Below are 55,174 nucleotides of genomic sequence, written 5' to 3'. Positions count from 1 at the left end.
GTCCCGCAAGGGATCCGGGTAAATCTCCGCGTGCGGGATGCCTCGGGCATCACCACCAAAGCTTCAAATCGGACACGCGATGTCCGCCGTGCATCCCGCACCCCTCTCATCGCTCCAGGCGCACAGCGCCGTGGAGGGTTTCGTGTTTCCTCATCTGCAAACACACAGTTTTTCCCGGAAGCGCGCAGCGCTGTCCGGGACCGACTGGAAGCCGCTCACGCTTCACGCAGCAAGCAGATCCCGGATCTGCAGCCTGCCTGCGCAGGCTGAAGCCTGCGCCCGCGAAAGCGGGTGGCCGGGAAAAATGGAAGAGGTTGAAATGCGCACTGCCGCTTTCCCCGGACCTGTTCCGGGGCCTAGCGGCATTTCAGGAGGAGGCTCAACCTGGCCCCGGCACAAGGCCGGGGGAAGTGGAGCGGACCGGGGGAAGGTGCGCTGTGGTCAGAACTCAGCCGTCCAGGGTGGCGCGGACTTCGGCGCGCAGGATGTCGATCGGGGCGAGGCCCTGCTTGGTGCGGACGTGCCAGTAGGTCCAGCCATTGCAGGACGGGGCGCTTTGCAGCTGGGCGCCGACCTGGTGGATGGAGCCGGCGCGGTCGCCGGCGATCAGCGTGCCATCGGCGCGCACACGGGCCGAATGGCGGCCCTTGGGGCAGTAGAGCGTGTCGCCGGGCTTTACCAGGCCGCGCTCGACGAGGGCGCCGAACGGGATGCGCGGCTGGGCGCGCTTGGACTGGGTGACGTTCAGCGCTTCTGTCGAAGCCGGCGTGATGGCGGCCAGGCGGGCGCGGGCGACGTCCAGATAGTCCGGATCGCGCTCGATGCCGATGAAGTGGCGGCCGAGGCGTTTCGCAGCGGCGCCGGTGGTGCCGGTGCCGAAGAAGGGGTCGAGCACGACATCGCCGGGATTGGTGGTCGACAGCAGGACCCGGTGCAGCAGGGCTTCGGGCTTTTGCGTCGGATGCGCCTTCTTGCCGTCCGCGCCTTTCAGGCGTTCGCCGCCCGAACAGATCGGCAGCGTCCAGTCGGAGCGCATCTGCACGCCGTCATTGAGCGCCTTCATGGCGGCATAGTTGAAGGTCGGGCGGGCCTCCTTCGACTTGGCAGCCCAGATCAGGGTCTCGTGCGCATTGGTAAAGCGCGTGCCCTTGAAGTTCGGCATCGGGTTGGTCTTGCGCCAGATGATGTCGTTGAGCACCCAGAAGCCGGCATCCTGGAGAATGCCGCCGACACGGAAGATATTGTGATAGCTGCCGATCACCCAGATCGCGCCGTTCGGCTTGAGCACGCGGCGCGCTTCTTCCATCCAGCCCCAGGTGAAGAGATCGTACTCGTCGAACCCGCCGATCTGGTCCCAGTCATTGTCGACTGCGGAGACCTTGGAATTGTCCGGGCGGTGCAGGTCGCCGCCGAGCTGGAGATTATAGGGCGGGTCGGCGAACACCAGGTCGACGCTCGCATCGGGAAGCGACTTCATCACCTCCACGCATTCTCCCTCGAGAATCTGGTCGATCCGGGACTCTGCCATGACACGCCACTCCACTCGTTCTTGCGAGGGGAAGTTTTCCCGCGCCTATGGCTAACGGGCCGTTAAGCATCAATCAAGTTTTCCACAGCCGGCCGCATCTGGGGATAACCCGGCGATTCGCAGGGCTTCGCGCACCGGCGCATAACTTATTCTGTGGATCGGGCAGGGGCCGAGGGCCATCAGGGCCTCGCGGTGGGCCTTGCTGGGATAGCCCTTGTGCCCCTCGAACCCGTAGCCGGGAAAGCGCCGGGCGGCCTCTTCCATCAGGGCATCGCGCAGCGTCTTTGCAATGATCGACGCCGCGCCGATCGCCGGTTCACGGGCATCGCCTTTCACGATCGCCTCGGCCGGGCAGGGCAGGCCCTCGGGCACGCGATTGCCGTCAATGAGGACCCGGACTGGCTTGACCGGCAGGCGCGCAACGGCCCGCGCCATCGCCGTCATCGTGGCGTGAAGGATGTTCAGCCGGTCGATCTCGGCCGGCTCGGCAATGCCGATCCCCACCCAGGCCTTCTCGCGGATCTCGCGGGCCAGCGCCTCGCGCCGCCGCGCCGTCAGCGCCTTGGAGTCGCCCAGACCGGTGATCGGCCGGGCCGGATCGAGGATGACGGCGGCCGTCACGACCGGCCCCGCAAGCGGACCCCGACCGGCCTCGTCGACGCCTGCGACACGCATATCTGCAGCGTTTTCCACAGCGTTAAGGCAATCCTTGTCTTTTGCTGAGAGGGTCATGGCCAAGCAGTTCCTTCGAGGCGCCGAGTGTATCGCGTTTTCTATTGCGTGACGGTCGAACATGACCTTCGGCTCGTCGCGGTTGCCGCCCTTTTGTGCGCCTTGTCGGCCTTTGCGGCTGTCGGGATGGCGCGCCGCGGGCAGTCGGCACCGGACGACCGGCAGTCCTTGTGGCTGATCGTGACCGGATTCGTCACCGGCGTCGGCATCTGGGGCACACACTTCGTGTCCATGCTGGCCTATGAAGCGCCGGTGCCGGTCGAGTACGGCCTGTTCGGCACGGTCGGCTCGCTTCTTCTCGCCATTTTCGTGACCAGCTGCGGCTGGACCTATGCCGTGCGCATGCCGCAGGCCTATGGCGCCCCGCTGGGCGGCGCCGTCGTCGGCGCCGGGATCGCGACCATGCACTTCATGGGCATCGACGCGATGAATGTCGGTGCGAACATCGTCTGGGACGCACCGCTGGTGCTGGCTTCCATCGGCGCCGGCATGCTGTTCGCGGCGTCGAGCGCAACGGTTCTGGTCCGCGTCCGCAGCCTCGCCGGGCTGGCAGGCGCAGGTGCACTGCTCGTCCTGGGCGTGGTGAGCCTGCACTTCACCGCGATGTCGGCAATGCAGCTGGTGCCGTCCGTTCCCGGCGTGCTTTACGACGCCGCGGTCTCGTCGAAACTGCTGGCCATTACCGTGGCACTCGCCGTGGTCTTCGTGATCAGCGTCGGTCTGGCTGCAGCGGCGCTGGATGTCATCCTCGGTGCCCGCCGCCAGGCCGAGGCCCTGCGTCTGCAGGCGCTGGCCGATGCGACCTTCGAAGGCATCGCCGTCGTCCGCGACGGCCTCGTGCGCGAGGTCAACGAACCGCTCTGCGACATGCTCAGCCTGCGGCGCGCGGATCTGCTCGACATGCCCGTCAGCAAGCTGGCCCTCGATGCGGCCGCGATGTCGGCCCTGGCGGATATCGATGACACGCGGCCGGTGACCTGCCGTCTGCGCGGCCGCAATGGCGGTGGGCTGACGGTGCAGGTGCGGGCCCGCAAGATCGATTTCAACGGCGAGGCATCGGACGTCCTCGTGTTCCGGGATGTCTCCGCGGAGGAGCGGGCACGGGCACGGATGACCCACCTGGCCCACCATGACACCCTGACCGGTCTGCCCAACCGGCTGCGTTTCCGCGAGGCTCTCGACGACGCCATCGAGCAGGCCTGGCAGAACGACACCATGGTCGCGGTGGTGATTTTCGATCTCGACCGGTTCAAGGAAGTCAATGACGTCCATGGCCATGCGACCGGGGACGCGCTGTTGAAGGCAGTCGCCGAACGCATGCTCGACACGCTGCCGGACAAGGCGATCCCGGCGCGCCTGAGCGGTGATGAATTTGCTGTCGTGCTGCCGGATGTGTCCGGTCATGACGAGGTGCTGGGCACCGCGCAGCGCGTGGTCGACCATATCGGCGTGCCGGTGGTCATCGACCAGCTGACGCTGAATGTCAGTGCGTCCGGCGGGGCGACGGTTTTCCCGCTCGATGGCGAGGATCCGGACCGGCTGATGAACCAGGCAGATCTGGCCCTCTATCACGCCAAGGGGCAGGGCCGGAACCAGGTGCGCGGCTTCGATCCCCAGCTTGGCCGGATGCTGCAGGAGCGCCGCCTGCTGGAGGCCGACCTGGCCATGGCGATCGAGGACGAACTCCTGGAACTCCACTTCCAGCCCCAGGTCCGCCTCGGCGATGGCGAGATCGTCGGTTACGAGGCGCTGGTGCGCTGGAATGACGAGAAGCGGGGCTATGTCTCGCCGGCGGAATTCGTGCAGATCGCCGAGGAAACCGGCCAGATCCTGAAAATGGGCGAATGGGTGATCCGGGCGGCCTGCCGCGAAGCGGTCGGCTGGCCCGAGGACCGCCGGGTTGCCGTCAATGTCAGCCCGGCGCAGTTCCGCCAGGGCAATCTCGTGCTCAGCGTCCAGCAGGCGCTGCGGGCGTCCGGTCTCGAACCGGGCCGGCTGGTGGTCGAGATTACCGAGGGCGTGCTGATCGACGATGAGGACCGGGCCCTGCAGGTGATGCGGGCGCTGAAGGATCTTGGCGTGCGTCTGGCCATCGACGATTTCGGGACGGGGTATTCTTCGCTCGCTTATCTGCGCACCTTCCCCTTCGACAAGATCAAGATCGACCGCTCCTTCATCACCGGGATCGAAGACGATCGCGAAGCGCAGATCATCGTCCAGGCGACGATCGATCTGGCGCGGGCGCTGGGCATCAGCGTCGTGGTGGAAGGAGTCGAGACGTTCGGTGAGCTCGCCGCGCTGGGCTGCCAGCCCGACCTCGTTCTGCAGGGCTTCCTGGTCTCGCGGCCGGTTTCACGCGGGCATGTGCCCGGCTTTGACAGTTTCTCGGCCGAACAGCGCCAGGCCATTGCCGACCAGGTCAATGGCGGCAGCGGTGACCTGCTGCGTGACCGCGCCTGATCTAGCGCGGCACTTTCTCAGCCTTGCGCGTCGGACCGCCGCGCATCACACGGTACCAGAACAGGATTGCGCCGATCGGTACGCCAAGCTCCAGTATGACGGGCGCGACCGGGGAGGCATCGACAAAACTGGCGCCGAAGAAGGTGATTTCCAGAAACCGGAAGTAGACGCCGGCTTCCGATGAGGAAATGCCGGGTGCTACCAGATACCAGGCCTCGCTGGTCCAGTTGAAGCCGAAGACCGGGAAACCGGCGATGATGAAGAGCGGCCAAAGGATACGCCGCTTGATCCGCCGGAAGCGGAAGGTTGCAATCAGTGTGATCACAACAAAGGTGAAATTCGCCAGTACGGCTGCCAGGGAAGCCAGGCGGACCGGCGTCATCGCTCCGTCCGTGAAGGAAATGCCCGGATTGGGCTGGAACGCATAGGCATTGACGTGATGCAATGCCCAGGGCTGGTCGCCGGTTCGGGTAAAGGTCAGATCGATCCTCACATGCTCGGCCCCGGTCCGCGTGATGTAGACGAGCGATTGGTTGTCGAGTGGCTGGCCCCCGACGACCTGCGAACGCGAGCGATGGGCGCCTGCCAGTTCCGGCGTATCGAGCCATTCACCGGCCGGCATCCCGGCGAGAAACGCGTCAAGCCTGCCCCGGAATTCCTCCGTGTCTGCCCAGTCTCCAAAATGACGGATCAGGGCTTCGGTATCCCGACTTTCCACGGCCTCGAGCGCGCTTGTGCGCGTCTCGCGCAGATCTTCGGCGACAAAACTCTCATAGACATCCGACTTCCGGCAGCCAGCCAGGCCAGCCGCCAGGACGAGCATCAAGCACACGAAAAGCCGCATTCCATATCCCCCGGGCCTGGATGAATAAAGAGCGTGTTTTATGGCTGACTTGCAAGCTCTGGTTCTCGCGGCGGCTCAGAAAAGACTCGGCTGGCCGGCGGAGCCGAGAGGGCGTTCGAATTTGGAAAAGTCGAGTTCGGTGCGCGGTGCGGTCAGGCCGTAGCGGCGTATGGCAGCGCGCACGCGGTTGACGATCAGTTCGGCCAGCGGGCCCTGGCCGCGGCCGCGCGTGCCCCATTGCGGATCGTAGTCACGCCCGCCGCGCATCTGGCGGATCAGCGACATGACGCGTCCGGCCGCGTCGGGCCGGGCCGTCTGCAGCCATTCGCGGAACAGGTCCTTGATCTCGAGCGGCAGGCGCAGCAGCACGTAGGAGGCATTCACCGCACCCGCTTCGGCGCCGGCCTTGAAGACCGCCTCGATCTCGTTGTCGTTGAGGGCTGGAATGATGGGCGCCATCATCAGCGTGACCGGCAGGCCCGCCTCCGACAGTCCCCGGACCGCCTCGAGCCGGCGGTGGGGCGCTGCGGCGCGGGGCTCCATGTCGCGGGCCAGACGCCGGTCGAGCGTGGTCACGGAAATCGCGCCCTTGGCGAGGCCATCGGCGGCCATCGGGCCGAGTATGTCCAGATCGCGCAGAACCAGCGCTGACTTGGTGATGAAGCTGACCGGGTGCCGGTAGCGGGCAAAGACCTTCAGGATTTCGCGGGTGTGCTGCAGGCGCCGTTCGACCGGCTGCCAGGCATCGGTATTGGCGCCGATCACGATCGGTTTGGGCTGGTACCCCGGCCGGTTGAAGAAGGCCTCCAGCAAGGCCGGTCCGTCGGGTTTGGCGAAGATCACGCTTTCGAAATCGAGGCCCGGCGAATAGCCCCAATAGGCGTGGCTGGGCCGGGCATAGCAGTAGATGCAGCCATGCTCGCAGCCGCGATAGGGATTGATCGACTGGTCGAAGGAAATGTCCGGCGAGCTGTTGGTCGCGACAATGGAACGGGACGCATCCTTCAGGATCGTCGTGCCCAGGCGCGGCGCCGGCGCATCTGCCTCGGTCCATCCATCATCGAAAGCTTCGCGGGCAAAGGCCTCGTACCGGCCCGATGCGTTAGACCGAGCGCCCCGGCCCCGGACGCCGGCCCCCGGGGCGGTGGGGGATCCGGCAGAGGGGGCCGCCTGAGGGGCGTTTAGGGCGTAGCCACCTGGGCGCTCGGTCATGAGCGCACTATGACTCACGAAGAGAACAAATCAAGAACAATTTTCGGGGCGCGGCCGAAAAAAGTGGAAGGCGGGCCGGGTCAGCCCACCTTCCGCAGGTCAACCAGGAAGCTGGAGATATTGTCTCGCAGCGTGTTCAGGCTGCGTTCCTGGCGCAGGAGGATGTCTGTCGAGCTGATCACCGTTTCGACCGAGGCCTGGGTGGACTCGGTGGCGGAGTGAACCACGCCGATGCCGCTGGAAACCTCGCCGGTCCCGGCGGCGGCCTCGTTGACATTGCGGGCGATCTCGCTGGTTGCGGCGCTCTGTTCGGTGACGGCGGCGGCGATGGCATTGCACGCCGTATTGATATCCTCGATCGCCGAGGAGATGACCGAGTTGGCCGACACCGCGCCGGTCATGGTGCGCTGCAGGTCCTGGATCTGGTGGCCGATATCGTCTGTTGCCTGGGCGGTCTGGCCGGCCAGCGTCTTCACTTCCTGGGCGACGATGGCAAAGCCCTTGCCGGCCTCGCCGGCCCGGGCCGCCTCGATGGTCGCGTTCAGCGCGAGCAGGTTGGTCTGGTCGGCGATGGCCTCGATCAGGCGAACGACATCGCCGATCTTGCCGGTCACACCGGTCAGGCCCTCGATCGTCGCATTCATCGCCCGCGACTTCTCGACAGCGCCGGCGGCGAGATCGGCCGAACTGACCACCTGGCGATTGATCTCGGAGATGGAGGAGGTGAGCTCCTCGGCCGAGGCGGCGATGCTCTGCATGTTCGTGGATGCCTGCTCGGCGCCGGCGGCGGCGCTGGTGCAGCGCTCCGAGGCGTCGCTGGAGCGGGCGTAAAGCTGGTCTGCAGTCTCGCGCAGGGAACCGATCGTCTCGGAGACCTTGTCCATGACGTCGGCCAGTTGTGCTTCCAGACCTCCGGCCAGTTCGATGAAGCTCTCATGCCGGGACTTGATGCCGAAGAGCGTGGTGTTCACGGCCTGGGCGGCATTACGGAACGACCCGACCATGCCGGTTTCGGGGATCAGGCGGAAATGCTTGTTCTTGCGGACATACTCGACGCAGGTCTGGCTTTCGCGCAGATAGGCGTCGGTACGGTCGATCAGAAGATTGATGGCCAGTTCCATCTCGGCGATCTCGGGGTCGTCTGACACGCCGATGATACGCTTTTCGAAATCGCCTTCGGCAACGGCGCGGACTATCTCCGCCGCGCGGCGGATGGCCTTGCGTTCCTTGGTCACAAACATCGCACGATCTCCTAGCGATAACCGCGACGCTGGCCCTGGCCGAGCGTGCAGATGAATTCGTCGTATTCCAGGCCGAGATCGGCGAGGTGGCGGGTCAGCTTGTCCGTCGAGGCGGCGAGACCCTGTTTGGCATTCTCGTGCCGGGCCTCTTCCTCGCGCAGGGCGGTGTAGAGCGGGATGACCTCTTCCTTGAGGATGCGCTCCTCCGGTTTGCGGCGGTTGGAGTGATAACCGACAATGTCACCCGCATCGTTGAAACTGGGGGTGACGTGGGCATAGACCCAGTAGTGATCGCCATTGGTGGCGCGATTGATCACATAGGCGAAAATCTCGTTTCCGCCCTGGATCGTCTCCCAGAACATCTTGAATATGCAGCGCGGCATGTCCGGGTGGCGGATGAAGCTGTGCGGCTGGCCGAGCGATTGTTTCTCGGTGACGTTCGACAACTGCTGGAAGATGTCGTTGGCGTAGGTGATGCGGCCTTTCAGGTCCGTCTTCGTGACGATGACCTGGTCCTTGTCGAACCGGCGCTCGACGCCGGTAAGTTGTGTGTCCCGGGACATGAGGAGAGAGCCCTTCCGCTCAAGAGTAAGGCCGGGTCCGGCAAGCCGGATTTGAGCCAGATTTCGCGGAAGACCGTCGCGGTTTTAGGGTTAATCAACGGTTGCAAATCGGAGGTCATAATAGTTTATTACGAGTATGAGTTGCGTCACGGTTTGGGCAATAATTGCAGCGAAATCAGCGCGATAATGCCGTTTTGCGCTGTCGTCAGGACTGCGTCCGGCCAGCAAGGCGCGCTTCCAGGGCCAGCATGTCCTGCCAGGCCAGCCGCTTTTCCGGTGGCCGCCGGAGCAGGTAGGAGGGATGGAAGACGGGCAGGACCGGAATGGTCCGGCCGGTCGGTTCGCCCGCCGCATCGCGCAGGGCATACTCGCCCCACTGGCCGCGCAGCCGGGTGATCCCGGTCGATGTCCGCATCAGGGACTGGGCGGAGATACCGCCGGCGACGACGAGAATGTCCGGTGCCTTGAGGGCGATGTGCCGTTCGATGAAGGGCAGGCACATCGCGATCTCTTCCTGGGTCGGCGTGCGATTGCCGGGCGGACGCCAGTTCAGGATGTTGGAAATATAGAGATCGTCGGCTCCCAGCCCGATCGACGCGAACATGCGGTCCAGCAATTGTCCGGACCGGCCGACGAAGGGCAGGCCCTGTTCGTCCTCTTCCTTCCCCGGCGCTTCGCCGACCACCATGATCCGCGCTTCGCGATTGCCGCGGGCGAAGACCGTGTTGCGGGCGGTGCGCTTGAGCGGACAGCCTTCGAACTGCGCGATCGCGGCCTGCAACGCGTCCAGTGTGGCGGCGCCGGCCGCGAGTTCCCGCGCCGAGGGGCCGTCATCGGATGTCAGGCCATAGCCGGCTGCCCGTGCCGCCGCCGCGGTGGCGGTGCGCTGCGGGGCAGCCTGTTGCGTATCGCGGACGGTGGTGGGTGTTGATGAGGGAGACGCCCGGTCATGCGCCGCACCGGCCGCCGGCGCAGGCCGGGGCCGCTGGATCGGAGCATCGAGCTCGATCCCGGCTTCCTCCCACCACGCGATCAGGGCCTTGAGAGCCTTTTCGTCGTGCGGGTCGAGTGTGGCACCTGGGTTGGACATGGCTTACGCGTACGTCAACGTAATAACTTTGATCCGGACAGCCGGACACGCTAGATGGGTATTCGATCCTAAGGTATGACCGAAGGCCTGCAAGCGGGGCAGTGCTGAAACCGATGAGAAAAGAGTGGGAGCTGGAATGACCGACGCACCGATCGAACGCGAATCCATGGAATACGATGTGGTGATCGTCGGGGGCGGCCCCGCCGGTCTGTCGGCCGCGATCCGTCTGAAACAGCTCGCCGATGAAGCCGGGCAGGAGCTGTCGATCGCCGTGCTGGAAAAGGGCGCCGAGGTGGGCGCACACATTCTGTCCGGCGCCGTCGTTGATCCCAAGGCGCTCAACGAGCTTATCCCCGACTGGGCCGAGAAGGGTGCGCCGCTCAACGATCCCGTTAAGACCGACATTTTCGAAGTGCTCGGTGCGGCCGGTTCGATCAGCCTGCCGACGCTCTTCTTCCCGCCGCTGATGAGCAATCATGGCTGCCACATCGTCTCGCTGGGCAATGTGTGCCGCTGGCTGGGCGAGCAGGCCGAAGCGATGGGCGTTGAAATCTATCCTGGCTTTCCCGCTGCCGACGTGATCGAGGAAGATGGCGCCATCAAGGGCGTGGTGACCGGTGATTTCGGTCTGGCCCGCGACGGCGGTCACAAGGATGGCTACCAGCCGGGCATGGAGCTGCGCGGCAAGTACACGCTGATTGCCGAAGGTGCCCGCGGCTCGCTCGCCAAGAAGCTGATCGGCCGCTATGGCCTGTCCGAGGGCAAGGAGCCGCAGAAATTCGGCATCGGCCTGAAGGAGCTCTGGCGCGTGAAGCCGGAGAACCACAAGCCCGGCATGGTGAAGCACACCATGGGCTGGCCGCTCGACAATTCCACCGGCGGCGGCTCCTTCATGTACCACTATGGCGACAATCTGGTCTCGATCGGTTTCGTCGTTCACCTCAACTACAAGAACCCCTGGATCTCGCCCTTCGAGGAATTCCAGCGCCTGAAGACGCACCCGGCGATCCGCGACGTGCTGGAAGGCGGCGAGCGCATCTCCTACGGCGCCCGCGCCATCACCGAAGGCGGCTTCCAGTCGGTTCCGAAACTGGCTTTCCCGGGCGGTGCGCTGATCGGCTGTTCGGCGGGCTTCGTGAACGTGCCGCGCATCAAGGGCAGCCACAACGCCATGAAGACCGGCATGCTGGCGGCGGAAAGCGTGTTTGCCGCCATCGGTGCCGGCCGCGCGCATGACGAGCTGGCGGAATATCAGGCGGCTTACGAGAATTCCTGGGTCGCCAGGGACCTCAAGGCTGTGCGCAATGCCAAGCCGCTCTGGTCGAAATTCGGCACCACGATCGGTATCGCCCTGGGCGGGCTGGACATGTGGTGCAACACGCTTTTCGGCGGCTGGTCGCCCTTCGGCACGATGGGTCACGGCAAGACCGACGCCGAAAGCACGCAGCCGGCGGAGAAGTTCCGCAAGATCGATTACCCCAAGCCGGACGGCAAGCTGACCTTCGACCGTCTGTCCTCGGTCTTCATCTCCAACACCAATCACGAGGAAGACCAGCCGGTTCACCTCAAGGTGGCCGATATGGATCTGCAGAAGGCCTCCGAACTGGAGGTCTATGGCGGCCCGTCGGCGCGCTATTGCCCGGCCGGCGTCTATGAGTGGATCAAGGACGAAACGACGGGCGAGGAACGCTTCCAGATCAACGCCCAGAATTGTGTCCACTGCAAGACCTGCGACATCAAGGATCCCAACCAGAACATCAACTGGACCACGCCGGAAGGCGGCGGCGGTCCGATGTATGCGGGAATGTAATCCGGCGCACAGCCATCAGGCCTTGCGCCCCGGACGGTGCGGAGCGAGCATGACGCCATGACAAGCATCCTGCGCGCCTGGCCGGCACTGCTCGCGGCAACGGCCCTGACATCCTGCGTGACCATGCCGGCCGAGGAAGAAACCTCGGCCTATGGCGCCTTTCTGGCGGCCCGCTATGCCGGTGTGAACCGCGACGCGGCGGGAGCGGCGGACTATTATCTCGAGGCGCTCGACCGGTTGCCGGGCAATTCGGTGCTCGCTGACCGGGCCTTCATCACATCGGTCATCGCCGGCGATCTGGACCGGGCCTCGGCCCTGGCCGTCTCGGCAAGCGAGGCGGGCGATCCCAGCCGGCTGGCGACCCTGTTCCGCGCCTCCGACCGGATCTCGCGTCACGACTATCGCACGGCCCTGAGCGTTCTCGACGCGGCGCCGGACTATGGCCCCTATAACACCTTCTTCCAGGACATATTGCGCCATTGGGCGCTGATGGGCGCAGGCCGGGGCGACGAAGCCCTGACCGAGGTCGGCGACATGCAGGCGCCGGGCTTTCTGGCGTCGCATCTGTGGCTGCACAAGGCGATGCTGTTCGAGGCCGCGGGCAATCCGGCGGCGGCCGAGGCGGCCTACCGTTCGGCGGTCTTCACCTCGACCTTCCGCCGCCTGTCGACGGAAATGTATGGCGGCTTCCTGATGCGCGAAGGGCGCCGCGCCGAGGCCGCGACCCTGTTCGAGACCTATCTGGAAGACGACCCGAACGAGGCCAGCATCCAGGCGCTCTACGAGGCCGCCAGCCAGGGCCGGCGGGCGCCGCGCCGGCCGGACATTCCGGGACTGGCCGCCCGCGCCGTGCTGGGACCGACAGCCGATCTGGCGGCCCAGGCCGACATGGACCTCACCATCATCTACATGCGCATGGTCCAGCGCATGGATCCGGATCTCGCACCGCTGCACATCGTGCTGGCCGGCTCGCTCGACCGGATCGGCCTGCACGATCTCGCCCTGGCCGAATATGCCTCGGTTCCAGAAGGTCCGTTCCGGCTGGGCGCCCAGATCGACCGGATCGTGTTGATGGCGACGCTGGGCCGGATCGAGGCGGCCCATGCTGCTGCGCGCGATCTCGCCGAGCGGACCGGAGCTGCAGAGGCCATCCTGCTCTACGCCGACATGTCACGGATCTCCGGTGAATGGGCAGCAGCGGTCGATCTTTATGGTCAGGCGATGGCGCTCAACCGCGAACAGGGCCTGCCGGACGACTGGCGCTATCACTATTTCCGGGCGTCCTGCTATCTGATGCTGGACAACTGGGAAGCCGCCGAGGCCGAGTATCTTGCTGCGCTGGAGCTGGCCCCGGGCCAGTCCACCGTGCTCAACGATCTGGGCTATATGTGGATCGATCGCGGCGAGCGGGTCGATGAGGCCTTCGAGATGATCGCGCAGGCCGCCGACATGGCACCGGAGAACGGCAATGTGATCGACAGCCTGGGCTGGGCCTACTACCAGCTCGGCCATTACGATCTGGCGGTGCAGGAGCTGGAGCGGGCGGCGGAACTCAATCCGGGCAGTGCGACGGCCAACTACCATCTCGGCGATGCCTACTGGCAGGTCGGCCGCCGGCTGGAAGCGGGCTTCCAGTGGCGCCGCGCGATCGATCTCGGCCCCACGGACGAGCAGCGCGAGGGGCTGGAGTATCGCCTCGAGCACGGCCAGCCGCCGGAACACACGCCAGTCTATGCCGCCAATGGCGACGCACCGGCCGACACCGCCGAGGTGCCGGAGCCGTGAGCCCGGGCGAAGTCCGGGAATTGGCACCGGCGAAGGTCAACCTTACCCTCCGGGTCGGACGAGCCCGGGCGGATGGCTATCACCCCCTCGACAGCCTCGTCGTGTTTGCCGACTGGGGCGACGAAATCCGCGTCGATGACAGTCCGGCCTTCCTGCTGACAATGTCCGGCGAACCCTCGCGCCGACTGGCCGGCGGGCACGACAATCTCGTCATGAAGGCGGCTGTGGCGCTGCAGCGTGCGGCGGGTCTTGATCGCGCGGCGCGCATTCATCTGCACAAGGCGATCCCGGTGGAAGCCGGGCTGGGCGGCGGCTCTGCCGATGCGGCAGCGACGCTGAGGGCGCTGAACCGGTTCTGGAAGCTGGACTGGCCGCTCGACCGGCTGGCCGAGCTGGGGCTTGGCCTGGGCGCGGATGTGCCGGCCTGTCTCTATTCCCGGCCGCTGCGCATGCGCGGGATCGGCGAATGGATCGAGATGGTCGAGATCGGGCCGGGCCTGCCGGCCGTCATCGTCAATCCGGGCGTGGCCGTTCCCACGGGACCGGTGTTTGTCGCCTTCGACAGCCGGGATCCCAGACCGCTGGCGGACGGGCCTTGGTATCAGGGCGATCTGGCCGGCTGGCTGACCGGCGAGGCCAATGATCTGGAAGCCGTCGCGATCGGCCGGGAAGGTGTGATCGGCGATACGCTGGAATGGCTGCACGCCCAGCCCGGCGCCTGGCTCGCGCGGATGACCGGGTCTGGTGCCAGCTGTTTTGCCCTGTTCGATACGATGGACGAAGCGGAAAGCGCCGCTGAAGCCTATCCCGGCTTCGCGCAGGCGGTGATCCTGGGAGCGCCGGAGATGCCGGCATGATGGCCGGGCTCGTTTCTGCCCTGACGGCTTTTCTCGTGGCGCTGGCGGTGGCCGGCATGATGTTGCGCGCGGGTATTCTGGATCGTCCGAATGAGCGTTCCAATCATCGCGATCCGACACCGCGCGGTGGCGGGCTGGGGGCGATGGCGGGCGTGTTTGCTGCCTGGGCGCTGCTGGATGCGGGCAGTCCGGCAACCGGCGCAGCGCTGGCCGGGATTGCGCTGGGCGGCGGGATCGCGGCTGCGCTGGGTCTGCTGGACGATCTGGTCACCCTGTCCGAGACGCTCAAATTTATGGTTCTGGCCCTGGTCTCGATTGCCGTGGCCGGCATGGCGGGACCGGTCACAGAGCTGGGGATCGCCTTGCCCTGGCTCATCGGACTGGCCGGCTCGGCGCTGTGGATTTTCACCACGGCGAATGCGGTCAATTTCATGGACGGATCGGACGGGCTGATTGCTGCGGTCCTGATCCCGGCCGCCTTGGCGCTGGGCGTTCTGGCTGAGGGCAGTGTCGCCGTGGCGGCATTCGGTGTCGCAGGCGCAATGGCCGGATTTGCGGTGTGGAATGCGCCGCTGGCCAGCGCGCGTGGACGCCTGTTCTGCGGCGATGTAGGAGCGCTGGGAATGGCGGTCGTCTTTGCCGGACTCGCGCTGGTCTGGGCGCGGATGTCGGGCGAGGGGGCGGTCTGGCTGGCGCCGCTGCTGATCCTGCCGCTTCTGGCTGACGTGCTTCTGACCATGGCCGCGCGGGTGCGCGCCGGTCGGTCAGCCTTTGTGGCGCACCGGGCGCATGCCTATCAGCTGATGATCGCGCTGGGGGCCAGTCATCGCCGCGTGGCGGGGCTGTGGGCGGTGTGGAGTGCGGGCTGCGGTGCCGTGGCCCTGACGGCCCGGGCGCTGGGTGGCGGCTGGATCAATGCGCTGGCCCTGGCGGCCGGTATTGCGGCCTTCTGGATCTTCCACCGCCAGGTCCGCAAACGGGCCGATGCGGCCGGTCTGGACGTCTATCAGTAGCGAAATTGGTGCATCATCCGTATGACACAAGTGCACCATAAGGGGCACATGACGCGCCCATTGCGGTGACGATCAGGCGTCACGTTCGCGCAGAATCCCGGCATCGCGTTCGCGGCGCGTCGGGAAGCGGTAGAAGATGTGCGTGCCGATCCGGCGCGTGCGCACCAGATTGTCGTTCCAGTAGGGATCGACGGCGACGGTGTGATAATGCGTCGCGCGGCGGGTGACGTCGCGGCCGAACCCCATGAAGGCGTGCTGGGCGACAAGCTGCGAGCGGCGCCAGGAACGGCCGCGCGGTTCGCGGATCATCGAGCCGTCGCAGGTGAAGGTGAACTGGCAGCCGGTCATCCGTTCGGCGCCCTCGAACACCACACCGCAGATCGTGCTGGGATAGGCCGGATGGCGGACCCGGTTCATGATGACCTGGGCGACGGCCAGCTGGCCGACAAAGCTCTCCGAGCGCGCTTCGTAATAGATGGCCAGTCCCAGGCAATCGACCTCGGAGGTCAGATTGGCGGCGGTGGAGAAGTGCGAGCTGTCGAAAGTCTGCAGATCGTCGAGCGAGCGGGCGCGCAGGATGGCGCCGGCTTCGCTGTCGGACTCAAGCAGGATGGAGGCGATGCGCAGGGTGCGCGGGGCCTGCCAGTCGGTACCGATATCGCCGCGGGCGAGATAGGTGCCGGCCAGGCGTTGCCATTGCAGCGTCTCGTCCTGTTCCAGCGCGCGGGCCGAGGCCAGGTTCAGGACCAGGATGGTCAGGGCGCACAGCACCAGGGCGGCCAGCATGTGAAATGCGGTCGCGAGCTGCTTCTGCTGGCTGCGTGCGTCGTCCAGATTCATCCGATCACTGTTCGTTCTGACCATTCGTCGAATCACTCTGCAGATTCTCCGAATCTATCATGGCCGCTGCTTACTGAATCCTTCATGAAATAAGGAGCGCGTATCTATGGGCGTGCGCCTGTCAGGTCAATATCACCCGTCGATTACAAATAAGAAATGACTCTCCCCTCGCAAGGGAAGAGCCGATTTCTCTTGTGTTTCTCTTGGCTTGCCTTGGCCATCCGCTAAAGAATGGCTGGCTTGCGCCGTGTCTGCTCAGAGCCGGCGCAGCCGGGCCTGGGCCGCGGCAAGCCGGGCGATCGGCACGCGATAGGGCGAGCAGGACACGTAATCCAGGCCCACTTCCTCGCAGAAATCGATCGAGTTGGGATCGCCGCCATGCTCGCCGCAAATGCCCAGCTTGAGACCCTCGCGCTCGGCGCGGCCGCGCTCGACGGCGATGCGCACGAGATCGCCGACACCGTCACGGTCCAGCGAAACGAAGGGATCCTTCTCGAAAATCCCGGCCTCGAGATAGTCGTTCAGGAATTTGCCGGCATCGTCGCGCGACAGGCCGAACGTGGTCTGGGTGAGGTCATTGGTGCCGAAGGAGAAGAATTCCGCATCGCGGGCGATATCCCCGGCGCGCAGGGCGGCGCGCGGCAATTCGATCATCGTGCCGATCAGGTATTTCGGCTTGCCGCCGGTCTCCTCGGCAACGGCCTTGGCGACGCCGGCGACGCGGGCTTTCAGGATGGACAGTTCGGCAGCGGTGGCCACCAGCGGGATCATCACTTCGGCGAGCGGCTGGAAGCCGGTTTCGGTCTCGACGGCGACCTGGGCCTCGAAAATCGCCCGGGCCTGCATTTCGTAGATTTCCGGATAGGTGATGCCCAGGCGGCAGCCGCGATGGCCCAGCATGGGATTGCTCTCGGCGAGGTCGCGGGCGCGGGCCAGCAGCTGATCGGCCGGCAGGCCGGTCGCCTTGGCGACGTCCACCACATCCTCTTCCGAGTGCGGCAGGAATTCGTGCAGCGGCGGATCCAGCAGGCGGATCGTGCAGGGCCGCTCGCCCATGATGCGGAAGATCTCCTTGAAGTCCTCGCGCTGCATGGGAAGGATCTTGTCCAGCGCCGTAACGCGGCCGTCCTGGTCGTTCGACAGGATCATCTCGCGCACGGCGGCGATCCGGTCGGCCTCGAAGAACATGTGTTCGGTACGGCACAGGCCGATGCCCTCGGCGCCGAAATCGACGGCGGTCTGGCAGTCGGCCGGCGTTTCGGCATTCGTGCGCACCTTCATGCGGCGGTGCGTGTCGGCCCAGGTCATCAGCTTGGCGAAATCGCCGGTCAGCTCCGGCTTGATCATCTTGGCTTCGCCATAGAGGACCTGGCCGGTGGCGCCGTCGATGGTCACGGTCTCGCCGTCCTTGATGATGCGGCGGCCGACCGCGAACTGCCGGTTGGCATAGTCGATCTTGATCTGGCCGGCGCCGGAGACGCAGGGGCGTCCCATGCCGCGGGCCACCACGGCGGCGTGGCTGGTCATGCCACCGCGTGCGGTGATGATGCCTTCGGCGGCATGCATGCCGTGAATGTCTTCCGGCGAGGTCTCGATGCGCACGAGGATGACTTTCTCGCCGGCCTTGCGGCGCTCCTCGGCCTCGTCACTGTCGAACACGACCTTGCCGCAGGCCGCGCCCGGCGAAGCGGGCAGGCCGGTGGTCAGCACATCGCGCTCGCCTTCCGGATCGAGGGTCGGGTGCAGCAGCTGGTCCAGCTGGGCCGGATCGACGCGCATCACGGCCTCGTCCGTGGTGATCAGGCCTTCGGACGCCATGTCGACGGCGATCTTCAGGGCCGCCTTGGCGGTGCGCTTGCCATTGCGGGTCTGCAGCATCCAGAGCCGGCCGGCCTCGACCGTGAACTCGATGTCCTGCATGTCGCGATAATGGCGTTCCAGCTTGTCGAACACGGCGGAAAGCTCGGCGAAGCTTTCCGGCATGGCGGTTTCCATGGACGGGTTGTCGTCGCCCATCTTCTCGCGCATCGCCTCGGTGAGGCATTGCGGCGTGCGGATGCCGGCCACCACGTCCTCGCCCTGGGCATTGACCAGGAATTCGCCGTAATAGCCGGTATCGCCGGTCGACGGGTCGCGGGTGAAGGCGACGCCGGTGGCCGAGGTCTCGCCCATATTGCCGAACACCATGGCCTGGACATTCACCGCCGTGCCCCAGCTGGCCGGGATGTCGTGCAGGCGGCGATAGGTCTTGGCGCGCTCGGTCATCCACGAGCCGAACACGGCGCCGATGGCGCCCCACAGCTGTTCGCGCGGATCGGCGGGGAAGTCGCGGCCCAGCTCGCGCGCGGCGGCCTTCTTGTACTGCGCCACCATGTGGACCCAGTCATCGGCCGACAGCTCGGTGTCGAGCGAATAATCGTTATCGTCCTTGAACCCGTCCAGGATGTCCTCGAACACGGCATGGTCCACGCCCAGCACCACGTCGGAATACATCTGGATGAAGCGGCGATAGCTGTCATAGGCAAAGCGGCGGTCGCCGGACAGTTTCGCCAGGCCCTCGGCGGTCTCGTCATTCAGGCCCAGATTGAGCACCGTATCCATCATGCCCGGCATGGAGGCGCGGGCACCGGAGCGCACCGAGACCAGCAGCGGGTTGGACGGATCGCCGAACTTTTTCCCGACCGTCGCTTCCAGCTTGGCCAGCGAGGCCTCGACCTGGGCGTCCAGATCGGCCGGATAGGCGTGGTCGTTCTCGTAATAGGCGGTGCAGACCTCGGTCGTGATGGTGAAGCCCGGCGGCACCGGCAGGCCCAGCTTGGCCATCTCGGCCAGATTGGCCCCCTTGCCGCCAAGGAGCTCACGCATGCCGGCTTCGCCTTCCGAGTCCCCTCCACCGAAGGCGTAAACCCATTTGGTCTGTGCGCTCATGCTATCGAACTCCCGGAGTTAGATGTGCGACGTGGCCTGCGCCACGACTTTCTTCTCCCCGGCCGGGGAGAAGGTGCCCGAAGGGCGGATGAGGGGCCTCGGACGACACCGCAAAATCCTTGTCATCCCGGACGCATGCCCGGCCCCGGGCCGGGCGGAGATCCGGGACCCATAATCCCGATGCGTGTCCAGCTGTCGCGGATATCGAACCTGCTTCCGGCCGGCATCGGCGCGTATGGGTCCCGGCCCTGCGCCCCGCCAAAAGCGGGGCATCCGGCCGGGATGACACGGTGTTTGTTGTTTCCACGACGCGGCCGGAACCTGCCTCTGGCAAGTGCGCGCCGGAATGGTCGTGGTCAATCGGAAACATGATGCCTCTAGCCTGCAATCCGGTCGAAATCTGCGACGGCGCGGACGGCCGTGCGGATTTGCGACAATAAGAAAAGCCGGTTGCGGCGCAACGCGGCATCTTCACTGTTGACGGTGACATGCTCGAAAAAGGCGTCGATCGGTGCACGCAGCGTCGCCAGGGCCGCCATGGCAGCCTCGAAATTCTCCGCGACCAGCGCCTGCTGGGCCTCGCCCTTCACCGTGTTGACGGCGGCGATCAGCGCGCGTTCCTGGTCTTCCGGGGCGGCGGCGAGATAACCGGCGTCCAGCGCACCCTCGAAAGCGCCTTCGCCATCCTTCTTCTCTTCCGCCCGCACGATGTTGGAGGCGCGGTTATAGCCGGAGAGGAGGGCGGCGCCGTCCTCGGTGTCGAGGAAGGCCTGCAGCGCGCGCGCCTTGGCCGTGACGCGCACGAGGTCGTCATCGCCGAGGGCAAAGACGGCGTCGATCACATCATAGCGGATGCCCTCATCGCGCAGGTGGACCTTCAGGCGGTCGGCGAAGAAGGCGAGGAGGTCGTCAGCTAACGCCTCAATCGGCGATTCAGCACCTTGAACAAACTCCATTATTTTGTTTGCGAAGTAATCGGAAGAGTGATCGCTGATGAGCTTCCGCAAAGGGAGCTTCACGTCATTCTCCAAACCAATTCTAATGATGCCAAGAGCCGCACGCCTAAGCGCGAATGGATCCTTTGAGCCAGTGGGTTTCTCATTAATTGACCAAAAGCCGATTAAAGTATCCAACTTATCTGCCAGCGCTACAGCCATCGAGACCGGCGAGGTCGGAACCTCATCAGTGGGACCTTGTGGCTTGTAGTGGTCCTTGATCGCATTTGCGACGTCGGCGTTCTCACCTTGATCAAGGGCGTAGTAGCGTCCCATTGCTCCTTGGAGTTCTGGGAATTCATACACCATCTGTGAGGCTAAATCCGCTTTGCAGAGGCGTGCAGCTCGGTAGGCCGACGCAGCATCATAGGTGAAGCACTCACCCCACTTCGAAGACAGGTTCGCTACTCGGTCAACTTTGTCCGCTACTGTTCCAAGCTCCTGATGAAAAGTGACCTTCTCGAGCTGGGTGAACATATCATCGCCCGGTCTGTCCCAATCATATAGCGGCGTCTTCCTGTCATTGTCCCAGAAATGCCGCGCATCGGAGAGGCGGGCCGAGAGGACGCGGGCATTGCCGGCGGCAATGGCCTGGCCGCCATCGGGCGCGACCTGATTGGCGATGACGACGAATTTCGACGTCACGCCGGCCTCGCCCGGCTTTTTCACCGCGAAATACTTCTGGTGGGTCTTCATGGTGAGGGTGATGACTTCCGGCGGCAGGTCCAGGAAGTCCGGATCCATCTCGCCCAGAAGCGGCACCGGCCATTCCACCAGGCCGGCAACCTCGGTCAGGAGCCCCGGATCCTCGACCAGTTCCAGGCCCGCATCGGCGCACACCTTGCGCGCGCCCTCCAGAATGATCGCCTCGCGCTCCTCGCGCTGCTGGATCACATGGCCGTCCTCGCGCAGCACTTTCGTGTATTGCGCAAAATCCGTGATCTCGAACGGGCCGCGGCCCATGCGGCGATGGCCTTCGGTGAGATTGCCGGTCGCGATGCCATAGACCTCGAAATCCACCACCTGGCCGTCGAACAGGCACAGAAGACGCTGGATCGGACGCACCCAGCGCTGGGCCTTGCCGTCCTCGCCGAACTTCATGGATTTGGGCCAGGGGAAGGCTTTCATCACCTCGGGGATCGCCTCGGCGATCACTTCGGCCGTGGCGCGGCCCGGCTTTTCGATGATGGCGACCCAGAATTCGCCCTTCTTGTCCTCGCGCTTCTCGCAGGCGTCCAGACTGTCGACACCGGCCCCGCGCAGGAAGCCTTCCACCGCCTTGTCCGGTGCGCCGACGCGCGGACCCTTGCGCTCCTCGCGCACGTCTTCCGTCTTCACCGGCAGGCCGTCGATGGCGAGGCCGAGGCGGCGCGGTCCGGCAAACGTGGTCAGCGAGGACCAGGCGAGACCCGCCGCCGTCAGTTTCTCGCCCAGCAGACGCTCGAGATCGGCCTCGGCCTTCGGCTGCATGCGGGCGGGGATTTCCTCGCAGAAGATTTCAAACAGGAGTTCGGACATTATCGGGTTCCGTTACGAGGCGTGCTCTTGTGCCGCCCAGCGCTCCATCAGCGCGTAATAACTGTCATCGGGCGCCTTGTCATAGGTCAGCGCGTTTTCGTCGAACGTCATCCAGCCCTGGGCCGAACGGGTCCAGATATGGCCGACGGGGCGCAGCTTGGCGCGGTCGTCCAGCGTGCCGGCCTTCAGCGACAGGGCCGGGCGGCCCTCAGTGTCGTTGGCGATGCGCGTACCGCACTTGCCGCAGAACAGGCCCAGCTTGTTCGACTTGGACTCGGTGGGAATGGTGAAGGCCGCCACCTCGCCCTTGAGGAAGCGGAATCCGTCGCGCTCGACCAGCATCGACATGCCGAAGGCCGAGGAGGACTGCTGCTGGCAGGTCGTGCAATGGCAGGTGTAGAGCGTCAGCGGCTGTTTGGTGACCTCATAACGCACCTCGCCACACTGGCAGCCGCCGCGAAGGGGAAGTTTCATCGGGTGGCCTCCGTGACGAGGGTGAGGGTGCGAATGGCGCTCACCGGCAGAGGGCGGTGTTTTCCCCCTCTCCCTTGATCCCTCTCCCCGGGGAGAGGGAGGTTGTGGAAGCGCCGCCGGGACACCCCTTCTCCCTGGGGAGAAGGTGCCGCGAAGCGGCGGATGAGGGGGAAATCCCTGTTCGATGTGGCGGAGGTGCAGACAGCCGCCATCACGCCTGCTCCAGCAGCGCGCGTTCGCTGGCGACCCAGGCTTCCGCGCAGCCCTTGGCGAGTTCGCGGACGCGGGCGATCCAGCTGGCGCGTTCGGCGACGGAAATGGCGCCACGGGCGTCGACCAGGTTGAACAGGTGCGAGGCCTTCAGGCAGAAATCATAGGCGGGCAGGGGCAGGGGCTTGTCCAGCGACAGCAGCGCCTTGCACTGGCTCTCCGCACCTTTGAACCACTCGATCAGCATGTCGACATCGGCATGCTCGAAATTGAAGGCGGAATACTGGCGTTCGGCTTCCTGGAAGACGTCGCCGTATTTGAGGCCGGCGCCGTTGAAATCCAGATCGTAGACATTCTCCACGCCCTGGACATACATCGCCAGACGCTCCAGCCCGTAGGTCAGCTCGCCGGAGACGAGGTCGACATCCAGCCCGCCGACCTGCTGGAAATAGGTGAACTGGCTGACTTCCATCCCGTCGCACCAGACTTCCCAGCCCAGGCCCCAGGCGCCCACGGTGGGGTTTTCCCAGTCGTCCTCGACAAAGCGCACATCGTGCAGGTCGCGATCGATGCCGATGGCGTCGAGCGAGCCGAGATAGAGGTCCTGGATGTCGGCCGGGCAGGGCTTCAGCAGCACCTGGAACTGGTAATAATGCTGCAGCCGGTTGGGGTTCTCGCCATAGCGCCCGTCGCCGGGGCGGCGCGAAGGCTGGACATAGGCGGCGCGCCAGGGGCGCGGGCCGAGCGAACGCAGCGTCGTGGCCGGATGCAGCGTGCCGGCGCCGACCTCCACATCATAGGGCTGCAGGATGGCACAGCCCTTCCCCGCCCAATAGGTCTGAAGACGCAGGATCAGCTCCTGGAAGGAGGGCGCAGTGTCGGCGGCCATATCTCAAAGTCCCGGCGAAAGAATACGCGGCAGAAATCGGGCGGACACTAGGCAAGCCCGCCCGCCTAATCAAGCACGGGAGTCCCTGTCCCGCTGCGCTTCCTGTTGCGGCGCAGCACCGCCATCGAGCCGCGCTTCCACCGCCCGGCGCGCCGCATCGGCGGCCGCATCGCGGCTGGCCGTCTTCCGGCGCCCGAAAGCCAGCCAGAGAATGACGGCCAGAAGGACAAGGAGCGCGGTGGCGATCATCCGCCCATCTCCACCACGGCGCGGCCGCGCATTATGGCTTCGGCCTCGGGGGAGTGCCGCTCGCCGGCGTGCAGGATGAGGGGCGGCAGCAGCACCAGCGGGGCGCGGCCGCCGATGCGGGCGGAGACGATGACGCGCTTGGCCGGCTTGTCGATGCGCGGATGGACGGGCTTGATCACGACCGAGCCGAAACTCTTCTCCAGCCCGTGACAGATATCGCCCAGCCGGTCGGCGCGGTGGATCAGGGTCAGCTTGCCCTTGGCGTTGAGACTGCGCGCGGCGGCCTGGATCCAGATGCCCAGCGGCGCGCTGCCCGACAGCCAGGCGTCGCGCTTGCCGTCCTTGGGTGCGCGCAGAACGCCCGGATCGTCGAAATAGGGCGGGTTGAAAAAGACCTGGTCGGCGCCGTGCCCGGCACCCAGACGGGCGATGTCCGCCGTCTCGATCTCGACATTGCCGTCCAGCGCGTTGGCGGCGACATTCTCGCGCGCCAGCCCGGCCGTGGCGGCGTCCTTCTCATAGCCGGTGATGCGCACGCCCGGCATCCGCCAGGCCGCACACAGCAGCGCTGCACCGGCGCCGCAGCCGAACTCGACCAGCTGGTCGCCGGGACGGGCATCGATGGCGGCAGCCAGCAGCACGGCGTCCATGCCGGCGCGATAACCGTCGGCGCCCTGGCGCAGCAGCACCTGTCCGTCCAGCAGCCGGTCCTCGGTGATCTTCTCCGCCGCGCTCATTCGCTCTCCGCCAGCGCTTCGTCGATCAGGCGCTGTGCGCGATCGGCCTCCTCGTCGATGACGGACAGGCGTTTCTTCACGAATTCGATGCCGCCGCCATACATCGAGGCCATGCCCTCATCGAGCACGAAACTCTCGATCCCGGCATCGCTGAGCACCGAGCGCGCGAAGGAGAGCTTCACCGGATCGGCCGTCTTGAGGACATCTTTCACGGGCTTTTCATTCCCTGTGCTGTTTCGTCACCGCCTCCGCGGCTTGCCGCGCGGGGATCGGATTTCTATTGTCTCGATCCGTTTCACCGGGTGCAAGAGGAAGCTGGCTTGGACAGCATGCTGAAAGCCGACGCGGCAGACGTTCCGGCGCGGGAGAACGCCGCCGAACGCCTGGCCACCCTGGCCTATGACGACATGCGCCGTGTCGACGCGCTCATTCTCGAGCGTCTGGACAGCCATGTCGCGCTGATCCCGGAACTGGCCCGCTACCTGATCGAGGCTGGCGGCAAGCGCGTGCGCCCGATGATCACGGTCGCCGCGGCCAACATGCTCGGCCATACCGACATGGCGCCGATCCGGCTCGCCGCGGCCGTGGAATTCATCCACACCGCCACCCTGCTGCATGACGATGTCGTCGACGAGAGCGGCATGCGCCGCGGCAAGGTCGCGGCCAATCTGGTCTGGGGCAATGCGTCCAGCGTGCTGGTCGGCGACTTCCTGTTCGCGCGCTCCTTCTCGCTGATGGTCGAGGCCGGGTCGATGAAGGCGCTGGGCGTGCTGTCGGCCGCCGCGTCCACGATTGCCGAGGGCGAGGTGCGCCAGCTCTCCGCGGTCAAGGATATCGGCGTCTCGGTCGACACCTACATGCAGATCATCGATGCCAAGACCGCCGCGCTGTTTGCTGCCGCGGCACAGGTCTCGGGCATTGTCGCGGCGCGGCCGTCCGACGAGGAAGCCGCGCTGGAAACCTATGGCCGCGAACTGGGCCTGGCCTTCCAGCTGGTCGACGATGCGCTGGATTATGGCGGGGCAGCCGCCAAGCTGGGCAAGTCGACCGGGGATGACTTCCGCGAGGGCAAGGTCACCCTGCCGGTCGCGCTGAGCCTGAGACAGGCCGGTCCGGACGAGGCCTCTTTCTGGCGCCGCGTGATTGCCGAGACCGATCAGAAAGACGGCGATTTCGAACGCGCGCTGGACTATATGCACGAGCACGGCGCACTGGCCGCCACGGTCGAACAGGCCCGCGATCACGCGGCACGCGCCCGGGCGGCCCTGTCCGGTTTCCCGGACAATGCCTGGCGCCGGGCGCTGGGCGATCTCGCCGACTTCGTGGTCGAACGCGCTTACTAGGCAGGAACTTGAGTAGTCGCGTGATCGAACCGGTGAACCGGTTTCCACTTCACCTGATCACGCTCGACTTGAGTGGTCGCGTGATCGAACCGGTGAACCGGTACCCACTTCACCTGATCACACTCCTTCCATCTCCGGCAGCGCATTGGTGAAGGCCTCGATGGCGCACATGCGCGCATACCAGTCCTTCAGCCGCCCCGTCGCGGGCCGCCAGCCGGCCAGGCCCAGCTGGGCGATATTGCTGGCAATGGCCAGGTCGGCGATGGTCGGCGTGGCGGTGCCGGCGATCCAGGCCCGGTCGGCCAGGCGTTTCTCGATCATCGGTGCCAGCTCCGCCATGCGCGACTTGCCGCGCGCGATCGCATCCTCGTCGCGCAGGCTCGGCGGTGCGAAGACCGAGTTGAACACGATATCGATCACGGCCTGCGCCATGCGGCTCTGGCACCAGTCGGTCCACTGGTCGACTTCCGCGCGCACGGTGGGTGGCGAGGGGTACCAGTTCTCCAGCGCATGGCGATTGCACAGGAAGCGCAGGATGGCGGTGGATTCGTGGATTTTCAGATCGCCCTCGACGAGGGTCGGAACCTGGTGGTTGGGATTGATCGCCAGATAGGCGTCGGACAGGTGCTCGCCCTTGTCCATCGCGACATGGCGGGCGGTCCAGGGCAGGCCCTCGGCCTCCAGCAGCGTGATGACGCGCCGGGCGTGCTGGGAAAAGGGAAAGGTGTAGAGGACGTACATGGCGGGCGGGTCCCGATAATCCGGCACTGCCCCGCGCAGCACCGTTCACCCAATGTTCTTACGCTCCCCGCCCTGACAGCATGGCGTCAGCAGTCTCGTCGTCAGCGTGTATTTGCGCGAACAGCGCGGGACAGTCATTGTTAATCATATCGCGGCATGATCCGGCGAAACGCGAATTGCGCCGAAACCCGAAGCGGAGACGACATGGCGACCGCCGACACCGGCACTCCTGACCGTATCTGGCTGTGCATGGCCGACAGCAACCGCACCCGCGTCGTGTCGCGGGCCCTGGCCAAGGGGCTGGGCATGACGGTGTATATGGGCCCGACCATGGACGAGGAAGGCCCTGTCTCGCTGGTCGTTGCCGACGATGCCCACGCCGCGCGGATCGCCGAGGCGAAGGGCAATGCCGCACCCGGCCAGGTCTCCCTGCTGGTGACGGCGGCCGCCCGCCGGTCCGGTGCCGACGTCTTTCTCGATCACGACACCGATGCCGGCACGCTGACCAATGCCATCGAAGGCCTGCGGGCCTGGCGGGCCTATTCGCTCGCCGTCCCGCCCGCGCACGATATCGGTCATGGTGCGATGGCGGCCTTTGCGGGCGGCGAGTTTTCCGTGCAGACGCTGGAACAGGCGCGCGATGTCGCGATCTTCATCGGCCATGCCTGCCCCGACCCGCGCCGGGCCGCTGTCGGGCTCTATGTGCTGATCGCGAACGGGATCGAGCACGGCAATCTGGAATTCGACGCGACCGAGAAGGCCAAGGGCCTCGCCGACGGCAGCTGGGCGCGCAAGCTGAATGCCCGCATGGCGGAGCCGGCCTTTGCCGGCCGGCGCGTGCGGGTGGGTGTCCATCGCGGCATGCGCACGATCAGCGTGCTGGTACAGGATGACGGGCAGGGCATCGATGCGGAAACCGCGGAAATGGCCAATCCGGCCCGTGCCGGCTATCGCGGCAAGACCGCCCGTCTGGCCCGCTCGATGGGCTTCTCGCAGGTGAACTGGCTGGGCACCGGCAATACGGTCGAGGCCTCGATTGTCCTGCCCGATACCGACAGCGGTGCCACGGCCGCACCGCGCCGCACGGCCGCCGCGTCCTGATCCCCGCCTTCCAGCGACCAAGATGAACGCCAGCTGACCGGACGGGTCATCGCAGGCTCAGCGCCGTTGCGGGATAGTGCCCTCGTATCATTCACGAGGACGACCGACATGCCGCGCACATCATCCCGATCCATCGCTGCCGCCGCCCTGGCCGCCCTGCTGGGCCTGCCCGGCCTGGCATCGGCCCAGACCGTACCCGCGGTCGACGGGATCCGCGGTGTGCCGCTGGCCGCCGGCGAAACCTGCGGCATGCAGTTCTACCGCGCCTACCGTTCCGGTCCGCTGCTGGCGAAAGTCGAGGGCGGCCATCAGGGCCACTACACGCTGACGCTCTGGCGCCGCGGACCGGGCAATGCCGTTCTGGCCGAGCTGGCGGGCGATTATGACAGCCGCGGCCGCCGCGAGGCGGTGCTTGCCGAGTCGCAGCTGGAACGTCACTTCATCCAGATGCGCGCACCGGGACCGCAGATGGGCACGCCCCAGGTGGACCCGTCGCGTATCGCTGCCCAGCTGGACGTCTATGACGCGCGCGGCCGCCGGATCTGCACCAGCCGCCGTGTCGATGCGATCGGCATCGGCGCCTTGCGTCCGGCTCCGTCTGCCCGCCCGGGCCTGAGCACACCGGCGCCCGTCCGGCAGCCCCTCGCACGCCGATACTAGTTTCAGCCGCTCTCCATGCGACCCCGACTGAAGGCCCGGAACATCCTGTTCCGGGCCACTTTTTTGGTCCGGACAAGCCGGGTCAGCTGGCGTTCATCCACCTGATCGAAGTCTGAACACCGCCCTCAGCATCCGCTCATCGGGCCTTCGCTAAACAAGGGTCAGGCTTCGATGCATTGGGCGTCGGCCAGTTGGAAGGAGTACAGATCATGAAAGCACGTCTTCTCATCGCCAGCGCCCTCGCGGCGGTTTCGGTTCTTGGAACGGTGGGCGCCGCCGAGGCGCAATCGCGCAACCGCGTGAGCATCGCCCAGGAAGGCTATCGCAATGATGTCGCCGGCCGTCAGACGGGCTATCGCCAGCACATGGTGATCAACCAGCGCGGCGAGCGCCAGTACGTCACCGTCATCCAGGACGGCGCGCGCAACGGCACCACGGTTGGCCAGCAGGGCCGCTACAACGAGGCCCATGTCGACCAGTACGGCCGCGACAATGACGCCGTCGTCGGCCAGCAGGGCCGCAACAACTACGCGACCAGTGTCCAGACCGGCCGCCGCAACATCTCCGGCATCTCGCAGATGGGCGCCAACAACACGGCCGTCACCGACCAGTATGGCTCGAACAATGCCGCCGGCGTGATCCAGGTCGGCAATGGCCAGAACGCCCGCGTCACGCAGACGGGCAGCGGCAATGTGACCCTGGTTATCCAGGGGGACCACTAGCCCGGCGACCGTCCCGGGGGAGCCTGGCTGCCAGGCTTCCCGGGACCCGTCCGGGACAGGAAGACAGCAAGCAAAAAGGAGGCTGTCATGACAGGTAAACTGGCAATTCTCGCATCGGCCGCTTCGGCCGCCGGCCTCTGGTTCGTCGCCCAGGCCGATCCGCTTCCCGATCTCGTTTCGGATCATATCCGCGGCGGCGAGGCGGCCTGTGGCATCGATGTCTCGCAGACCTCTGACGGTCTTCTGCTGACGGCTTGGAGCGCCCCCTCCCGGACCCGGACCTGGCGGATGGTTGTCACCCAGCGCACCGGCGGTGGCGGTTTCGACATCGTCCAGGAAGGCGATGTCCCGCCCGGCGACGGCGCGGTGGCGGTCTCCGATCTCCTGATCGATACAGGCGCCGATTTTTCCGCCCGGCTGACCGCCTGGGACGCCAATGGCGATCCGGTCTGCCGCTTCGGCGACCGAGTCTAACCCGCTTCGATGACGCTCATGTCCCCGGCTGCCCGGCCGGGGACAGGCGTGTCCAGCGACATCGGCGCATGCCCTCCATTCTCTTGCAACAGCGGACCGGCTTCCCATCTCCTGCCGGTCAATTGGTCTTGCGGGAGGAAACCATGACCACAACTTTGTCCGACATTGCGCGGATCCAGCTCGATCAGACTTTCCGGGCACTCGACACCATCCTGGCCAAGGGCGCTGCGCACGCAAAGGAACGCGGTGTCGACGAGGCGGTCTATCTGGACTGGCGTCTGGCTGCCGACATGTATCCCCTGACAAAGCAGATCCAGCTCGTCAGCGACTTCTCCGTGCGGGGCCTGTCGCGGCTGGCCGGGCGCGATCCGGTCTCCATGCCTGATGACGAGACGTCTTTCGAGGCGCTTCGTCTCCGGCTCGCAAAGGCGCGTGAAGCGATCTGGGCGCTCGATCCGGCGGCCCTGAGCGCCGATCCCGTAGGCTCGATCACCTTTCCCGCCGGGGCGATCGGCGATCTGACCCTGCCGCGCGGGCGCTATCTGCAGAACTTCGTGCTCGCCAACACCCAGTTTCATGCCGCAACGGCCTACAACATCCTGCGCAATATTGGCGTGCCGCTGGGAAAGGCCGACATGATGGGGGCGACACAACTTGTGGCAGAATAATATTATACTACACATAAATCGTTGAAAATAAACGGCAATAATCGTCAAATTTAATTGAATGTTAACAGGGCGAGCCGAACCTCCGGGGCATCTTGTCACGGGAGGGACAGATGCCTGCAACTGATCGCTCGGTTCGCCCTGCTTTCCGCTTGTCCTCGCGTGCGGGCTAGGGGGCGGCGATGTTTTTGTGCCGTCTTGCCTTCTTCAGCCGCCGCAACTGGTATTTTGACACGCCGGACGAGAACAACGGTATCCTCCGCTCGATCCTGACGGCCGGCCTGCGCAACAACCCCAAGCGCGGTCTCAGCGGCGTGCTCGTGGTCGACGGCAATCTCTTCGTGCAGATTCTCGAAGGGCCGCGCGGCATGCTGTCGAACACCTTCTGCCGGATCCAGAATGACAGCCGCCATGGCGGTCTGGTTCTGGCCGGTTTCGAGGAGGTTCCCGAACGCCTGTTTCCCGACTGGAGCGTGATTGTGCGGGACGCACCGAAAATCCAGCGCCGCCTGCCCTGGATCCCGGAGCCGGAGTCCGCGACGTTCGAAACGCTTGTGCACAACGCCCACCGGCTCCTGAAATCCGGTTCCGAATTCAGACGTATAACCGTAGAGCGCGAAGTACCCTGATAGTAAAATACTTCTGGCTTGGCGGAGCCGGATGCGCTTGGTAGCTTCGCATAAAGACATACAAAAACTACGGTTACTGGGTAATGGATTGGTCGCGTAAAATCAAAGAGTTGCGGTTTCTGGAAAATCTCAAACAGGATGCGTTGGCACAACAGCTTGGGGTCAGCCAGGCCAGCGTGTCGCAGTGGGAGCGAAGCGTTGCCCAGCCCCCGGCCCACATCAAGGCCAAGCTGAGGCGCCGTCTTCTGGTCTCGCCCGGCGAGCGGCTGAATGCGGCCGTGCGCACCAGCGTTGTCGAGAGTCCCAATCTGTGCGGTCTGCTCACCATGCGCGATGGCGAGGTGGTCGTTGAACTGCTCAGCCATGACAGCTATCGCCTGTTTCCCCTCCTGACGCCCGCCGATCTGGGGCAGCCCCTGCGCGGAAAACTGGGCCGGGACATCGACCGCATGCTCGACCGGCTGGTCGGGGAGGGGGCGTTCAATGGCCGCGTGCAGTACGCCAAGCTGGCAGTGACCGCCCACCGGAATGGATTGTCGGCAGCGGGTATCGCGACCGTGACGCCTGTATGCAGCCAGGGTGAGGGGTGCGTACTGCGATGCGAGGTCCGGCTTCTCGCGCCCGGCGAAGCGGTTCCGAAGCTGGAACAGATCACGCATTTTTCATGGGACGGGGCCGACGCGGACGCCTAGAGCGTTTCAGCGCATTTTCGAACCGCAAAACCGGTCCCCACTTTTGCTGAAAATGCCGGTCCCTGGTGGTCGCATTTTCGAACCGCAAACCCGGTGCCCACTTTTGCTGAAAATGCTCTAGTCTGAACCGGTAGACCGGGGAGGGCAGGATGTCGGCTTTGCTGATGACGCTGGTGGCGGGCCTTGCGGCCGTGCAGGAGCCGGCCGGGGTGCAGGCCTTCGAGCCGCAGGGTTTCGTGACGTCTGTCACCGTCGAGATCGCGGCGCCTGTCGCTGAAGTGTTCGACGCGGCCACGGGCGATGTGACCGGCTGGTGGGATCACAGCTTTTCGGAAAACCCGGCCGAAATGGTCATCGAGCCGCGCTTCGACGGACGCTTCTACGAGCGTTTCGAGGCGGACAGCGACAATGGCAGCCTGCATGCGCGGGTGATCTTCGTGAATGCGCCGAACCAGCTGCGCCTGCACGGTCCGCTGGGCCTGTCCGGCCGCGCCGTGGATCTCGTCTCGTCCTGGCAACTGGACGAGGCCGCAGAGGGCGAGGCGACGCGGTTCACCGTCGAGCTGCACATGTCGGGCGAGATCGATGCGGAGCTTGCGGGCGTCGTCCGCAATGTGTGGCAGCACTTCATCGGGGCGCGGCTGAAACCCTATGTCGAGGCCGGCTGCCATCTGGCCCCCGAGGCGCCCTGCAGCGCCTTTGCCGACTAGCCGGGGTTGGCGCGGCCGGGCCCGGGACCTATTTCCTCCGGTATGAGCAAGACACGGACACTCCCGGACGAACTGCCGCTCTTTCCCCTGGGCGGCACGATCCTGCTGCCTGGCGAGCGGCTGCCACTCAACGTGTTCGAGCCGCGCTATCTCAACATGCTGGACGATGTGCGGGCCGGCGGCGGGCACATCGGCATCATCCAGGTCCGTCCCGGCGGGACGCCGGACCGGCCGGCCCTGGCTGGCGTGGGGACGGCGGGCCGTCTCGATCATTTCGAGGAAACCGAGGATGGCCGCTATCTGATTGCGCTGACCGGGGTGTGCCGTTTCGTCCTGACCGGCGAAGCGGACACGCAGACGCCCTATCGCGTGGCGCGGGCCAATTACGGTCCCTTCTTCATGGATATCGAGCCGCGGCGCGAGGTGGAGGCGGACCGGACCCGTCTGATCCGCATGCTGCAGGCCTGGTTCCAGAGCGAGCATGTGGCGGCAGACTGGGAAAGCGTCGCCGAAGCGCCGCTTGTCACCGTGGTCGATCAGTTGTCGATGTCGGCGCCCTTCGGTGCGCTCGACCGGCAGCGCCTGCTCGAGGCGGCCGACAGCACGGCACGATTGGGCGAGATGGAGGCGATCCTGGCGGAGCGTCTGGCCGGCGGCGCCGGCGGGCCGGTGCAATAGGCTAGGTTGCTGGAGCGTGATCAGGTGAAGTGGGCACCGGTTCACCGGTTCGATCACGCGACCGCTCAAGTCGAGCGTGATCAGGTGAAGTGGGCACCGGTTCACCGGTTCGATCACGCGACCGCCCAAGAATCCGGAGCAGGGTCGATTCCGCAGGAAACGATCCTGCTCTAGCCTTTCAGCCAGGCGCGGGCTGCGGCCTTGGACGTGAACCAGGCGGCCGTATCGCCCAGGCGTTCATGCGCTGCGACGAATTTCTCGACGCCTTTCACCTGGTCCGGCCGGACGACATAGGCGGTCTGATAGCCCTTGAGCTCCCGCGCGATGAAGCGCATGCGTTCCTCCCACTCGAAGGATGACAGGCTGAAAACAGCGCTGCGCACATCATTGAGTATCAGGCGCGAGTGAAGGCGGCTCGCAAGGGTTGCGAAAGCGCGCGCATGCGCTTGCTCGGACCCCTGGCCCAGATCGCCGTCGGTATGGAGCTCGATGACGCCGTCATTCAGCGTCAGCGAGAACCCTTCCATGGAGTAGCTGGCCGTCACGATACCCTCTTCGTCTGCTGCGGTCGCCCGGGTGCGGTGCCGCATGATCCGGTCTCAGCGATGTCCGGCCAAAGCATTTTCAGCAAAAGTGGGCACCGGTTTTGCGGTCGAAAATGCGTCCACCAACGGCCTGGCATTTTCAGCAAAAGTGGGCACCGGTTTTGCGGTTCGAAAATGCGGCCACTCAAGAAGCCGGAGCGGAGCGAAATCGGGAGAGGGAAGAAGGGATTGATGAAACAAGAATGCGGCATATCCCCCTCGATCGCGCTTTATTGTTACGAGAACGGGGCGTTTTAACGATAATCTTGCCGAGAATGTGGCAAAATCGAAATGCTCTCGCGTCGCGCGGGCATGGCGGCCATGCGTCAAAGCAGGTCCGGCGCCTCCGGACGGGCCTTCAGACACGCACAATGGCGCATCTGCGTTTTGCACAGCTGGTCGAGCCAGGCATCCAGCGCGGCTGACAGGATACGTTGCTGGGACTGGCCTGTCTGCACCGAAACGGTCCGAAGCCGCCGTTTCTGCTCGGCCGTCAGACGCACTTCGGCGCGGCCGGAACGCGCGATCCCGGCATGCGGGTCCTCCACGAGGTCGGGCAGATCGCCACCGCCGCAGCAGGCCGCCGGCAGGTCGCCGGTCTCGTCGGCAGGCTTGCGGGCGATGAGCGGCCGGTCGCTGCGCAGTTCGACATCGCGCCGTTCGTCGGGCACCGGGACGGGCTGGGCCGGCCGGTCGACATAGCTGGCGCCGGCAAAGCCGGAGGGGATGGCGGGCGCGGCCTCGCCCTTGCGGGCGAGCAGTCCGGCGTGAAGGCTGGCGTATTTTCTCATCGACCGTCTCCGTCCTCAGGCCAGGTGGCGGCGTCCGAAGGGCATGTGCGGGCGGCGGCGATCGGCCTGGCCCTTCGGCGGCCCCTGATCGCTCTTGCGCCGCTCCACCCCGTCCCAGTTCGAGTTCGAGGCTTCCGGTGCGGCGGGGGCTGCGGGGCGCGGTGGCGGCTGGCTGCCGGTGCCGAAGCGCGGCGGCAGGGCATAGCCGGGCCGGTCCTCCAGCGCGATCTCCTCTTCGCCATCGTCCAGGCCGGCCATGCCGGCGCGAGCGGGGGTGAGAATGTCCTGTTCGAAGGTCTGGCGCGGTGCCCGGTCGAGCATCGCCATCGAGTCGCCGCGCAGGCGGAACAGGCGGTCCTCGAAATAGGCCCACAGATTGGCGACTTCCTGGGCCGAGCGGCCGGTCTCGTTGACCTCGCCCACCGTGCGCCCGTCAATCATCGAGGCGGCGAAATCGACCCGGTGGTGCAGCGTGACCGGGGCGACGGTGCCGTGCTGGGAGAGGGCGACGGCGGTCTCGCCGGTGATCCGCGCCCGCGCCGTGGCGGAATTGACCACGAAGACCAGCGGCTTGCCCTGCATCTGCACGATATCCACCGTCGGACCGACCGCGCGCAGATCGTGCGGGCTGGGGCGTGTGGGGATCACGACGAGATCGGCATGGGTGATCACTTCGGCGATGGTGGAGGTGACCGCCGGCGGCGTGTCGATCACGATCAGCCGGTAGCCGGCGCGCTCGAGAAAATCGATATCGCGGCCCAGATCCGGCACCGAGACCTGGGCGAAGGCCGGCGTCTCGCTGGCCCGCGCATTCCACCATTTCGCCATCGAGCCCTGCGGGTCGGTGTCGATCAGCGCCACCGGACCGGCGCCGCAGCGCTCGGCCTCGACGGCCATGTGGGCCGACACGGTGGTCTTGCCGGATCCGCCCTTCTGCGAGGCAAACACGACGACCTGGGCCATGCGCCGGCGCGGTTTTTCTTCGGACATCGCTCACCTCTCAACCCGCCCGTCCTGGACGGTCCCTCTGGTGCATCCGCGATTGATGAAAGCAGCGATGTCTTGCGGCCCGGTTCAGTGCGACGCCCGGATTTGAGGCGAATTTTCGCCGTATTGTCGCAGTCTGCTGCAATGCACGTGCTGCAGGCCGCGCGGGAACGCTTCTCTGCGTCCGCACGTTGCAGGCGCAGGATCAATCAGAAGGGACGCATGTCATGGCACAAGAACAGACCGTCACCGGCGGCGATATTCTCCGCATCATCGCCGCCATCCTCCTGCCGCCCCTGGGCGTCTTCCTGCAGGTGGGTATCGGCGCCCAGTTCTGGATCAATATCATCCTGACCATTCTGGGCTATATTCCGGGGATTGTTCACGCGGTGTGGATTATTGCGCGCCGTTGACCTGTCCAGCGGAAGTGGGCACCGGTTCCGCGGTTCGGACAGGTCGACCACTTAAAACCCGTGACACACCCGGTATTCCGGCGAGGTAACTGGATGGCGAAACTCCCCGTCTCTAGGGCGGATGAGAAGGCGCGGATCGAGCGGCTGGCGCGCTGGCTCGATGCGCGCTTTACCATTCCCGGCACCGGCATCCGTTTCGGACTGGACAGCCTGATCGGCCTCGTGCCGGGCGTGGGCGATCTCGCCATGTTCGCCCCGGCGCTCTGGATCATCATCCGCGCCGTGGCGCTGGGCGCACCGGCGCACCTCATTGTCCGCATGGCGATCAATACCGGTCTCGACCTGGTGATCGGCGCGATTCCCGTGCTGGGCGATCTGTTCGACCTGGGCTTCAAGGCCAATCTGAGAAATGCCCGCCTCGTGTCACGCTGGCTGGATCGCACCGGGGACGGCTAGCCACACGGCCGCCGGCCTCCTACATCCCCGTCAGCACAACGGGGAGACAGCCATGATATCGCCGGACCATGTGCGCCTGATGGCGCAATACAATCGCTGGCAGAACCGCTCGCTCTACGGCGCCGCCAACACGCTGGACGAGGCGGCGCGGCGGGCCGATCGCGGCGCCTTCTTCAAATCCATCCACACCACGCTGGCGCATATCCTCTGGGGCGACGAGGCCTGGATGTCCCGCCTGGCCGGCCGGCCCTTCCCGGACGGAAAAGGCCTGGAGGCCGACTATCTGGAAACCCGCGACTGGGAGACGCTGAACCGCGACCGCGCGGCCTTCGACGCCTGGCTGATCGACTGGGCGGCCGGCCTCACCGCGGCCGATATCGAGCCCGACCTGCACTGGACGTCCTCGACCGGCAAGGGCCGCTTCGTCACCCCGCGCTGGGTCTGCCTCACCCACCTCTTCAACCACCAGACCCACCACCGCGGCCAGGTCCACGCCATGCTGACCGCCGCCGGCGCCAGGCCGGAGGACACGGATATCCCCTTCATGCCGGATGCGCCGTGGAAGTGAGGTGGGGGTTTCTTCCCCACCACGCTCCACTTCCCTCTCCATTTTTCCCGGATGAAAGCCTGCGCAGGCAGGCTGCAGATCCGGGATCGACCGAAGATCATTTCAAACGATGAGTTTCCCGTAGATCCCGGCACTCCACCCGGCTCAAGGCCGGGCTTCCGGCCGGGAAAAACGGAGGGGCTTTCGGGGGTGAGGGGCGGCCGCGAAACGCAGGCTTGGCCTTGCGCCGGGTATCCATGCGGGATGACAAGGGAGGCTGTTGAAGCTCTCAACCACACCCAAACACCGTCATCCTGACGAAAGTCAGGACCCAGATCGTAAAGGGAGATTTGGGCGAGGCGGGCTCGGATCGCGATCGGCGACGTGCGGAACAAGTGCGAACTCACGAATACCCCGCCCTATGAACTGGGCCCTGACCGAAGCCTGCGCCCGCGAAAGCGGGTGTCAGGATGACGGTGAATGTTCCGGCACCAGCTCCCCTCTCCCCCACCGGGGAGAGGGCAGGGTGAGGGGCGGCCGCGCAGCGGCCACTCAAGGACGGCTCACAGGCCAGGCTCCACCGCGCGCCCGTGCAAGGGCGTCCGCAAACCGCAGGCCGGCGCGCCGCCTCCGCTTGTCCGGGCCAGGCGCGCCCAGGGCGCTGCTCCGCGGTTCCGCACTCAAGCCGGATAGCCGGAGCCGAGCAGGGCCTGGCGCGTCGGCTATTGGGGGTGGAGACGCCGCCGCGCATGAAAGCGCCGGCTTTCTCCCGGCCGCAGGCCCGGCCTTGAGCCGGGCGAGAGCCGGGATCTGCGGGGCGAGCGTCTTGCTTGTCCCCGGCCATGTCAGTCCCGGATAGCGCTGCCGCGCTTCCGGGAGAAAGGCGCTGTGTGGGGAGGGGACGTAGTCGGCGTTTGTCAGCGGAGATTGTATGTGAGTCACTTTCCCTAAGAGTAGTGTCTGTTCCAGATGTTCCGTGGGCTCACTCGGTCAAAAGAAGCTTGCTTTCAATGGCACTAGCCAAAAGTTTGCTTGGCCCTCGCGCTTTATCACCCAACAAATCTACGCGATACTTTGCCCTGCTAACGGCTACATAGAGCCGATTATGAGCAGAGTATGACAGGAAGTTCTTGCTAGCTTCGGCGTCTCCGTTGGCGCTCGGAGGAACGCGCCCGTCGTCAACACCAACGATTACGACACCTTGAAACTCTAACCCGCCTACGTAGTCGACATGACCCAAAACAAGATGGCCGGCTTGGGAGGCGGATCTAACAGACATTAGATCGCCACGCTTTTTAAGTACTGTTACTGGTTTGTTTCGCTGTGTAACAATTTCCATCAATTTTTTGAAAATTCTATCATCGAGAGTGGTTATCAATACCTCACTTCGTGAACAATCTAGCGATCTGCAAATGTCTTCTGCGTGAGAAAATGCTCGATTCAGCATGGTCTCGTCGTTTGTGCAGTGAAAATATGTTGGAGTGCTTGCCTTTCTTTCGTCTTCCTCGTTAAAAGCTGATGATGTCGCGTCGCTCGGATTATCGAAGTTTGTAAATAGAGTCGCGCCAGACGACACAATTGAAAAAGCCAAGTTAACGATGTCTGGTGAAGACCTAAATATTGTCTTGAACCGGTCAGACTCCGCCGCGGTTGAGCTTGAAAATTTATCTTCAATAGAATTTTCGATGTCCTCCGTTGTCCATCCCCGATCGCCAACGGCCTGAGACCTGTCGACCGAGTATATAATTGGGTGAGACACATCACGCTTTGTAAAGTAGTGAAAAAGATGAAGTTCGTTTATATTAAATAAGTGTGTTTCATCGATGAAAATTGCATCAAAACCATCATTTACTCTTCTTCGCCGCCAAATTGGCGTATCCAACTGCCCCGTCGTTGAAAGTACTATGTCGTCATTGTCAAAGCTTCCGATCTTTCCAAGCGCATCTTCGTAGTAGCGAAAAATTGTATATACGAATCCCTTATCGGCTTCGTTTTTTGTCGGGATCCCATACTTCAGCGGTGGAACTCGCTTGTATTCATCAATATTTTCTGATGCTCTTCCCTTTATCGAAACGCTGATTTCATGCTGGAGCATCTGAACCACCTTCCAGGCGTCCTCGTTTTTTATAACTTCGATTAGCTCCTTAGACATAAACCGTGCATGGGACTCTAAATCACTCTTTTTTGCCGCAGCGAGAGCGTCGTCGATATAGAGAAGCTGTGTTTCTTTGCTCTCCAAAGCGTCCCGATCTATGAATTCAGTTTCACTAATTGAGTGTCTGAGTTGTTCGCTACAAAGCTCAAAAAGTGTTCGTATCGAAAGCGACTGTCTATCAATTTTTCTATCAAGGTCTTGGAAGTGTTGCGTGTCCATAACGCGAAATGCTTGGGAGATGGCCTCTTTTGTTGCGTGGCTGTGGGTAATAAAGGCGATATTGCAGCTTTTCTTCTCAGCTGATGCCCGGCGAAGCTCGAAAATCGCTTTAAGAATAAGAGAGAGTGTCTTGCCTGTGCCTGCAGCGCCTTCAATTCGATGGGCGCCGGAGATGCCACTCCCTACGAATTTTTTCTGTTGCTCAGTAAGTAAAGGCTGCCAGTCTTCGAATCGGCGAAGCGAACCGATGTTACTATAGGATTGTTCGCTCAATTCAGAGACTAGAAGTGGATTTGATTGGGAAGGTTGGGTTTCGACTTTGATGGGCGGAGCTGGTGGTGTGGCTCGTAGGTCTGTAACTTGATCCAAGACTTTTCTGAAATTGGTGAGCGATGCTTCTTCGCGGTTAGCATCTCCGCTTTCTGTTCCGGCTTTGTAGACGAGAAGGAACCGGCCCTGTTGTCCTCGCTTTTTGAGGCGATCCGGCATTGGGTCCCGCTCCAATACGAACCGAAATGGCTTTGGCAGGTAACCAGGGAATGGGAAGATTACTGCCTTCGTTGTTCCGGCGACGAGCATCTCGGAGAAATTTAAACTGAGTCCCTCCCAGGACTTTTTCGTAAAGCGGGCCAACTTTTGAAACGCGAAAAGGGCGTTGGCGTCTGTGAGACCCGTGAATGCTTCGGCTTGTTCAGCGTCTATCACCAAAAATTTTGTGTCTGCTTGGATAGGTGTACCGGTGAGGAAAACGTGACCAAGGCGATGGGTTACACAAATCTCAGGTGCTATTTTCGCAGAATGGGCTTGGCCTGTTATTACTGCGGCGAGGGTCTTTCCTTGCTCAAATTCGACGGATTGCATCTGACGGCTCGATACAATGCGTTGGATTGTTTCGGCGTCAATCGTAAGCGTCTTCATGGATGTCCCCCATTCTACGGGTGCTGTTCTAGTAGTTTGGCTACCTGATCGGGAGGAGGATCCGGAAGTCCTATGCGCCCGAAAAGGAACGATACTGATTGCAAGACATGTTCGATATTTGGCGATGTCAGGACGCCGACTGGCATGGCGAAGCTGGTTGGATCAGAGCTGAGATAGCCAATCCACTCGTCTTCTGTCTCGGCTTCTAGGTCGATTCCTGAAGCGATGCCCGACGCTAAACTTTGGGGCAGGTATCGGATTTCGCGTAGAAGTGCGACATATCCGTTTGAGTTTGCGTTTGGTTCTATGTCTGGTAAATAGTAATGACCTGATAGTCTGTGGCTAATTAGCTCTCGTGTAATTATTTCGGCCTCTTTTTTGTACTTTGTGAAAAGTTGCGATACGGATTCCGCGTTGTGTTTGGTGCATGATTCAAGAAACTCAATTTTCTCGCAAGATTGCGCTATTGCATCGGAGAATTTTGATTTTTTACTTTGTATCAAATCGTGATATTTCTCAATAATGTCTCTGTGCGAGTGTGTGTTTAGGAGGCTTTCAGGAAGTTCTACATTCTTTAGGCAATTTCTGAACGTGGCGTTTTCATTTCTTTTTGAACGTTCTCTAAGAATGTCAAATCCGTCTACATTGAGCCAATCTTTAAAGTGGGTGACGGGAATGTAATTAAGTATTGGAAATTTTTTTTGTTCGATATCGCATCGCGCTGTTATGACAACTCCGAAAACTTCTTTTGTTCGATATCGCTCTGCCTTTGCGCAGCAAAAAATTAAACCTTGGTCGAGTTTGCCTACGATTGGGTCAGTGACGCGCATTTAGCTTCGGTGTTGTTTGCTAGCTGAAATGCGAACTATGCACATGCATCCTTCCGTTGCAACGATTTGCTGTCGACCCGCAGGGAAACAATGCTTTTCCAACAGCCGAAACCTCAATCGCCTTCATAGTCACTTTCTCATTTCCTCCTCGTTCTGACTGGATTCGAGGTGCAACCGCGCTTCGGTCATGCACTCAACCCCTCACTCCCCACGCAACTTCGCTATCCTCCTTCGCTGAAGCTTCGGACGACCAAACCGCCGCTACTCCCCCCTCAACCCCATAATCTCATCCCTCAGCTTCGCCGCCGTCTCAAACTCCAGATCGGCCGCCGCTTCCCGCATCCGCTTCTCCAGATCGGCGATCACCGCCGTGATATTCTCTCCGGCCAGCGCGGCCTGACCGCGATCCGAGACGCCGCTCGGCTTGCCGCTGGCTTTCTTGCCTCTCCCCTTGCTCGCGACTCCACGTCCCTTCGCCTGGCTCTCCATCACTTCTTCCAGGATGTCGCTGATGCCGCGGGTGATGGTGCGGGGGGTGATGCCGTGTTCTTCGTTGTAGGCGAGCTGTTTGGTTCTCCGGCGTTCGGTTTCGTCCATGGCGCGCTGCATCGAGCCGGTGACGGTGTCGGCGTAGAGGATGACTTTCGAGTCGGCATTGCGGGCCGCCCGGCCGATGGTCTGGACGAGGCTGGTTTCGGATCTCAGGAAGCCTTCCTTGTCGGCGTCGAGAATGGCGACCAGGCCGCATTCGGGGATGTCCAGGCCCTCGCGCAACAGGTTGATGCCGACGAGGACGTCATAGACGCCCAGGCGCAGGTCGCGGATCAGCTCGATCCGCTCCACCGTGTCGACATCGGAGTGCATGTAGCGGACCTTGAGGCCCTGCTCATGCATGTATTCGGTGAGGTCCTCGGCCATGCGCTTGGTGAGCGTGGTGACGAGGGTGCGCATGCCGCGCTCGGCGGTGGCGCGGGCCTCGTCGATCACATCATCGACCTGGGAGGCGCCGTCCTTCGCCACCGGGCGCACCTCGACCGGCGGGTCGATCAGGCCGGTCGGGCGGATCACCTGTTCGGTGAAGACGCCGCCGGTCTGGTTCAGCTCCCAGGAGCCCGGCGTGGCGGAGACCGAGACGGTCTGCGGCCGCATGGCGTCCCATTCCTCGAATTTGAGCGGGCGGTTGTCGAGGCAGGAGGGCAGGCGGAAGCCGTGATCCGCCAGGGTTTTCTTGCGGTTATAGTCGCCCTTGTACATCGCGCCGAGCTGCGGGATGGAGACATGGCTCTCATCGGCGAAGACGAGGGCGTCTTCCGGGATGTATTCGAACAGGGTGGGGGGCGGCTCGCCCGGCTTGCGGCCGGTGAGGTAGCGGGAATAATTCTCGATACCGGCGCAGGAGCCGGTCGCCTCGAGCATTTCCAGGTCGAACTCGGTGCGCTGCTGCAGGCGCTGGGCCTCGAGCAGCATGCCCTCGGCCTCCATCCAGGCGAGGCGTTCCTTGAGCTCCTTCTTGATCTGGACGATGGCCTGGTTGAGCGTCGGGCGCGGTGTGACGTAGTGCGAATTGGCGTAGAATTTCACGCTCTTCAGCTCGGCCATCGCCTTGCCGGTGAGCGGGTCGAACTCGGTGATCGCCTCCACCTCGTCGCCGAAGAAGGAGATGCGCCAGGCGCGGTCGTCATAGTGGGCCGGGAAGACCTCCAGATTGTCGCCGCGGACGCGGAAGGTGCCGCGGATGAAGGCGGCGTCATTGCGCGTGTATTGCAGATCGACCAGCCGGCGCATGATTTCGCGCGGATCCACCTCGTCGCCGGGCTTCAGCTCGAACGTCATGGCGGTATAGGTCTCCACCGAGCCGATACCGTAGATGCAGGACACCGAGGCGACGATGATCACGTCGTCGCGCTCCAGGATCGAGCGGGTGGCGGCGTGGCGCATCCGGTCGATCGCCTCGTTGATCGAGCTTTCCTTCTCGATATAGGTGTCGGTGCGCGGCACATAGGCCTCGGGCATGTAGTAGTCGTAATACGACACAAAATACTCGACGGCATTGTGCGGGAAGAAGCTCTTGAACTCGCCGTAGAGCTGGGCCGCCAGCGTCTTGTTGGGGGCCAGGATGAGGGCCGGGCGCTGCACCGCCTCGATGATCTTGGCCATGGTGAAGGTCTTGCCGGTGCCCGTCGCGCCGAGGAGGACCTGGTCGCGCTCGCCGCTGGTCAGCCCCTCCACGAGCTCCGCGATCGCTGCCGGCTGGTCGCCCATGGGCTGGAATTCGGACACGCAGCGGAAGCGCTCGCCGCCCTCGGACTTTTCCGGACGGTCGGGCCGGTGCGGCGTCCAGGCGGCCGGCGCGGACGGCAGCTGGTCCAGCACGAAGTCTTCGGGCGCGGTGAGGGTATCGTCGACGGTGAGCTTGGTCATGCGCCGAATATGCGCACTCCGGCGCCGCTCGGCCAGTGCTGCGGGTGCAGGCGGGGTGAGGTCCCTGCCAGCGTTATGTCATGAGGGGTCATACGGAATGATCCGCCGGTCACCGGGCGTTAAGCATGCAGCGCGCATAGTGGAGCCTTAACAAGGGAGGCCCCGATGTCCGAGCTTGCAGACAGTGCCGTCAACATTCTTCTGGTCGATGACAGCCCTTCGGTGCGCACCGTCCTGCGAACCCTGCTCTGCGGCCTTGGTGTCACCCGGATCTACGAGGCGACCGACCGCGAAGAGGCCTTCATCATGGCCCGCGTCTGCCGGCCCGACCTAGCGCTGATCGATCATGATCTGGGCCGGACGAGCGGGGTGGAGCTGATCGCCGCCTTCCGCGATACCGCGACCAGCCCGATGCCGGAGCTGCCGCTCATCCTGCTGGCGCCGACGGGTATGGAATACCTGGCCGAACAGGCGCGTGAAGCCGGTGCGGACGCTGTCCTGCCCAAGCCGGTCACGGCGCGCATGCTCGGCGAGCGCATCCTGCAGCTGACCGGTCAGGCCGAAGCCGGCGAAGCGCTGGCCCGCAAACAGGCCTGATCCCCCTCACGCTCACTCACCGGCGCCGTGGAGCGGGCCGGTCTCGTACGGCGGTTCCATGCTGGATGGATTGAGAATCCTGGTCGTCGAGGACATCCCCTCGATCCGCAGCCTCATTGCCCGGCTGCTGGAACGCCTCGGCTGCGGCGATGTCTATGCGGTCGGCAATATCGCCGACGCCTTCACCTATCTCGACACGCTCGGCTTCGATGCCGTTCTGCTCGACTACGAGCTGGAGCACGAGAACGGGCTGAGCCTGGTGCGCCGCCTGCGGCGCGATGCGTCGGTCCGCAATCACCATGTCTCGGTCATCGTCCTCACCGGCCACACCGAAACCGCCGTCATGCAGGCGGCCGTGCAGTCGGGGGCGAATTCCTACCTCGTCAAACCCGTCAAGCCGGAGCGGCTGGGCGAGCGCATCCTGGATGTGCTGTCGGCGCGCAATGAGCCGCGCCCCGGCGACGATCCGGACGCGCCGGACCGCCCCGATGCCGACACCTACTGGGTGCTGGAGGGCTGATCGCTGGCTGCGGCCGGCAGGCCGTCGCGCGGCATCGCTTCGAGACTTGCCCATTGCTGCGGGAAGATCAGGCCCTCGGTATCGAAGCCGCGCTCGCGCAGATCGGCCAGACGGGCCTCGATGAAGGCGTCGCCGGGCTGCGGCTCGCGGGCGAGGATCCACAGATAGCGGCCCTGCGCTTCGGAAATCACCGCCCAGCTATAATCCTCGCCCAGGTCGATCACCCAGTAATCCCCGAAGAAGGGGCCGAAAAAGCTCACTTCCAGCTTGGCCGTGTCGGCGGGGTCGGGATAGCGGGCGCGTCCCTCGGCGATGTCCAGCTCGCCGTTTAGCGTGTTCTTCCAGCAGCGATTGATAACGCCGACCGTGCCATCCGGCTGCGGCGTGTAGAAAGCGGTCACGCCCTGGCAGTCGCGCTCGAAACTGTGGTCGGCGCGGGCGATCTCGAACCACAGCCCGGCATAGCGCTGCAGGTCGACGGCCTCGACGGTCTGCGGCGGCGTGTCGCCAGCCAGGCGGTCGCGCGGCGGGGAGCAGGCGGCGAGCGCCAGCAGGGGCAGGATGAGGGGCAGGATCAGGGCAGGGCGCATGGGATCTCCGGACATCTGGCGATGCCGGTACAACTAGCGCGGTGCCGTGCCGGTTCCAGCCTGCCGCCGGGATGGCGTGCCGCCGGGAAGATGTGTCCCCGGGAAGGCGCGTCGCCGGGAAGGCGTGTCACCGGGAAGGCGTGTCAGGCGTCGTCGTAGACGTCGGCCTCGATCACCGCATCCAGGCCGATCTCCAGCTGGTCGCCCAGCAGCGGTGCGCCGAGCAGGTATTCCGCGGTCGAGCCGGTGCGGCGGGCGCGCGCCTCGCGTACGGCGTCGGGGAAGTCCGCGCCGTCATAATCGCCGCGGCCGATCCAGTAGAGCGCGACGAGTTCAGCCTGGGCCTCCTCGTCCAGCGAGTCGATCCAGTCCTCCAGCTCGGAGCGGATCGGGTCATTGTCGCCGGTCTGCAGCGTCTCGACGGCATCCGTCTCGCCGCTGTCCGGGTCGCGCTCATAATCCTCGATCGTTTCCTTGCTGTCATAAGCCCGGGCCTGAAGGACCAGTTTCCGGACCATTTCTTCCGCAATATTCATGACGACGCCCTTTCGGTCGGTTGCGACAGCCTCGGCGGTACAAAAAAACACTAGCACGGATCAGGCGGCGCGCGGAGCAGCGAGGCGGGGATGCGGCACTTCGGCACATTCGCGCGGTTCTGGCCAGTGCGGTCAAGACTTGGTTAAGGACGAATTGGCACTATCGCGGTGCACACCTGATTCACCGCGGCCCCCAAGAGATTCCATGTCCGGCAGCTTCGACCGTATCCGCGTCCTGATCGTCGAGGACAATGCGCACATGTCGACCATCCTGCGCACCATCCTGCAGGGGTTCGGCGTGCGCACGATCGTCGAGGTGCGCGATGCGGCCGACGCGTTCGAGACCATGCGCGACGTCAATCCGGACTTTGCCCTGGTCGACTACATGCTGGGCGATCTGAACGGGCTGGAATTCACCCGCCTGGTCCGCACGGCGTCGGACAGTGCCAACAAGTATCTGCCGATCATCATGGTGACGGGCCACACGGACCGTTCGAAAGTGATCGAGGCGATCAATGCGGGCGTCAACGAATACCTGGCCAAACCGGTCCGCCCGGTGGATCTCTTCCATCGCATCACGGCGCTGATCGAGCGGCCCCGCCGCTTCATCAAGGCCTCGACCTATTTCGGTCCGGACCGCCGCCGCCGCCAGGACCCGCGCTATACCGGCCCGTGGCGCCGGTCGACGGACGAGGAAAAGGCTGCGGGCTGAGGCCTCGCTCACGCCGCCGCATCCAGATCCACTTTCCGGTAGACCGAGAAGACGATGACCACGTCCTGGGCACCCACAGCCTTGCGTTTGCGGATAATGGTGCCGAAATCGGGATTGTTGACCAGATAGTCCGGGCCGATCCGCACGAGCTCCTCGCGCGCGATCAGGGCAGTGTCACAGCTCAGGGGCGCGCCGCATCCGGAATGGCAGGCCATGGCGTCGGCCTGTTCGAGAACCCCCGCCATGCGTGCGCCGGCGGCGCGGTCCGAAATCATCACCCGGCCATAGGGATCGAAGCCGAGCTGGTCCAGATCGAAGACGATACCGACATTCGCAGACATGGCGATCTCCCGCGTTGCACGCACAGGATGTACACCTTTTGTTCCGCCCGTTCAAGGGGTGCGCGTTCCGGAAAATCTGTGCGGAAAATCTACGCCCGGGCTGCATCCAGCAGCGCGGAAATCTCGCTGGCCTGCGTGCACCAGCTGGTGACGAAGCGGCAGGAGCCGTCCGGCCACTGATAGAAGCGGGCTCCGGCCGCCACGAGACGGTCGCCCAGCGCTTCGGGCAGGCGGATGAACACCTCATTGCCCTGCACCGGATGCATCACCTCGACACCGTCGAGCGCATCCAGCCCGCCGGCCAGGGCGCGGGCATGGGCATTGGCGGTGCCGGCCAGATCGAGCCAGAGATCATCCTTCAGCCAGGCTTCGAACTGGGCCGCGAGAAAGCGCATTTTCGGTGCCATGTGACCCGCCCGCTTCTGGCGGGCCTGGAGCTCCTCGAACCGGTCCATGACAGACGGGAAGAGGATGATGGCCTCGGCACCGAGTGCGCCATTCTTGGTCGCTCCGAAACACAGCGCATCCACCCCCGCTTTCCAGGTCAGCTCGGCCGGTGTGCAGCCGAGCGTTACCAGCGCGTTCGAGAAACGGGCGCCATCCATGTGCACGAAGGCGGGGCGCGCGTGGATACGTTCCGCGCGGTCGGCCACTTCCGCCGGCGTATAGGCCGTGCCGCTTTCGGTGAGATTGGAGAGTGACAGCACGCGGGCCGGGCTGGAATGGACGAAGCCTTCGGGAATCTCGCCGAGTGCCCGGTCGAGGGCTTCGAGCGATATCTTCGCATGCGCGCCGGCGAGGGGAATCAGCTTGGCGCCACCAGTGAAGAATTCCGGCGCTCCGCGCTCGTCGCGATGAATATGGGCCTCGTCATGGCACAGGATCGCCCCGTGCGCCGGGCACAGGGCTGAGAGCGCGAGTGCATTCGACGCCGTGCCGGAGACTGCAAAGAGCAGCTTCAGATCCGTCTCGAAAATCGTCTTCAGGCGGGCCTCGACCCGGGCCGAGATCTCGTCGGCGCCGTAGGAGGCGGCAAATCCGGCATTGGCGGCGCCGATCGCCTCGATCAGCGCCGGGTGGGCGGGGGCAGTGGTGTCGGACAGGAAATTCATGGCCGCAATGGACTTTGCCGGAGCGTTGGCGTCAATCGCCGAATGCGGGGTCGGGCACCAGCGGGGGGAGACTGTCGCGCATCTGGTCGGCCGAGGAGGTCATGCGCCCCGTCGGGTCGGCCAGGGTCGACTGGCCGTCCAGGTCGCGGACGGGCAGGCCGCGCCCGGTATAGAGGGCGCGGATCTGCGCGCCTGAAAGATTGGCAAAGGCCGCTTCGCCCTTGGCGATATTCTCCGGACTGGCAAACTGCAGCATGTAGAGGCCTTCCGAACCGTCGCTGGGCGGGCAGCCGAGCGCGTCGCGATTGGCGTCGGACGAGGACAGGCAAAAGACATCGCGCACCGCACCTTGCGGTCCACCCACAGCACTTCGGGGCAGAGGCATGGCGTCGCCGATGAACTCGGTCGGCCGTTGCGGCGCGCCGCCACCGCCGGCAGGAACCTCTTCCTCTTCCGATTGCTCCTGGGACACTTCAGGCGCGGACGCCTCTACTCGCTCGGTCGATGGCGCGGGCGGGATCGCCTCCGCGGTCTCGGCCACCGGTTCTTCGGCGACAGCTTCCGGTGTGTCAGGTTCAGGTTGCGCAACAGGTTCCAGATCCGGTTCCACAGCCTCTGCAGGCTGTGGAGGCGGTGGCAGGGTCACGAAAACCACATCGATTGCGTCCGGCCGCTCGATGGAGGCGAACCGGTGCGGCAACAGGATGAGAAGAAGCAGCAAAGCCCCGTTTGCGGCGATCGACAGCGCACCGGCGAGCAAACGGCGGCGCAGGACCTCGGTCGGGGGCGCGAACAACGCAACGCCCAATCCAGCCTCCCTTCGGCCCCCGCCGTGCGTCATGCATAGCGGAGCGCGGCAGGCCTGACCAGTGCGCGCAGGTGTTACGATTGCGTCAGGTGGTCACCGCGACCGGTTCGGCCCAGACGACATAGCGCAAGGGGCCGGGGGTAACGGCGTCGAAGGGCCAGCAGGTCACGAGCGCCAGCCGGGCCGGTCCGCCAATGCCTGTCTCGATGCCCGAGCGGGCCGCCTCGACGATTTCGCTGCCGGTAACCCGGAAGGCGAGCGGCGGTGCGTCCGTCCGTTCGATGATCACGGTCTGGCCCGGTTCGACATGCTGCAGGAAACGGAAATGCGTGTCGCGATGGGCGGCGATCACCGAGATGCCAGCTTCGCCGGGCGCTGCAGAGGCTGTGAGCAAGGAGGGGCCGAAGGCCAGCGCTTCGCCTCCCGCCTCGGCCAGCACGATGGCGTGCTCGCCGAGGGCCGGAACGGAGAGCCGCGCCACGGGCCAGGTATCGGCCCAGGGCCATGGTGTGGGCGCGGTCTCTCCGTCGATCGCACGGGCCCAGGCTCTGGCGAGCAGGACTTGTGCAATTTCAGCCTTGGCACCGATCCAGACACCCTGCCCGACAAGGGCGGTGCCGGCGGCGATGAGGGCCAGCGACGCGGCTTTTGCGAGGGCAGGCAGGCTCAGCATGCGGGCTGCCTCCGCTGCGCCACCCGCCAGGCCAGACCGGAAAGGGCCATCAGGGCGCCCAGCAGGATCAGCCATTCACGCGGCGTTGCGGTTGCCGGCAAGGCCAGCCCATTGCGGGCCTGCACATCGCCTGCCGCGGGCGGCGTGCCGGGGGCGAGGCGGTCGATAAGGGCGGGATCGAGTGCGGCACGGTGCTGCCGCTCCGGGCTGCGGTTCATCACCGCGTCGAAATCCCAGCCGTGCGGCACCATCAAGGGAACATCGCGCGCGGTCAGAGCCTCGTCCGCCGGCCGTGCGGGCGTTACATCGACGGCCACCAGGCTGGTCAGGCGCGAGACGAGATGAAAGTCGAGCGCGGTCTGGAGGACTTCGGCATCGATCGCCTCGGCACTGGCGCCCTGATAGCGCAGCTCCTCGATCGCGCGGATCCGGTTGCGGGCCCACAGCGTGGCGATGCCGTTCGCAGGCCGGGCGGCGGACAGGGACAGGTCCTCCTGCCACAGGGTCTCGCCCATCCGGCCTTCCAGCCGCATGCTGCCGGCCGGACTGTCGAGGCGGGCGGTCATCAGCACCGGTTCGCCATAATAGAGATCCGGCAGCGGCGCGGGCCAGATCTCGCTCAGCGCACCTTCGGGGAAGAGCGCGTCCAGGTCGGTCATCACCGGGCGTTCCAGTGCCGCAAAGAGCGCGTCCATCGCGCCGGCGACTTCGGAAACATCGCCGATATGGGTGAAAGTGCCACGACCGGCGCGCGCTGCGCGGCTCATGAAATAGGTGTTGGGCGCCGAACCGATACCGACCGGGAAGAGGCGCGACCGGCCCAGCCCGTCATGGATGGCGGCGAACAGCGTGTCCTCATTGCCGATGGCGCCGTCCGTCAGGAAGACCACCTGGCGCACGCGCGCCGCGTCCTGCGGCGTGGCATCGACCAGGGCGGCCTGCATGGCGGGCAGCATTTCGGTCCCGCCATTGGCGTCGAGGCCGCGAACGAAGCGCCGCGCCCGGTCGAGATTGTCCCGGGTTGCGTCGACCGGCGCGGGAAAGACCTGCTCCATCGTATTGTCGAAACGGATGACGTTGAACCGGTCGCCGGGCTGCATGCGGTCGAGTGCGCTCAGGAGGGCGCGCTTCGCCTGGCGCATCGAGGAACCGGCCATGGAGCCTGAATTGTCGATCACGAACACCGTCTCGCGCGCCTGGCGAGGCGCATCGCTGCCCAGCGATGCCGGTGGCAGAACCTGGGCGAGAAGATAGGTTTCGCCATTCAGTGTCTGCGTGAAGAGGGCGGCGCTGGGGCGGTCTTCCTCGGCCGGGCGCCAGGTCAGCACGAAGTCGCGATTGGCCGGCACCGGACCGTTGGCGAGCGAGATCCGCGCATCGCCATCGCCCAGGCGCTCGACCAGGGTGGCGTGGTACAGGCTGGCGATCTGTCCGGGTTCGAAACCCGGCTGCAGGCGGGCGGTGATCGAAACGGGCAGGCGCAGGGCGTTTTCCGGTTCGCCATCGGGGTGCATCAAGGGTGGCGTGATGCGGTGGGCGTCTGGCACTGCGGCCGGGGCGTTCGCGCCTTCGGCGACGAATTGCGGTGCATCGGCCGGGATATAGCGCGGCGTGATCGCCAGCGGCACGCGCAGTTCGAACGTGCCATCGGCGAGGCGGGCGACATCCTGGTATTCGATCTGCACGATGATGGTCTCGCCGGGACCGATATTGGCGACCGACGTCGTGAACATGTTGGGGCGTTCCTGCTCGAGCAGGCTGGCGCGCTGGCCGTTTGCCCGGGCGTCCTCATAGATCCGCCGCGCCTGGCGCCGCTCATGGATCTCGCCTTCGATGAAACGGTCGCCGACCTGCATGCGCAGGCGGTCGACGCCGGCGTCGGCGGGCAGGGGGAAGACGTAAATTCCCTCGACCCAGGCATCCGACGGGTTCTCGAAACGCTGGGTCACCGTGGCGCGCGCGACCGGGCCGGCAATATCGAGCGCGATATCGGTCGCGACCAGCGGGGCGGGGATATAGAGCCCGGCATCGACGGTGCGGATCAGCAGCGCGCTTTCTTCCATCTCCGAAAGGCGGACCAGGCCGGCATCCTGAGGCGCCGGCGTGTCGGCCCGGGCCTCCGTCCACAGGAAAAGCGAAACAATGAAGACGGCGATGGCCAGAACGAGGGCGAAACCGCCCTGCGAACCGGACCCGCGGCTGCGGTGTGTGGATGTCATCTGGATACTCCCCGAAACGCGCCGGCCGCCCCGCCTCTGCGAGGGTGCGGCAGGGGGCGGCCGGCCTCCCTGTCCAAAGGTACGCTGGACCGCGATCGCGGATGCGGCAGGGCGGGAATGCGGCGATCAGGGGGAAAAGTGGGGCGATTGCGGGGCGGCTGACGGGGCCACGTGCAGGCAGTTTCGCACGTTTTGTTTGTTTATTGCTTTGCAAACCAGTAGTTTATCGGGGCGCTTGCAACACTTTTGCGCGAGACAAGTCTGGGCTTGATGGGGCTGACGCAAAATCCACCGCATGCCGGACCGGTGCGCCCCCAGGAGGCGCGGCGCGGCTGTATGCGCTTTGTGCTGGAGGGAATCAGCCTCGCGCTGGTCGTTCTCGGCGCTGTGGTGATGGTCGGCTGGTGGGTCCGGTCCGAAACCATCGTCCAGATCAATCCTGAATTCACCCCGATGCAGTTCAATACGGCGCTGTGTTTTCTTCTCGGAGGGACGGGGTTGGGCGCTCTGGCACGGCGGCACAAGTGGGCGGTCCGGGTATGCGCCGGTGCGCTTGCGCTGATCTCGGGCCTGACCGCGCTGCAGTATCTGACGGGCGGGTCACTGGGCATTGATGAGCTCTTTGTAGACCATTTTACAATGGTCGAGACGACCCATCCCGGCCGCATGGCGCCCAATACGGCGTTCGCCTTCCTGCTGAGTGCGGCCTTTCTGGCCTGCGCGGCTCCAGTCTGGCAGCCGGGGCTTTCCAGGAGCCTGCTTCTGGTCTTCAGCCCCGCAATCGTCGGCCTGGCCGTGTTGTCACTGACCGGTTACGCGGCCGGGATCGAGGCGCTGTTCGGCTGGAGCCAGTTTACCCGGATGGCGATCCACACTTCGCTGGGTTTCCTGGTCTTCGGGATCGGCGCGTCGCTGGTGGCCTGGGATGTGGAAGCCCGGCGGGATACGCATCGGTCGTTTGCCCTCATCGCGCCAGCGGTCGTTGCCTCGCTGACCGTGATGGCCGGCCTCTGGCTGGCGCTGGATCACTATGAGGCGCAGCGCCTGGGCATGCTCTGGGCTGTGGCGCCCGATATGGCTGTGCGGTCGGCGCTGCCGGAGATCGTGCTGGCCGCCGGCCTCATGCTGACGGCCCTCATCGGCGTGGCTGTGCATTTCGTCCACGAATCCCGGGAGACCCGCAGCCTGCGCCGGGCCAATGCCGAGCTGATGGCCGCAAACCGGGAGCTGGACAAGTTCGCCTATGTCGCCTCGCACGACCTGAAGGCGCCCTTGCGCGGTATCCGGCAGCTTGCCAGCTGGCTGCGGGCAGATATCGGCGACGGCGCGAGCGCGCGCACCGCGCGCTATCTCGCCCAGCTCGACAGTCGCGCGGAGCGGTTGCAGGACTTGCTCGATGCCTTGCTGGCCTACTCCCGGGTCGGACGGTCCGAACGCGGTCTGACTCGGTTTTCTGTCCGGGAGGCCCTGGAAGCGAATGTGGCGCTTGCCGCTCTGCCGCCAGGCATGGAGGTGCGGCTCGCGGGTGGCGGTGACGAGCTGCTTGCCGACCGGGCCCTGTTCGACATGGTCGTTCTCAACATCGTGTCGAACGCGGCCAAACATCATGATCGCGACCGGGGTGTGATCGAGATTACGGTTCGCGCCGCGCAGATGGCCTACGAGATAGAAATCGCTGATGATGGCCCGGGAATCCCTGAGCAGCACCATGCGCGTATATTCGAGATCTTCCAGACCCTGCGGCCGCGCGACGAGTTTGAAGCCAGCGGCATCGGCCTGGCGATTGTGAGCAAGGCCGCCAAGCTGGCCGGCGCACGCATCCGCGTGGTGTCCGATCCCGCGACGGCCCGCGGAACCCGTTTTGTTGTGGAATGGCCCCACATTCCACCGGCTGAGGAATAGACATGGCGATACAGCCCCATCTTCCGGTGTCCAGAGTGCCCGTCACGCTGTTTGTGGTCGACGATGACGAAATCGACCGGGAGACGATCCTGCGCTCTGTCGAGGAGCGCGGGCTCGAGAATCCGGTGCGCACGGCCCGGGACGGTGAAGAAGCGCTGGAGATCCTGAAAGGGCAGGGCGGCGAGCCGATCAGGACGCCCTACCTGATCCTGCTCGATCTCAACATGCCCCGTATGAACGGGATCGAATTGCTGCGGGAGATCCGCCGCGACCCGGCACTGCACCGCGCGGTGGTCTTCGTGCTGACGACCTCGAACGCCGAGACCGACAGGATGGCAGCCTATGATCTCAATATCGCGGGCTATATCCTGAAGGCCAAGGCCGGGCTGGAGTTCGAGCGTGTAGTCGCGCTGATCGACCAGTTCGAACGCAGCGTCGAATTCCCCAACTAGACAGGCCGAGCATCATTCCCGCCAGCCATGCAAAAACGCTGTGCGGTTTTGGCGATACTGCATGGCTGGGCTATTGGCGGGCCCGGAAAGCCCGACTAGGGTCGTGTCTTCGCATACAAGATCCGGGACACTGTCATGACCTTTACGCCCTCCGCTGCGCTGCAGCGCGTGCAACCCTCCGCCACGCTCGCCGTGACCCAGAAGGCCCGCGACCTGAAGGCGAAGGGCATTGACGTCATTTCGCTGGGTGCCGGCGAGCCGGACTTCGATACGCCGGACCACATCAAGGAAGCAGCGATCGATGCGATCCGCCGCGGCGAGACCAAGTATACGGCGGTCGACGGCATTCCCGAACTCAAGGACGCCATTATCAAGAAATTCCGCCGGGATAACGGTCTGGAATACACGGCGGCCCAGGTGCATGTGTCCACGGGCGGCAAGCCGGTGATCTACAACGCGCTGCTCGCCTCGGTGAATCCAGGCGACGAGGTGATCATTCCGGCACCCTACTGGGTGAGCTATCCGGAAATGGTGAACCTGGTCGGCGGCACGCCGGTGCCGATCCGTGCCGGCATCGAGAGCCGCTTCAAGATCACACCGGAACAGCTCGAAGCGGCGATCACGCCGAAGACGCGCTGGCTGATCCTCAACTCGCCCTCCAACCCGACGGGTGTCGGCTATACGGCGGCTGAACTGAAGGCGCTGGCCGATGTGCTGCTCAGGCACAGCCATGTCTGGGTCATGACCGACGACATGTATGAGCACATTGTCTACGAGGGCTATGAATTCGCGACCATCGCCCAGGTCGAGCCTAAACTCTATGACCGCACGCTGACGATGAATGGCGTGTCCAAGGCCTATTCCATGACCGGCTGGCGGATCGGCTATGCCGGTGGCCCGCAGGCGTTGATCAAGGAAATGGGCAAGGTCGCCTCGCAGACCACCTCCAACCCGTGCTCGATCAGCCAGTGGGCGTCGGTCGCGGCGCTGAACGGCGATCACGGCTTCCTGGAAGCGCGCAACGCCGCCTTCCTGCGCCGCCGGGATCTGGTGCTCGAAGCAATCAACGCGTCAGACGGTCTCGTTGCGCCGACGCCGGAAGGCGCCTTCTATGTCTTCGCCGACTGTTCCGGCGCGCTCGGCAAGACGGCGCCGGACGGAACGCGCATCGAGAACGACACCGATTTCTGCTCGGCCCTGCTTGAGGCAGAAGCCGTGGCGGTCGTGCCGGGGGTGGCTTTTGGTCTGGAGCCGGGTTTCCGGATTTCCTATGCGACGGATGATGCGTCGCTGAAGGAAGCCGGGCTGCGGATCCAGCGCTTCTGCGCTTCGCTGAAATAGGTATAGGCGAAGTTTATGGCTGACCCAATTAATCCTCATTTGAATTATGAGGGTCGGGGGCTCATATAGGAACCGATGCCGCGGCCCGGCCGCACGCGAACCAAAAATGGAGAACACAATGAGCATCAATATGGGTCTGTCCGAAACGCAACGCGAAACCATGGCCAAGGCCGTGACCGCCGTTCTGGCCGACACTTACGCGCTCTACTTCAAGACGCACGCCTATCACTGGAACGTCACCGGTCCGCGTTTCCACGATCTGCACGGCCTGTTCGAAGCCCAGTACAACGAGCTGTGGACGGCGACGGACGAAATTGCCGAACGCATCCGCGCCCTCGGCCTTGTCGCGCCGCGCACCTATAACGAGATGGCCGAAGCCGCCTCGATCAAGTCCGGCGGTGAGGAGACCCAGGCCAATGACATGCTGAAGGATCTGGTGAAGGGGCACGAGGCCGTCGTCGCCACGATCCGCAAGGCGCTGTCGCTCGCGGACGAGAATAATGACGAGGCGACTGCCGATCTGCTCGCGCCACGCGTGACCGCGCACGAGAAGGCGGCGTGGATGCTGCGCTCCACGATCGGCTGATCCGCTGTTCCGATATGCCATGGCGCCAGATCTTCTGGCGAAGGAGAGGCCCCGGAAGCCCCGCTTCCGGGGCG

Annotated in this window: 53 protein-coding genes and 1 pseudogene; 25 read left to right on the top strand and 29 right to left on the bottom strand. The window is 64.6% G+C overall.

The genetic code is table 11. The features are described from left to right. Positions 1-448: 448 nt before the first annotated feature. Together ABJO18_RS16390 and rnhB are read right to left on the bottom strand one after the other, a co-directional pair. A complete protein-coding gene (locus ABJO18_RS16390; RefSeq protein WP_348507965.1) occupies positions 449-1,528 on the bottom strand; it encodes a site-specific DNA-methyltransferase in 1,080 nt (359 codons plus the stop codon). A 69-nt stretch (positions 1,529-1,597) separates the two neighbouring features. Then, positions 1,598-2,203 carry a ribonuclease HII gene (rnhB, locus tag ABJO18_RS16385; RefSeq protein ID WP_348507966.1) on the bottom strand — a complete coding sequence of 202 codons (606 nt, stop codon included), beginning with the start codon at positions 2,201-2,203 and terminating at the stop codon, positions 1,598-1,600. A gap of 84 nt (positions 2,204-2,287) precedes the next feature. On the opposite strand from rnhB, the gene ABJO18_RS16380 reads away from it, so the two are divergent. After that, positions 2,288-4,720: an EAL domain-containing protein gene (locus ABJO18_RS16380; protein WP_348507967.1), complete on the top strand. Its 2,433-nt coding sequence runs from the start codon at positions 2,288-2,290 to the stop codon at positions 4,718-4,720. 1 nt (position 4,721) lies between these two features. Here ABJO18_RS16380 and ABJO18_RS16375 read toward each other — a convergent pair whose 3' ends face one another. From ABJO18_RS16375 to ABJO18_RS16355, 5 genes are all read right to left on the bottom strand, one after another. Then, on the bottom strand, positions 4,722-5,564 hold the full coding sequence (locus tag ABJO18_RS16375; protein ID WP_348507968.1) for a hypothetical protein: 843 nt from the start codon (positions 5,562-5,564) through the stop codon (positions 4,722-4,724). 75 nt (positions 5,565-5,639) lie between these two features. Next, positions 5,640-6,776, bottom strand: coding sequence for a PA0069 family radical SAM protein (locus ABJO18_RS16370; RefSeq protein WP_348507969.1), 1,137 nt, complete (start codon positions 6,774-6,776; stop codon positions 5,640-5,642). Positions 6,777-6,856: 80 nt separating this feature from the next. Further along, complete coding sequence (locus tag ABJO18_RS16365; protein WP_348507970.1) at positions 6,857-8,017, bottom strand: methyl-accepting chemotaxis protein; 1,161 nt, start codon at positions 8,015-8,017, stop codon at positions 6,857-6,859. 11 nt (positions 8,018-8,028) lie between these two features. Next, entirely contained in the window at positions 8,029-8,580 is a 552-nt protein-coding gene (locus tag ABJO18_RS16360) for a PAS domain-containing protein (RefSeq protein ID WP_348507971.1), read from the bottom strand. 205 nt (positions 8,581-8,785) lie between these two features. Then, positions 8,786-9,670 carry a uracil-DNA glycosylase gene (locus ABJO18_RS16355; protein WP_348507972.1) on the bottom strand — a complete coding sequence of 295 codons (885 nt, stop codon included), beginning with the start codon at positions 9,668-9,670 and terminating at the stop codon, positions 8,786-8,788. A 136-nt stretch (positions 9,671-9,806) separates the two neighbouring features. Between ABJO18_RS16355 and ABJO18_RS16350 the strand changes: the two genes are divergently transcribed. Genes ABJO18_RS16350 through ABJO18_RS16335 form a run of 4 tightly spaced genes read left to right on the top strand, consistent with a single transcriptional unit; the run spans position 9,807 to position 15,135 of the window. Continuing rightward, on the top strand, positions 9,807-11,480 hold the full coding sequence (locus tag ABJO18_RS16350; protein ID WP_348507973.1) for an electron transfer flavoprotein-ubiquinone oxidoreductase: 1,674 nt from the start codon (positions 9,807-9,809) through the stop codon (positions 11,478-11,480). A gap of 57 nt (positions 11,481-11,537) precedes the next feature. Beyond that, positions 11,538-13,265 (top strand): tetratricopeptide repeat protein, encoded by a 1,728-nt coding sequence (locus ABJO18_RS16345; RefSeq protein ID WP_348516013.1) that lies wholly within the window; start codon positions 11,538-11,540, stop codon positions 13,263-13,265. Then, on the top strand, positions 13,262-14,122 hold the full coding sequence (locus ABJO18_RS16340; RefSeq protein ID WP_348507485.1) for a 4-(cytidine 5'-diphospho)-2-C-methyl-D-erythritol kinase: 861 nt from the start codon (positions 13,262-13,264) through the stop codon (positions 14,120-14,122). The genes ABJO18_RS16345 and ABJO18_RS16340 overlap by 4 nt, the downstream gene beginning before the upstream one ends. Beyond that, on the top strand, positions 14,119-15,135 hold the full coding sequence (locus ABJO18_RS16335; protein ID WP_348507484.1) for a hypothetical protein: 1,017 nt from the start codon (positions 14,119-14,121) through the stop codon (positions 15,133-15,135). The genes ABJO18_RS16340 and ABJO18_RS16335 overlap by 4 nt, the downstream gene beginning before the upstream one ends. A gap of 72 nt (positions 15,136-15,207) precedes the next feature. On the opposite strand, the gene ABJO18_RS16330 is transcribed toward ABJO18_RS16335, so the two are convergent. The 8 genes from ABJO18_RS16330 to ABJO18_RS16295 form a co-directional block, all read right to left on the bottom strand. Next, the gene (locus ABJO18_RS16330; protein WP_348507483.1) at positions 15,208-15,975 is read right to left on the bottom strand and encodes a cell wall hydrolase; all 768 of its coding nucleotides are present in this window, start codon (positions 15,973-15,975) and stop codon (positions 15,208-15,210) included. Positions 15,976-16,230: 255 nt separating this feature from the next. Beyond that, on the bottom strand, positions 16,231-18,903 hold the full coding sequence (gene ppdK, locus ABJO18_RS16325; RefSeq protein WP_348516012.1) for a pyruvate, phosphate dikinase: 2,673 nt from the start codon (positions 18,901-18,903) through the stop codon (positions 16,231-16,233). 377 nt (positions 18,904-19,280) lie between these two features. Beyond that, positions 19,281-21,416 (bottom strand): glycine--tRNA ligase subunit beta, encoded by a 2,136-nt coding sequence (glyS, locus tag ABJO18_RS16320; protein ID WP_348507481.1) that lies wholly within the window; start codon positions 21,414-21,416, stop codon positions 19,281-19,283. 12 nt (positions 21,417-21,428) lie between these two features. After that, entirely contained in the window at positions 21,429-21,890 is a 462-nt protein-coding gene (locus ABJO18_RS16315; protein WP_348507480.1) for a GFA family protein, read from the bottom strand. A gap of 211 nt (positions 21,891-22,101) precedes the next feature. Next, positions 22,102-22,989 (bottom strand): glycine--tRNA ligase subunit alpha, encoded by an 888-nt coding sequence (locus ABJO18_RS16310; protein ID WP_348507479.1) that lies wholly within the window; start codon positions 22,987-22,989, stop codon positions 22,102-22,104. A 69-nt stretch (positions 22,990-23,058) separates the two neighbouring features. Then, positions 23,059-23,238, bottom strand: coding sequence for a hypothetical protein (locus ABJO18_RS16305; RefSeq protein WP_348507478.1), 180 nt, complete (start codon positions 23,236-23,238; stop codon positions 23,059-23,061). Beyond that, the gene (locus ABJO18_RS16300) at positions 23,235-23,975 is read right to left on the bottom strand and encodes a methyltransferase (RefSeq protein ID WP_348507477.1); all 741 of its coding nucleotides are present in this window, start codon (positions 23,973-23,975) and stop codon (positions 23,235-23,237) included. The genes ABJO18_RS16305 and ABJO18_RS16300 overlap by 4 nt, the downstream gene beginning before the upstream one ends. Then, on the bottom strand, positions 23,972-24,187 hold the full coding sequence (locus ABJO18_RS16295; protein WP_348507476.1) for a DUF2007 domain-containing protein: 216 nt from the start codon (positions 24,185-24,187) through the stop codon (positions 23,972-23,974). Before ABJO18_RS16295 ends, ABJO18_RS16300 begins: the two co-directional genes overlap by 4 nt. 117 nt (positions 24,188-24,304) lie before the next feature. Here ABJO18_RS16295 and ABJO18_RS16290 point away from each other — a divergent pair, with 117 nt between their 5' ends. Then, positions 24,305-25,318, top strand: coding sequence for a polyprenyl synthetase family protein (locus ABJO18_RS16290; RefSeq protein ID WP_348507475.1), 1,014 nt, complete (start codon positions 24,305-24,307; stop codon positions 25,316-25,318). 117 nt (positions 25,319-25,435) lie between these two features. Here ABJO18_RS16290 and ABJO18_RS16285 read toward each other — a convergent pair whose 3' ends face one another. Next, positions 25,436-26,059: a glutathione S-transferase family protein gene (locus ABJO18_RS16285; RefSeq protein WP_348507474.1), complete on the bottom strand. Its 624-nt coding sequence runs from the start codon at positions 26,057-26,059 to the stop codon at positions 25,436-25,438. A gap of 204 nt (positions 26,060-26,263) precedes the next feature. Here ABJO18_RS16285 and ABJO18_RS16280 point away from each other — a divergent pair, with 204 nt between their 5' ends. The 9 genes from ABJO18_RS16280 (at position 26,264) to ABJO18_RS16240 (ending at position 32,390) form a co-directional block, all read left to right on the top strand. Further along, a complete protein-coding gene (locus ABJO18_RS16280) occupies positions 26,264-27,160 on the top strand; it encodes a hypothetical protein (RefSeq protein WP_348507473.1) in 897 nt (298 codons plus the stop codon). A gap of 108 nt (positions 27,161-27,268) precedes the next feature. Continuing rightward, positions 27,269-27,820 carry a hypothetical protein gene (locus ABJO18_RS16275; RefSeq protein ID WP_348507472.1) on the top strand — a complete coding sequence of 184 codons (552 nt, stop codon included), beginning with the start codon at positions 27,269-27,271 and terminating at the stop codon, positions 27,818-27,820. 209 nt (positions 27,821-28,029) lie between these two features. Then, complete coding sequence (locus ABJO18_RS16270; RefSeq protein ID WP_348507471.1) at positions 28,030-28,542, top strand: curlin-associated protein; 513 nt, start codon at positions 28,030-28,032, stop codon at positions 28,540-28,542. An 87-nt stretch (positions 28,543-28,629) separates the two neighbouring features. Continuing rightward, a complete protein-coding gene (csgH, locus tag ABJO18_RS16265) occupies positions 28,630-29,016 on the top strand; it encodes a curli-like amyloid fiber formation chaperone CsgH (RefSeq protein WP_348507470.1) in 387 nt (128 codons plus the stop codon). 143 nt (positions 29,017-29,159) lie between these two features. Next, positions 29,160-29,684: a DUF1993 domain-containing protein gene (locus tag ABJO18_RS16260; protein WP_348507469.1), complete on the top strand. Its 525-nt coding sequence runs from the start codon at positions 29,160-29,162 to the stop codon at positions 29,682-29,684. Positions 29,685-29,863: 179 nt separating this feature from the next. After that, positions 29,864-30,310, top strand: coding sequence for a BLUF domain-containing protein (locus ABJO18_RS16255; protein ID WP_348507468.1), 447 nt, complete (start codon positions 29,864-29,866; stop codon positions 30,308-30,310). Positions 30,311-30,393: 83 nt separating this feature from the next. After that, positions 30,394-31,002 carry a helix-turn-helix transcriptional regulator gene (locus ABJO18_RS16250; protein ID WP_348507467.1) on the top strand — a complete coding sequence of 203 codons (609 nt, stop codon included), beginning with the start codon at positions 30,394-30,396 and terminating at the stop codon, positions 31,000-31,002. A 149-nt stretch (positions 31,003-31,151) separates the two neighbouring features. Then, entirely contained in the window at positions 31,152-31,712 is a 561-nt protein-coding gene (locus tag ABJO18_RS16245; RefSeq protein WP_348507466.1) for an SRPBCC domain-containing protein, read from the top strand. Positions 31,713-31,754: 42 nt separating this feature from the next. Continuing rightward, the gene (locus tag ABJO18_RS16240) at positions 31,755-32,390 is read left to right on the top strand and encodes an LON peptidase substrate-binding domain-containing protein (RefSeq protein WP_348507465.1); all 636 of its coding nucleotides are present in this window, start codon (positions 31,755-31,757) and stop codon (positions 32,388-32,390) included. Between the two features lie 170 nt (positions 32,391-32,560). Here the strand turns inward: ABJO18_RS16240 and ABJO18_RS16235 are convergent, their stop codons facing one another. The 3 genes and pseudogenes from ABJO18_RS16235 to ABJO18_RS16225 all read right to left on the bottom strand — a co-directional run. Continuing rightward, positions 32,561-32,980 carry a hypothetical protein gene (locus ABJO18_RS16235; protein ID WP_348507463.1) on the bottom strand — a complete coding sequence of 140 codons (420 nt, stop codon included), beginning with the start codon at positions 32,978-32,980 and terminating at the stop codon, positions 32,561-32,563. Positions 32,981-33,300: 320 nt separating this feature from the next. Beyond that, complete coding sequence (locus tag ABJO18_RS16230; RefSeq protein WP_348507462.1) at positions 33,301-33,765, bottom strand: hypothetical protein; 465 nt, start codon at positions 33,763-33,765, stop codon at positions 33,301-33,303. Positions 33,766-34,113: 348 nt separating this feature from the next. Further along, a pseudogene (locus ABJO18_RS16225) lies at positions 34,114-34,728 on the bottom strand (ParA family protein); the annotation flags it as partial. Between the two features lie 251 nt (positions 34,729-34,979). On the opposite strand from ABJO18_RS16225, the gene ABJO18_RS16220 reads away from it, so the two are divergent. The 3 genes from ABJO18_RS16220 (at position 34,980) to ABJO18_RS16210 (ending at position 36,189) form a co-directional block, all read left to right on the top strand. Then, positions 34,980-35,165, top strand: a complete 186-nt coding sequence (locus tag ABJO18_RS16220; RefSeq protein ID WP_291885344.1) for a YqaE/Pmp3 family membrane protein — start codon at positions 34,980-34,982, stop codon at positions 35,163-35,165. 93 nt (positions 35,166-35,258) lie between these two features. Continuing rightward, entirely contained in the window at positions 35,259-35,621 is a 363-nt protein-coding gene (locus ABJO18_RS16215; RefSeq protein WP_348507461.1) for a DUF4112 domain-containing protein, read from the top strand. A gap of 52 nt (positions 35,622-35,673) precedes the next feature. Further along, positions 35,674-36,189: a DinB family protein gene (locus tag ABJO18_RS16210; RefSeq protein WP_348507460.1), complete on the top strand. Its 516-nt coding sequence runs from the start codon at positions 35,674-35,676 to the stop codon at positions 36,187-36,189. 961 nt (positions 36,190-37,150) lie between these two features. On the opposite strand, the gene ABJO18_RS16205 is transcribed toward ABJO18_RS16210, so the two are convergent. From ABJO18_RS16205 to uvrB, 3 genes are all read right to left on the bottom strand, one after another. Beyond that, positions 37,151-39,460: a UvrD-helicase domain-containing protein gene (locus ABJO18_RS16205; RefSeq protein ID WP_348507459.1), complete on the bottom strand. Its 2,310-nt coding sequence runs from the start codon at positions 39,458-39,460 to the stop codon at positions 37,151-37,153. Positions 39,461-39,474: 14 nt separating this feature from the next. Beyond that, complete coding sequence (locus ABJO18_RS16200) at positions 39,475-40,290, bottom strand: hypothetical protein (protein ID WP_348507458.1); 816 nt, start codon at positions 40,288-40,290, stop codon at positions 39,475-39,477. Positions 40,291-40,551: 261 nt separating this feature from the next. Then, complete coding sequence (uvrB, locus tag ABJO18_RS16195) at positions 40,552-42,711, bottom strand: excinuclease ABC subunit UvrB (RefSeq protein ID WP_348516011.1); 2,160 nt, start codon at positions 42,709-42,711, stop codon at positions 40,552-40,554. Between the two features lie 165 nt (positions 42,712-42,876). On the opposite strand from uvrB, the gene ABJO18_RS16190 reads away from it, so the two are divergent. Next, positions 42,877-43,308: a response regulator gene (locus ABJO18_RS16190; RefSeq protein ID WP_348507456.1), complete on the top strand. Its 432-nt coding sequence runs from the start codon at positions 42,877-42,879 to the stop codon at positions 43,306-43,308. Between the two features lie 58 nt (positions 43,309-43,366). Beyond that, positions 43,367-43,828, top strand: coding sequence for a response regulator (locus ABJO18_RS16185; protein ID WP_348507455.1), 462 nt, complete (start codon positions 43,367-43,369; stop codon positions 43,826-43,828). On the opposite strand, the gene ABJO18_RS16180 is transcribed toward ABJO18_RS16185, so the two are convergent. Continuing rightward, on the bottom strand, positions 43,807-44,418 hold the full coding sequence (locus tag ABJO18_RS16180; RefSeq protein WP_348507454.1) for a lipocalin family protein: 612 nt from the start codon (positions 44,416-44,418) through the stop codon (positions 43,807-43,809). The genes ABJO18_RS16185 and ABJO18_RS16180 overlap by 22 nt on opposite strands. A gap of 143 nt (positions 44,419-44,561) precedes the next feature. Further along, positions 44,562-44,954, bottom strand: a complete 393-nt coding sequence (locus ABJO18_RS16175) for a DUF3775 domain-containing protein (protein ID WP_348507453.1) — start codon at positions 44,952-44,954, stop codon at positions 44,562-44,564. A 205-nt stretch (positions 44,955-45,159) separates the two neighbouring features. Here ABJO18_RS16175 and ABJO18_RS16170 point away from each other — a divergent pair, with 205 nt between their 5' ends. Next, positions 45,160-45,666: a response regulator gene (locus ABJO18_RS16170; RefSeq protein WP_348507452.1), complete on the top strand. Its 507-nt coding sequence runs from the start codon at positions 45,160-45,162 to the stop codon at positions 45,664-45,666. An 8-nt stretch (positions 45,667-45,674) separates the two neighbouring features. On the opposite strand, the gene ABJO18_RS16165 is transcribed toward ABJO18_RS16170, so the two are convergent. From ABJO18_RS16165 to ABJO18_RS16145, 5 genes are all read right to left on the bottom strand, one after another. After that, positions 45,675-46,007: a hypothetical protein gene (locus ABJO18_RS16165; protein WP_348507451.1), complete on the bottom strand. Its 333-nt coding sequence runs from the start codon at positions 46,005-46,007 to the stop codon at positions 45,675-45,677. An 89-nt stretch (positions 46,008-46,096) separates the two neighbouring features. Continuing rightward, entirely contained in the window at positions 46,097-47,119 is a 1,023-nt protein-coding gene (locus ABJO18_RS16160) for a beta-eliminating lyase-related protein (protein ID WP_348507450.1), read from the bottom strand. Positions 47,120-47,150: 31 nt separating this feature from the next. Continuing rightward, positions 47,151-47,927: a hypothetical protein gene (locus ABJO18_RS16155; protein ID WP_348507449.1), complete on the bottom strand. Its 777-nt coding sequence runs from the start codon at positions 47,925-47,927 to the stop codon at positions 47,151-47,153. 85 nt (positions 47,928-48,012) lie between these two features. Continuing rightward, entirely contained in the window at positions 48,013-48,600 is a 588-nt protein-coding gene (locus ABJO18_RS16150) for a class GN sortase (RefSeq protein WP_348507448.1), read from the bottom strand. After that, positions 48,594-50,819 (bottom strand): marine proteobacterial sortase target protein, encoded by a 2,226-nt coding sequence (locus ABJO18_RS16145; RefSeq protein WP_348507447.1) that lies wholly within the window; start codon positions 50,817-50,819, stop codon positions 48,594-48,596. Before ABJO18_RS16145 ends, ABJO18_RS16150 begins: the two co-directional genes overlap by 7 nt. Before the next feature lie 270 nt (positions 50,820-51,089). Between ABJO18_RS16145 and ABJO18_RS16140 the strand changes: the two genes are divergently transcribed. The 4 genes from ABJO18_RS16140 to ABJO18_RS16125 all read left to right on the top strand — a co-directional run bounded on the left by ABJO18_RS16140 (position 51,090) and on the right by ABJO18_RS16125 (position 55,100). Next, a complete protein-coding gene (locus tag ABJO18_RS16140) occupies positions 51,090-52,721 on the top strand; it encodes a HAMP domain-containing sensor histidine kinase (RefSeq protein ID WP_348507446.1) in 1,632 nt (543 codons plus the stop codon). A gap of 2 nt (positions 52,722-52,723) precedes the next feature. After that, on the top strand, positions 52,724-53,173 hold the full coding sequence (locus tag ABJO18_RS16135) for a response regulator (protein ID WP_348507445.1): 450 nt from the start codon (positions 52,724-52,726) through the stop codon (positions 53,171-53,173). 135 nt (positions 53,174-53,308) lie between these two features. Next, positions 53,309-54,514 carry a pyridoxal phosphate-dependent aminotransferase gene (locus ABJO18_RS16130; RefSeq protein ID WP_348507444.1) on the top strand — a complete coding sequence of 402 codons (1,206 nt, stop codon included), beginning with the start codon at positions 53,309-53,311 and terminating at the stop codon, positions 54,512-54,514. A 118-nt stretch (positions 54,515-54,632) separates the two neighbouring features. Beyond that, entirely contained in the window at positions 54,633-55,100 is a 468-nt protein-coding gene (locus ABJO18_RS16125) for a Dps family protein (protein WP_271188164.1), read from the top strand. Positions 55,101-55,174 lie beyond the last annotated feature (74 nt).

This window comes from Maricaulis sp. (genome assembly GCF_039978735.1).
Taxonomy (GTDB): domain Bacteria; phylum Pseudomonadota; class Alphaproteobacteria; order Caulobacterales; family Maricaulaceae; genus Maricaulis.
The sequence above is the reverse complement of the archived record's forward strand: the minus strand, read 5'-3'. Positions and strand labels throughout refer to the sequence as shown.

Bases quoted from the DNA above. Each gene is read 5' to 3' on its own strand.
- ABJO18_RS16190 (WP_348507456.1), top strand. From the start codon at position 42,877: ATGTCCGAGCTTGCAGACAGTGCCGTCAACATTCTTCTGGTCGATGAC.
- ABJO18_RS16200 (WP_348507458.1), bottom strand. From the start codon at position 40,290: ATGCGCGTCACTGACCCAATCGTAGGCAAACTCGACCAAGGTTTAATT.
- ABJO18_RS16145 (WP_348507447.1), bottom strand. From the start codon at position 50,819: ATGACATCCACACACCGCAGCCGCGGGTCCGGTTCGCAGGGCGGTTTC.
- ABJO18_RS16345 (WP_348516013.1), top strand. From the start codon at position 11,538: ATGACAAGCATCCTGCGCGCCTGGCCGGCACTGCTCGCGGCAACGGCC.
- ABJO18_RS16125 (WP_271188164.1), top strand. From the start codon at position 54,633: ATGAGCATCAATATGGGTCTGTCCGAAACGCAACGCGAAACCATGGCC.
- ABJO18_RS16285 (WP_348507474.1), bottom strand. From the start codon at position 26,059: ATGTACGTCCTCTACACCTTTCCCTTTTCCCAGCACGCCCGGCGCGTC.
- ABJO18_RS16215 (WP_348507461.1), top strand. From the start codon at position 35,259: ATGGCGAAACTCCCCGTCTCTAGGGCGGATGAGAAGGCGCGGATCGAG.
- ABJO18_RS16330 (WP_348507483.1), bottom strand. From the start codon at position 15,975: ATGAATCTGGACGACGCACGCAGCCAGCAGAAGCAGCTCGCGACCGCA.
- ABJO18_RS16255 (WP_348507468.1), top strand. From the start codon at position 29,864: ATGTTTTTGTGCCGTCTTGCCTTCTTCAGCCGCCGCAACTGGTATTTT.
- ABJO18_RS16300 (WP_348507477.1), bottom strand. From the start codon at position 23,975: ATGAGCGCGGCGGAGAAGATCACCGAGGACCGGCTGCTGGACGGACAG.
- ABJO18_RS16160 (WP_348507450.1), bottom strand. From the start codon at position 47,119: ATGAATTTCCTGTCCGACACCACTGCCCCCGCCCACCCGGCGCTGATC.
- ABJO18_RS16135 (WP_348507445.1), top strand. From the start codon at position 52,724: ATGGCGATACAGCCCCATCTTCCGGTGTCCAGAGTGCCCGTCACGCTG.
- ABJO18_RS16390 (WP_348507965.1), bottom strand. From the start codon at position 1,528: ATGGCAGAGTCCCGGATCGACCAGATTCTCGAGGGAGAATGCGTGGAG.
- ABJO18_RS16175 (WP_348507453.1), bottom strand. From the start codon at position 44,954: ATGAATATTGCGGAAGAAATGGTCCGGAAACTGGTCCTTCAGGCCCGG.
- ABJO18_RS16165 (WP_348507451.1), bottom strand. From the start codon at position 46,007: ATGTCTGCGAATGTCGGTATCGTCTTCGATCTGGACCAGCTCGGCTTC.
- ABJO18_RS16305 (WP_348507478.1), bottom strand. From the start codon at position 23,238: ATGATCGCCACCGCGCTCCTTGTCCTTCTGGCCGTCATTCTCTGGCTG.
- ABJO18_RS16205 (WP_348507459.1), bottom strand. From the start codon at position 39,460: ATGAAGACGCTTACGATTGACGCCGAAACAATCCAACGCATTGTATCG.
- ABJO18_RS16365 (WP_348507970.1), bottom strand. From the start codon at position 8,017: ATGTTTGTGACCAAGGAACGCAAGGCCATCCGCCGCGCGGCGGAGATA.
- ABJO18_RS16235 (WP_348507463.1), bottom strand. From the start codon at position 32,980: ATGCGGCACCGCACCCGGGCGACCGCAGCAGACGAAGAGGGTATCGTG.
- ABJO18_RS16130 (WP_348507444.1), top strand. From the start codon at position 53,309: ATGACCTTTACGCCCTCCGCTGCGCTGCAGCGCGTGCAACCCTCCGCC.
- ABJO18_RS16335 (WP_348507484.1), top strand. From the start codon at position 14,119: ATGATGGCCGGGCTCGTTTCTGCCCTGACGGCTTTTCTCGTGGCGCTG.
- ABJO18_RS16185 (WP_348507455.1), top strand. From the start codon at position 43,367: ATGCTGGATGGATTGAGAATCCTGGTCGTCGAGGACATCCCCTCGATC.
- ABJO18_RS16170 (WP_348507452.1), top strand. From the start codon at position 45,160: ATGTCCGGCAGCTTCGACCGTATCCGCGTCCTGATCGTCGAGGACAAT.
- ABJO18_RS16245 (WP_348507466.1), top strand. From the start codon at position 31,152: ATGTCGGCTTTGCTGATGACGCTGGTGGCGGGCCTTGCGGCCGTGCAG.
- ABJO18_RS16220 (WP_291885344.1), top strand. From the start codon at position 34,980: ATGGCACAAGAACAGACCGTCACCGGCGGCGATATTCTCCGCATCATC.
- ABJO18_RS16350 (WP_348507973.1), top strand. From the start codon at position 9,807: ATGACCGACGCACCGATCGAACGCGAATCCATGGAATACGATGTGGTG.
- ABJO18_RS16275 (WP_348507472.1), top strand. From the start codon at position 27,269: ATGCCGCGCACATCATCCCGATCCATCGCTGCCGCCGCCCTGGCCGCC.
- ABJO18_RS16250 (WP_348507467.1), top strand. From the start codon at position 30,394: ATGGATTGGTCGCGTAAAATCAAAGAGTTGCGGTTTCTGGAAAATCTC.
- glyS (WP_348507481.1), bottom strand. From the start codon at position 21,416: ATGTCCGAACTCCTGTTTGAAATCTTCTGCGAGGAAATCCCCGCCCGC.
- uvrB (WP_348516011.1), bottom strand. From the start codon at position 42,711: ATGACCAAGCTCACCGTCGACGATACCCTCACCGCGCCCGAAGACTTC.
- ABJO18_RS16290 (WP_348507475.1), top strand. From the start codon at position 24,305: ATGCTGAAAGCCGACGCGGCAGACGTTCCGGCGCGGGAGAACGCCGCC.
- csgH (WP_348507470.1), top strand. From the start codon at position 28,630: ATGACAGGTAAACTGGCAATTCTCGCATCGGCCGCTTCGGCCGCCGGC.
- ABJO18_RS16355 (WP_348507972.1), bottom strand. From the start codon at position 9,670: ATGTCCAACCCAGGTGCCACACTCGACCCGCACGACGAAAAGGCTCTC.
- ABJO18_RS16180 (WP_348507454.1), bottom strand. From the start codon at position 44,418: ATGCGCCCTGCCCTGATCCTGCCCCTCATCCTGCCCCTGCTGGCGCTC.
- ABJO18_RS16260 (WP_348507469.1), top strand. From the start codon at position 29,160: ATGACCACAACTTTGTCCGACATTGCGCGGATCCAGCTCGATCAGACT.
- ABJO18_RS16370 (WP_348507969.1), bottom strand. From the start codon at position 6,776: ATGACCGAGCGCCCAGGTGGCTACGCCCTAAACGCCCCTCAGGCGGCC.
- ABJO18_RS16375 (WP_348507968.1), bottom strand. From the start codon at position 5,564: ATGCGGCTTTTCGTGTGCTTGATGCTCGTCCTGGCGGCTGGCCTGGCT.
- ABJO18_RS16315 (WP_348507480.1), bottom strand. From the start codon at position 21,890: ATGAAACTTCCCCTTCGCGGCGGCTGCCAGTGTGGCGAGGTGCGTTAT.
- ppdK (WP_348516012.1), bottom strand. From the start codon at position 18,903: ATGAGCGCACAGACCAAATGGGTTTACGCCTTCGGTGGAGGGGACTCG.
- ABJO18_RS16230 (WP_348507462.1), bottom strand. From the start codon at position 33,765: ATGAGAAAATACGCCAGCCTTCACGCCGGACTGCTCGCCCGCAAGGGC.
- ABJO18_RS16280 (WP_348507473.1), top strand. From the start codon at position 26,264: ATGGCGACCGCCGACACCGGCACTCCTGACCGTATCTGGCTGTGCATG.
- ABJO18_RS16150 (WP_348507448.1), bottom strand. From the start codon at position 48,600: ATGCTGAGCCTGCCTGCCCTCGCAAAAGCCGCGTCGCTGGCCCTCATC.
- ABJO18_RS16140 (WP_348507446.1), top strand. From the start codon at position 51,090: ATGGGGCTGACGCAAAATCCACCGCATGCCGGACCGGTGCGCCCCCAG.
- ABJO18_RS16310 (WP_348507479.1), bottom strand. From the start codon at position 22,989: ATGGCCGCCGACACTGCGCCCTCCTTCCAGGAGCTGATCCTGCGTCTT.
- ABJO18_RS16240 (WP_348507465.1), top strand. From the start codon at position 31,755: ATGAGCAAGACACGGACACTCCCGGACGAACTGCCGCTCTTTCCCCTG.
- ABJO18_RS16210 (WP_348507460.1), top strand. From the start codon at position 35,674: ATGATATCGCCGGACCATGTGCGCCTGATGGCGCAATACAATCGCTGG.
- rnhB (WP_348507966.1), bottom strand. From the start codon at position 2,203: ATGCGTGTCGCAGGCGTCGACGAGGCCGGTCGGGGTCCGCTTGCGGGG.
- ABJO18_RS16360 (WP_348507971.1), bottom strand. From the start codon at position 8,580: ATGTCCCGGGACACACAACTTACCGGCGTCGAGCGCCGGTTCGACAAG.
- ABJO18_RS16270 (WP_348507471.1), top strand. From the start codon at position 28,030: ATGAAAGCACGTCTTCTCATCGCCAGCGCCCTCGCGGCGGTTTCGGTT.